The sequence below is a fragment of the Legionella gratiana genome, assembly GCF_001467695.1.
Classification (GTDB): Bacteria; Pseudomonadota; Gammaproteobacteria; order Legionellales; family Legionellaceae; genus Legionella; species Legionella gratiana.
In genome coordinates this window covers 1-57,671 of record NZ_LNYE01000023.1, presented here as the reverse complement: position 1 = coordinate 57,671, position 57,671 = coordinate 1, and the positions used below count along the sequence as shown (strand labels likewise).

Genomic DNA, 57,671 nt, shown 5'->3' with positions numbered 1-57,671 from the left:
AGAGTCATTGCAGGTAATAGAACTAATAAGCACCCTGCTAAAATCCCCGGTGCCGTATTGGGCAAAAATACTCGCGTAAAAATAAACCACTTATTTGCCCCCAGATCTCGAGCTGCCTCAAATAATCTGAAATCAAATCGTTCCATGTTAGTAAAAATAGGAAGCACCATAAAAGGAAACAGATTGTAGACCAAACCAATAATTACCGCAAAATTCGTATACAATAAGGATAAAGGTTCATGAATTATATGTAATTTCAATAAGATTGCATTTAAAACACCTTTATATTTAAGGATAGCGATTAATGAATAAGTTCTTATCAAAGAGCTGGTCCAAAAAGGGATAAAAATCAACAATAACAAAATCGATTGGCGTTTTGATTTAATCATTAAATAACTAAAAGGATAAGCAATGAGCAGGCATAATAAGGTAGCAATACAGGCAATCAACAATGAACGAAAAAAAATTTTTGCAAAAATCGAAGTAAATAAATCTGCATAATTTTCAAATGTTAAAGGAAAAGCAACAAGATGAAGGCTGTCTTTAGAGAGAACACTTGAAACAACCATCATCAGAAGAGGAATAACACCAAAAAGAATCAACCAAAAATACAGTATGTTAAGAGCAATAGATCTAGTCTTCATAAGGCAATAAAACCTCCCAACCCGATAACCATTGCACCCAAACATGTTCATTGAGTGTGTACTCTAATTTATCATCATCTTCATCAAAAAACTCTGAAGCATGAATCATTTTTCCCGATGGGAGTATAACCTTCAAATCTACGGTTGAACCTTTATAAATAATATCGGCGATACGCCCCGGTAACATACTCTCGGTCTTGTCCACTTCAGATAAACTCCAAACACGAATATCTTCGGGGCGTACAATTAAATGAATTCGATCACCAATCTCATAATTCCCACTGTTTTTACAAAGCAAAGGTATACCTTCGACAAAAGTAATAAGATTCGCATCTTCTCGTGAATGAACCTGAACATCGAATATGTTAGCTTCACCAATAAATTTGGCTACATAGAGATTCGCGGGCGTTTCATAAACACATTTAGGGGTTCCTATTTGTTCCATGTGACCATGATTAAAGACAACAATCCGATCCGACATAGACAAAGCTTCTTCTTGATCATGAGTAACAAAAATAAATGTCATATTCAACGTTTTCTGTAACTGCTTTAATTCAGATTGCATGGCTTTTCTAAGTCGATAATCAAGAGAACTTAATGGTTCATCTAATAACAACACTTGCGGTCTATTAATAATCGCTCGTGCAATAGCAACACGTTGCTGCTGCCCACCACTAAGTTGCTTGATATTACGTTCTGAAAAATCCTGAAGTTGGACTAACCTTAAAGCATCAAAAACTCGTGCTTCAATTTCTGGATTGGGAACTTTCTTGCATCGCAAAGCAAAAGCCACATTTTCATATACAGATAAATGCGGGAAAAGTGCATAACTTTGAAAAACGGTATGTACATCACGTTTTTGCGGAGGCAAACGATTAACACATTGGCCATTAATATAAATTTCCCCTTGAGTGGGACTTTCAAAGCCAGAAATAAGACGTAGTAGCGTAGTTTTTCCACAACCAGAAGGACCAAGTAACGTCAAAAATTCTCCGTGATTAACACTTAAAGAAATATCATTCAAAATTGAAGTGTTGCCATAGGATTTATAAACATGCCTGATTTCAATAAGGGGTGTTGTCATGTGCTGTGATTAAATACAAAAAAACGCTAATTATCACTGCTGACTCCTCTGTTGTCTAGTAAACCTTCCATTTGTACTTTACAAACATCGCTTAACTCTCTACCATCTGCCTCTAAGGGACAGTCCAACTTAGAAATAAAATGGAAATTTTTTGCTTTTTTATAGGCATACTTTATCGGTATACCTCATATATATTCTTACCTCTAATTCTGTTCTTTATTTTTTTCATTATTCCAAAATATTCGAATATTTTGTTTTTTATTTTAGGCATCATTGTCTCATCGCTGCATCAATCACAAAACCTACCTAAAGGAATACCTGATGTGGATGTGATACCCCAAGTTAGTGTTCAAGGAACCATTACCTCAATACCGGATCAGAGTCCATTTAAAACACTTTTTTTATTTGCATTAGAACAATATGATAATCATCCAGCACAAGGGATCGTGCAATTAGCATGGTATAATAAAGCACCAAAAGTACGTTCAGGGCAACGATGGAAATTTAATGTAAAATTAAAAAAACCTAGAAATTACCTTAATCCAGGAAGTATGGATTACGTGCGTTCGCTTACAACACGCCACATCATATGGACTGGTTATATTCATTCTACAGGCAATAAGTTGCTTCCCAAATCATCTTCATCGTTCAGTTGGCTGGAATTTAGAGAACAATTAAGCAATCAACTTAACCTGTTAGCACCTGATCAAAAAACTGCGGGAATTGTAGAAGCCTTAACTTTAAACCTAACAACCCATATCAACCAAGAGAGTTGGGATTTATTTAGACGTACGGGCACAACTCATTTATTTGGCATTTCAGGTGAGCACATTACCTTAATTTCAGGTATCGTTTATTGGCTACTACGTTGGTTATGGACTCGAAGTTATCGCCTTTGTTTATATATTCCTGCACCTTATATTGCCAGTATCGGTGGTCTTCTAGCTGCTTTAGGATATGCCTTTTTAGCAGGTTTTGCTCCTCCTGTGCAAAGAGCTCTTATTGGATGTTTTTTTTATACGCTCTATAGTTTGGGCCAACAGCGTTTTACCGCTTGGCAAGTATGGCGTTATGCGTTATTTGGTGTTTTATTGATTGAGCCGCATACAGTATTTATGCAAGGATTCTATTTTTCTTTTCTTGCAGTAGCTTGCTTGCTTTTAACGCAACAACGTTGGTGCTTAAAAGGATATAAAGGCTCTTTAGCACTACAGTTAAGCTGTTTAATTGGGCTAATGCCCTTAACCTTATATTGGTATGAGTATGGTTCAATTAATGGATTTATTGCAAACCTATTCGCAATACCCCTAGTTGGATTACTCATTGTTCCCTTAGCATTGGTCACTATGACGGTAAGCTCCTTAAGTATCGCAAAATTATTGATCCAACCCCTTTCTTTACTCATCGACTTACTGTTCCAAGGATTATCTTGGACAGAACGCTTAGCGTCTATAAATATCAATTGGTCTATTCATTCGATTGAACTTGCTGCTATCCTAATTGGAGCGTTGTTGATATGGGTTTTATTGCCAATTAAATCCTTTCAGAGGATCGCTGTTTTGTGGTTATTGCTCCCATTTTTTCCACCACAGACAATGATTCAATTCGGCGAGGCAAAAATTGATGTTTTGGACGTAGGACAAGGTTTAGCAGTTGCAATCCGAACGCAACATCATGTTTTGCTTTATGATACTGGAGATCGTTTCTTTCAAGGAAATGATTTAGGAACAATGGTTATTTTGCCTTATCTTAAAACATTAGGCATCAAAAAAATTGATACCATAGTTGTGAGTCATCCTGATCAAGATCATCGTGGAGGGCTTAATTCTCTGGAGAAAGGGATGCAGGTAGAACGACTTTTAGTCAATGAGCCTCGTTTCTATCATCATGGTTTAAGATGCCATGATTACCCTCCCTGGAAATGGGATGGTGTATCTTTTCGCTTCTTACCAATTAAAATCGCTTTTAGAGAAAAGAATAACAGCTCTTGTATTCTACAAATAAGAACACATGCCGGACGTGTACTATTAACTGGCGATATCGAAAAAAAAGCTGAAGATTATTTAGTACAAACTTATGGAAATAGACTTACATCCGATGTTTTACTTCTCCCCCATCATGGCAGCAAAACATCTTCATCCTATCGATTCTTATTAGAGGTTGCCCCCCGCTATGCTATAGCCTCTTTAGGTTTTGATAATCGCTTTCACTTCCCTCATACTAAGACTTTAGCAACCATGAGAAAATTAAATATTCCCTTTTACAGAACAGATACTTGCGGCATGGTACAAATTACTTTGCCTACCCAAGGGCAAATCAATAATCCAATTTGTTTTAGGGGGAAGAAGTTGCAATCCGTATAGCCAAGCGACTCTATGAGTTCATGTTAGGTCTGTTGTTCATCATCAGATGCTTCTTCTTTAAATTTAGAAATACTTTTAATATGAAGCATGTGGACAATTCATGTTCGCGGCACGCAGTCGATGAACATGAATTGTCAACACGCCTACTCTATTTGGATTTTTAAATGGTGAATCTAAGTGTCAAAAGAATTTTATAAATCTCCCAGCCTGCAACAGTAAAAAAAAGACTAAATCCAGCAGTTGGAATAGCAGCTAGTACCCCTCCAACTAACAGAATTGTAGCGACCAGGCCTGCAAATGAAAAACCCCTTGTTTTGCCATATGCTATTAAATCCAGTAAATTGTTCTCAATCGTTTTTTCTGCCATAATAAACCTCCAATTACTGTATATAACCTCAATATGTATTATGATGCGCCACAATTAAACGTGTATTAACTTTTGTACTACAATTGCGTATACCCAATTACTGAAGTAGATCCATCAACCGCGTGTAAGCAATTTAAAAAAACGATTTGAAATGATCTTTGTTGTTTATGCGCGCACATACAATTGGCATTGCTATGAAACAAATTCGTGAGGGTAAAATAGTGAGTGAGAACCTTAATGTCGGATATAAATCAAGTAGTGATTTTCGTGATGCTTTTTCTAAAATTATGGGAACAGCTCCCTCTCATTTAGCAAAATATCCTACTGTTTTGAAAGCCTCTTGGATTGATTCACCATTAGGACCAATTCTTGCAATCGCTAATAATGATGCTTTATATCTTTTGGAGTTTGTTGACAGACATGGATTAGAGCATGAAATTGAGAAAGTGAAACAAAAAATGAAAGCGACGATTATCCCTGGCAATACCCCTCCAATAAACTCTATTGAAAAGGAGCTCCAAGAATATTTTGCGGGACATCTGAAAAAATTTAATACACCAATCAAGAGGATAGGGAGCCCTTTTCAAAAAATGGCCTGGCATGCTTTAACATCGATTCCTTATGGAGAAACGAGAAGCTACGCAGAACAAGCTCAAGCTATAGGTAAACCAACTGCATACAGAGCCATTGCCAATGCAAACGGGGCAAATCAGCTGGCAATTATAGTTCCTTGTCATCGTATTATTAACTCCAGTGGCAGTCTAGGAGGTTATGGAGGTGGTATTGCACGTAAGCAATGGTTAATTGAGCATGAGAAGAAGAATAAATAATGTAAGCTCGATATAAAAAGCATAGAAACACCTTTATCGCTAAGCGAATGATCGAGTTCTAAATAAAAACAGTTCGATATGAAATAATGTTAGGTTGAGCTATGAATTGATAGATACGTAGCTTAAATGCAAAGAAGGAAAACCAGGATTTTAAGTTATCGAGATCCTGAACTCCACTACATGACATCTATGCTACGAACTAACAATTGCGAGCACCCTCTCCCCCAAAATTTTTTTTGCAGTGCATATGCTTTAGAAGTCAATTTTACGAGCGCGAAAGCCCGAAAATTTTTTCAGTTGAGGTATTTGTCTTTTATACTCTCCTGCGCTGGCTACTCTAAAAGGACATATCACTCGATTAACTTCCAACATCAGTACATAATAACAAGATAAAAACCATCTTAAGATACAAGATGTTATTATTTACATTTTTTTAACTATTTGGTTTCGAGTTAAGCGATAAGCCAATTAAATACGTGCAACACCTCTTCTTATTTCAAAAATCCGATATAAGTTCAACGGCAATAAAAATGAATGTAGAATAAAAATCGGATAGAGCGTACTACCAATTGCATACATAATAAACGCTACATTAGAACAGATTGCTATTAGACGTAATGTCAAAATCCTTTTGACATAGAAAGTTGCAAAAACCAAACAACAAGCTACATAACCAATAATTTCGATCGTTGCTTCCATTTCAACTCCTTTACTTCCAATCCCTTCATTATTTAACATACACCTTGTATGCTTAAGTAGCAAGTGGATTTATTTTTTATTGTCTTTATGAAGTAAAGCAGAAAAGAAATAAATCTGCATAAGATTTCTCAAAAAAATTTATTAATAGTGCCTCAACTCAAAAACGTCGACGTTAACAACAATCTGCCTACTATAAAGGCAATGCTGTTGTAGAGGAAGTAACCGGAGGAATAAAACTTCGCTCGGGAACAAAAGTAATTGCTTCCTGTTCAAATGTAGTTTTAATAGCAGATAATACTTCGTCTCTTACTGTTGCTAAATCAGTACTGGACCAATACAACACTTTCAGCTCTATACCTCCCCTATCAATCATCTGCGAGAATAAAATTTTGGTACTTGGTATCGGTAAAATATGACTGCATTCATCGCAAATTTTTTGGAGCAAAGACTTAATATTACTGATATCATGCACTGCATCAATTCTTAATATTATTTCATCACGTTTTTGCGGATAGGTGCTTAAATTAGTGATTTCTGACTTGATTAAACCCTCATTAGGGATACGAATCAAACGATTATCATTTGTTTTAATTTTGGTAGATAACCAATCAATAGTCTCTACAGTACCTTTAATATCTTTAATCGAAATAACATCCCCTACTTTAAAAGGTCGTTCAAAGAGTAGAAATACACCACTAATTAAATTAGATGCAGCTGTTTGCGAAGCAAAGCTTAATGCAACGGTAAACAAACCTGCTGTTCCTAACAATATAGTTAATTTGAAGCCCATTTCATGTAATGCTGAAACTAAAAACAACAAAAATAAACCATAATAAACCACACGATTTGACAACATGGCATGATGTTTTGAAAATCGATTCTCAATGAATTTTTCAACCCAATGACTGATTTTCTTAGCAAAAAAATAACCAAAAATAAGCATAGATAGAGCGAAAACAATACGCTCCCAGTCAACATGTTTCAAATATTCTAATGTGCTATCCATAAAAGGCCATTTAATATTAAAAAAGCAAACAGCGATTGTATCAATTTCAACCAAAAGATACCATGAACTTTTCACTCAATGAGCTATTTGCTTGTAAGATTAAGATTGAATTACAATGTCTTGTCTTATATGACTGTATCCAAAATGTATTGTTCCTATTTGATATAAAACAAAAACCCACAAGAAGATCTCGCAGGTTAAATCGATGTAATTGTATGTTACTTAATAGCAGGAATCTTGGAACCAACAATGTCCATAAGCATTGCAGACTCGAATGGTTTGGCAGGCGGGAGGCGCATAATAATAACCAGGGACACCAATAACAACACTGGTGCCACCCCAGCCCCAACCACCACGATAATAGTCACCATGATAATAACCACCGTGCCAACCACCATAATAACCGCCATGCCAACCCCCACCATGATAATAACCGCCATGATAGCCGCCATACCAAGCAAAGCATGCTCCGGTAGAAAATAGGCCTAGAGCAAAAACTGCAGCACGCATAATTTTCTTTGTTATACTTCTGCTCATCATCATTCCCTATTTCAACTATTGATAAATAAATTATAGCTTAAATAAGTTTTAAAAATAAATGCCATGTCCATTTTTGATGCTTATTTGCTCGTATTCAAGCACAATAATAAAAACAAAATGGATCATCAAAACTTGCTTCATTTATCGATAACTTACTATATTGTAACTTACGTTACTCAAAGGAATGATGTTCGATGTTTGCAATCAAAATGAAACGAATTTATGAAAAACCAGAGCCCGAAGATGGATACAGAATTTTAGTTGATAGGTTATGGCCACGGGGAATAAAAAAAGAAAATGCAGCTATTGACTTATGGCTAAAAGAAATTGCGCCGAGTAACTCTTTACGTAAGTGGTTTCATCATGATTTAGAAAAATGGCCCGAATTTCAAGAACGTTATGCTCAAGAATTAGCTCATGAAAAGAAACTAATCACAACCATTACTGAGAACGCAAAACATCATACGGTTACCTTACTCTACGCTGCTAAAGACAAAACACATAACAATGCTGCGGCCCTACTAAAAATCATTGGTGCGTGTTAACAATTCATGTTCACCGACTACGTAGGGATGAATGGTCAACATGCTTAATACATCGGAAAAATAAAGCAAGAGCAAATACTGTTTTAAAGTTGTATTTAAAATGAAACTTAAGTATCATTCAATGATTGCATACACTATTTATTTGGACCTGCTGAATCTGCTCAAATCATACACCGAGTCTCATTAATTTCCGAATTACTAAAATTTGGAATACTGAGTCAAAAAAAGGGTAGAAACATGATAAAACCGCTAGCCCGTGATATTATAGTTACCTTAATTATAAAACTTATCTTATTGATTTCCTTATGGATAATATGCTTCAAGAATGTGGAAAAATCGCATTTAAGCAATGAACAATGGTTGCTAGGAGTAGCCCAAGAAAAAGAATATCTTCATTCTAAACAAAAATGAATTAGGGAAATCCCCTCCAAAATAGGGGATTATAGTAACAAACAAAGTACATGACATGCGAGGTGTTCCATGATTCCTGGTAGTGAACTAGTCGATCTTTCGCGTTTACAGTTTGCCCTTACAGCGCTTTATCATTTTCTTTTTGTCCCGCTCACTTTAGGCCTATCCTTGCTTTTAGCAATTATGGAAACAATCTATGTCATGACGGGTCGTGATATCTGGAAGCAGATGGTCAAATACTGGGGCGTTCTCTTCGGGATTAATTTTGTTTTAGGTGTAGCAACCGGCCTAACTATGGAATTTCAATTTGGTACCAACTGGGCATATTACTCCCATTACGTAGGTGATGTGTTTGGAGCTCCCCTAGCTATTGAGGGGCTCATGGCCTTTTTTTTAGAAGCTACTTTTGTAGGTCTTTTTTTCTTCGGCTGGGATAGATTAAGTCGTTTAAAACATATGTTTTGTACGTGGCTATTGGCTTTAGGTACTAATCTTTCAGCATTATGGATTTTAATTGCTAATGGATGGATGCAAAATCCTGTTGGCGCTGAGTTTAATTTCCATACCATGCGCATGGAAGTTACTGACTTTGTGGCGGTTATGTTTAATCCAGTAGCTCAAGCAAAATTTGTCCATACCATTAGCGCAGGTTATGTTACCGGATCTATTTTTGTCTTATCTATTAGTGCTTATTTTTTATTACGCGGTAGAAATATTAATTTTGCGAAACGATCAATAACTGTAGCAGTAAGCTTTGGACTTGCTTCCGCTTTAGCGGTAGTGGTACTTGGTGATGAAAGTGGCTACCTCGATAATCAAAACCAAAAAATGAAATTTGCCGCTATGGAAGCAATGTGGCACACTGAAAAAACCCCTGCAGGTCTTACTGTTTTTGGTATTCCCAATGAAGAAACAATGACGACTGATTATGCTTTTAAAATTCCTTATGTATTAGGTTTAATTGCAACACGCACATTCACCCAACCCCTAGAAGGTATTTCCGAGTTAATTGAACAAGGAAAAGAACGAATCAAAGAGGGCATGCAGGCCTATGAAGCATTAACGAGGTTACAAAAGAATCCAAATGATGAACAAGCAAAAGCCGATTTTATGGTACACAGTAAATATTTAGGTTATGGTTTGTTATTAAAGAGATATACTGAAAAAGTAGTTGATGCGACTGCAGATCAAATTAATCAAGCAGCACATGACCTAAAACCCCGCGTTACTCCTTTATTTTTTGCATTCCGTATTATGGTCGCCTGTGGGTTTTTCTTCATTTTATTATTTGCAACTGGCTTTTACTTATCGATGAAACGCAAATTACATACCTCTCGTTGGTATTTGCGTGCTGCATTCTTCGCATTGCCCCTACCCTGGGTTGCTGCAGAACTCGGTTGGGTCGTTGCAGAGTATGGACGTCAACCGTGGGTAGTACAAGATATTTTACCCACTGCAATGGGTACTTCTAGTCTAAGCTCTGCTCAAGTACTCACATCAATCACTGGATTTATCCTCTTTTATACAATACTTGCCATAGTTGAACTCTACTTAATGGTTAAGTACATCCGTCTTGGCCCTGATAATATGGCTCACTAGGAGAGACTCATGATGCCTTTGGATTATGAAACATTACGAATTATATGGTGGGTACTACTCGGTGTATTATTGATTGGTTTTGCAATAATGGATGGTTTTGATTTAGGTGTAGCCATGTGGTTGCCTTGGCTTGCAAAAACCGACATGGAACGACGAGTATTGATTAATAGTATTGCACCCACCTGGGAAGGAAACCAAGTTTGGTTTATTTTAGGCGGAGGAGCAATTTTTGCGGCATGGCCAACTTTATACGCATTATCCTTCTCGGGCTTTTATTTCGCTATGCTTCTTGTGTTACTTGCCTTAATATTACGTCCCGTTGGATTTAAATATCGGTCAAAATTAACCAATACCCACTGGCGTTTGTTCTGGGATTATTCGTTGTTTGTTGGAGGAATTGTACCTGCACTTATCTTTGGTGTGGCAATAGGAAATGTCTTGCAAGGTGTTCCATTTTATTTTGATGATTATTTACGGCCCTTTTACACGGGTAATTTTTTTAGTTTGCTGAATCCTTTTGCCTTATTATGTGGCCTATTGTCTGTAGTGATGTTAGCCATGCACGGCGCTTTTTTTCTGAATTTAAAAACAGAGGGGCATTTACAACAACGAGCCATTAATGCTGGAAAAATAAGTGCTTTATTCACTCTTTTGCTCTTTATTAGTGGTGGCATTTGGCTTCATTATGGTATAGACGGTTATACCTTAAATAGTGCCTTAGCTCATGATGGCCCATCAAATCCCCATTATAAAGCAGTAATTCAACAAGCAGATGCTTGGTTTTCTAACTACCGCACTTTTCCTATCACTTTATTAGCTCCAGGGATAGGAATTAGTGCAGCATTGTTAGCGCTTATTACTTCAAAACATGCGAAAACTGCTTTTATTTGCAGCGCCCTTTCCGTAGCTGGCATCATTACTACTGTAGGAGTAAGTATGTTTCCCTTCATACTTCCTTCATCGACTTACCCAGAACAAAGTTTACTGGTCTGGGATAGTTCTTCAAGTCAATTCACCTTATTTATTATGCTAATTGCTACTGTTATTTTATTACCTATAGTATTGCTTTATACCGCTTGGGTTTACCGGGTATTGCGTGGAAAAATAACAGAAAAAACTATTATTAAAAACAAAGATACTGCTTATTAGGAGGTTTATTATGTGGTATTTTTCCTGGATTTTAGGCACAGGCTTGGCTTGCTGCTTCGCCATCTTAAATGCAATGTGGCTTGAATTAGAAGATTCTAATAACGAATCTTCTAATAAGGAACCAATATAGAATGAACATGCATGAAACCTAGGCCCATACTCTATATCTCAATCTGTTCGGACTTAGGAAGCCATTAGTGCTTGCATTAATGGCACTAAGTTAAGCATTTTTTTGACGAAATTCTTCCCATCTCGACTTCCCGCGGCTTATCCACGACAAGTAGGCAGGACCTTAACTTAGTGCCATTAGTGCTTACAGAACTATAATCCCACCCAGCGGATGAATTCATTGCTTGCATTTAAACTAACCGCAGATTTTCCTTCAAAATAAATAGTGTAATGGGTTGCAGAACCATTTTCTCGAGCAAAGTCGCCGTTGATTTTCACTTCTTTTATTTTGCCTAAATTAACAATCTGCATTTGAGTTTCATAATAACCACCACGCACTACCTTAAGAACTGGGATTACAAAATAAATATGATTGAATACATTCTCTTGACCAGGAGATCCTGCATTGCTATTCGCTAAATAACTCAGTTCTGAGGTACTCAACGCCACATACTCCTCATGATTGATTTGGCGCCGTAGCATACGTGTTAAAGGGGCTGATGTATGAAATATCCGTGTATAATCATCAGCAGAAATGACCACCACGGGTTTACTTTCCGCATACTTGCTTCCTTTATAACCGCTACCCACAAATAAAATCGCATCCCGATGATCATCAGGAGCAGAATCGGGTATTTGCACTGTCTGTGCATGTTCGTATTGAGGTAAGGAGGATTTATCACAATTTAAAAACTTTGATTGAGCAAACCATCTATCACTAGGATAATAAATAACCAATAAAGATTTATCTTTTATGGTATTAATAATTGCTTGGGAATTTTCCAAAGGAAGTGCTGGACACCCCCAACTACGTCCTGGTCTACCGTATTTTTTAATAAAGCGTTCCTCAACATACCATCCGGAATGCATTACTACCGCGCGGTTAGAAGCATTATCATTAAAACTTCTATCTAAACCATCTAAACGTAACGAAAGTCCATCTCGACCATAATAGGCCTGCTGCGTTTGATAAACACCGATACTGCTTGCTTTGCTGTTAAATTTATTGGAAAAATAATTGGTCATTAAAGAGCCCGATTTAATACCATGTGATACATAAGTATAAAACAACAGTTTTCTTGCTTTTAAATCAAACACCCATAACCGTTTCTCATTTGAAGGAAGAGAATAATCAATAATCGTTAAAATATTATTATGATCCACATTATATCGATCCACACACCTTAAAGTGGTAATTACTTTATTAATCACTAAAGGATTTAAATTAGGAGCTTCACGATCCAACATCAGCTTGATGTCGTTTAAGAACAGCTCATTGATTTGGATTGGACCAGGAAAGGGTATCGCTTCATTGATAATATTATCCAGAACTGATTGTGTTTGGGGAAACCTCAAAGGCAGTTGCGGCAAATAATTTGTTGTTACTGCTAAAACGAATAGCAGAATAGAGCCCATGATTTGTCCTTCTTATAGTTATTCAAATCCCATACGTTTACTATAGCTCAAAAACATAATTACGACTGACTAATGAATACCTTAAAAAACTAAAGAGGGAAAACCACAACAAGTTAATGTCTATTTCGGCTAAGAAACCATAAGAGAACATTTTATACTCGGGGATCAAACGGTGTGGAGCTATTATATTAGGTTCTTGCAACGCTGGATATCGCGCATACAGCGCGACATGAGATAGTAAGAGCCAATTGTCCATAGACCTGCATCAAATGCAAATTTAGCTCATGAATTCTATTTTTTACATAGAATGAGTTGCAGTTGTATTTTCGTGCTTAGGAGTAGTGTCTGTCCTATAGCAAATACTGGTTACAGCATTTGTTAGATGTAGAAGGGCATCTGCGACATTAACCATCACTGGCCGAGAAGAACCACCTGAGGCAACCCATCCGTAAATTGCGCCTAAACTTGAAAAATTAAGTGCAGCATTTCCAATACTTGTTAATGCATTATCATTGCCTTGGAAGGTAATCATATTCAATGCATGCATTGCTATTTCAAAACCATTTTCCCAAGCAGTCTCTGGATTGTTAATCATCTCATATGCTGCTAACACTAGGACAAGACCATTGGCCACTTGCATTGTAGCTCGCCATCTATTTTCTTGATTAAAAAAACCTAACATGCAAATCCTCCTTAATAACGTTAAGTTGATCGAACTTTAAACATATAGGTTATAAAAATCAAGCCTTTTTATAATGAAAGAGAATTATTTTTTATTTAGGAACTTAAAAATTAGGGCTTATATGAGGTATAATTGCACTGTATCAATTTTATGGGGTCTTTTAGCCCCATAGCCCCTAGTTACGCATTGGGTTAAAACTCTTTTCTAATTCAAAATCATCTTTTCTCTCAGCCACCATTTCATTAAAAGCGTTTACTGAAGAAGTATCGAGATGCAATAATCGAGTCATAACTCCTTGGCCAGTGGCAAGTACTTTATATTCTTTGCTATTTTTTATCTTTTCCACAACTTGATCAATATTGTCTGCGGTAGCATTTTCTAGTTGCCCCTTAAAATCATGAAGAATTTTGCTTTTTAGTAAATCACCTTTCAAATCCTTAAAGTTTTGCAAGTCCTTTGGACTTGCTTCAAAGGCATGAAATCTATTTTTGCGTGCATCATCTACTTCATGTTTATAATGAATACTCATTTGGGGTTGAAATTGTAGTGTTACTAATTCAGCAACAATTTCATTCTGAGGTGAGACATTACCTAATTGAGCTAAAGGATTCAACTCTTTGGGAATTTCAAATACATTTGGACCTAACATGATGCCCAAATTTGATGCATCCATCAGCGTTTGAGCCTTTTCTGATACATTATTTAATAATTTAAATAAATGGCAAGCAATGTTTCGATTCATTGCATCCATTTCTAACTTGCTAATTGCATCCTTAAATTCTTTGTCTCCTGTTTCTTTGGCCTTTTTTAAAGTGTTAAATTGAGCATAACTAAATAGAGGAGCATCTTCGTTTTGTAATTCACGCAGGACTCGCTTAAGTAAGGCAGCACGTTGTATCTGTTGTAACGGTTCAAAATTTAATGCACCGTTTTGAATTTCATCCATTTTCGTATCAATTAATGCTTTTTCTGGGGATATTCTAAACAGACCTTCTGGAGCAGATTTATCTAATTCACTATTGATTAATATCATTAACTTAAGAGCTGCATTCTGTAGCCGTTCAATCTTCAACTGTTTTGCATCTGGTTTAGGCATGATTCTATCCATTAATTAACACTTTATATGATTAAATTATGACCAAACCAAATTACGTGCGTCTTAAACAGCACATGCGATTTGCGTATAGTTTATACAGTTTCTTTATATCGTAACTACCCACGTCATCCCGAGCGCAGCGAGGGATCTCCCTGCAGTAGCACATACTAAAATACTGGAAAAAACACTTGAAAAATTATGTGGTTATGATCAAATAGCGCAACTTCTCAATAAGTTGTGGCAATGCGTCATTCCGGACACATAGTCCAACAGAATTAAGGAATAGTACATGCGCTCGGGATGACATGGGGAGTTACTTGATATCTAAGATTGGATTATCTGAATCTTTACCCAGCAATAGCCCACAAATTACAGCTGTAGTACTAGGGCGTGTAAACACGCCCTATTTTTTAATAAAAAACTGAAATTCTTAAAGAGTTTTTGCAACAGAACTTAAAAGTTCGGCTAAATCATTACGAATGGCTAAAGATAATTCTTGTCGCGAGTAATGGGATACTGAAGCATGAGATTTACTAAAAAACGAAGATTTTTCTTTAGGTTTGCTTTTATCCTTCACAACATCCTCTAAAAGAGTATGCAACGATTTAAAAGAACATTCGCATAAAGCACTTTCCTGAAAGGCTTTAAGAATGGGTTCTAATTCATCCTGTAACGTCAATGTAACATTTTTTGGGAAAAAAACATGGCTACTTATCAACTTATCTAAGATTTTGATTAAATAATCAGTCTTATCATTTAAATCTTCGATACTATCGAATGTATTTTTATAAAGTTCTTTCTTATTGGTTAAAACCTTATAATCATATTGGCCTGTCAATTCTCTATCAGGAGCAGAATAGGGAAAAGAAGTAGTTATTGAGGGTGAAGGTGCATCGTTTAAATAAATTGAAACACTATTTTTTATCCTGCCTTGTAGTCCTAGATCATAGAGTTGATCTTTTGAGCTTAAGGGCACAACATGAGCTCCTCCCCCTATAAATATAGGAAGAGTATCTTTACTGCAAAAACTGTTAATAAGTTTAGAAAATTCCTTATTAGTAACAATAATACGATCTGGACTTTTTTGATACGCTTCCATTTTTCGTATGATTTTTTGGGTTATTTCTTTGCTTTTATAAGTGCTAAAAGGATTAGATTTTTTATTTTCTGCGCCTAATACAATTACGCCCACAGAAAAAGAGGCATAAAGCAACTCGTAGGTATCTATTGATTTTTCCTTTAAAAAGGAAGCTTTTTTCAGAGGATCTACATCCCCTTTAATCGCACTTTTTAATGAGCATTTTAAGGTGGAATTTTCGGATTGATTTAAATTCTCACTGATAATGATGATGCGCCGCGGTGAATTTGCAAGCAAATCTAAATTAGAAATAATAGCATCGACAGTAGGGCTGAAATCATGGGTTTCACCAATTAAAATACTTGAAACCGAGCTATCCCTTATTAGTGAACGTAACAATGCTCGAAATGATGAATGGGTATTTTCTATTAGATCCTTAGCGTCCGACGAAGATAACATTTCATACTAATTTTTTATTCATGATGACTAAATATACATCATATTATCTTCGAAGGCAAAATTTTACACACGGTTACGTCCCCATGCTCCGTTTTCGAAAGAATGTCGTACTCAGCGAAGGCTGAAGGGCTAAAATAACTTGTCAAACAGAAGAAGCTTCTCTCTAAGAAAACGTCATAACAACATCTTTAGTGCTTTGTTCTTCCTCTAAATGTTCTTTAACGGTTGTTTTTTTAGTAAATAAGTCGGACAAACTGTCCATGAGTAAACGCACATTCTGTTGATTAGGAACGACATCATTTTTCTTTTCCCGGTTTATGTCTCGATCTTCTGCTTTAAGGCGTCTCTTAATATGATTTTTAATCTTTTCATCGAAATGAGGATTTTGCTCCATTTGCAGCAGTTCCTTATCAATTGAGTTTTGGTACTCTGCTGCAAGTTTATTGACTTGCTTTTTCAAAGTAGAGGCTTCATCAATCATTTGCACCTTTTCTGTTTTAAAAAATGAACAGAATCGTGATAGAAAATTGCATATTTTAACCAAAATAGTATCATGTAAACGAATGAATTCTTTTAATGTTTCTCTCTTACTCTTAAGATCATTAAGAACATGTAAATTCTCTTTTATATGAACCACTAATTTATTGCTTGCTTGCACCGCTTCCTTCAGCGCATCGTTTGCTTTTTGTAAAACAGCGAGCTGCTCTGAACTCTCACGAGCAATTAACTGCTTCATCTTTTCATCTTGATTAAAAAATCGATTATATATTGCAGTAATTTGATTTTCTTTTTTCTCTAGTTGTTTTTTCAAATCAGATAAACAAATTTGTGCAAGCTCTTTTAATTTAACCTTACAATCGCTATCTAAAGTAGCAGGAAAAGTAGATGAAAATACATCCTGGACTATTTGTGGTGTCGCCGTTCGGTAAGCAACAGTGAGCGGTGAAGCTATCCACGAAAGCCCATTGATGACTCCAGAAGATAAATCAGGGGATTCAATCGCTTTCTCTAATTGCTCTGTTTTTTCAAGTAATTGTAATTTTACAACTCCTTCGGTATTCTCTAAAAGAGTTTGATACAATTGCTCATGACTTTTTATAAAATCAAAAAAATATTTTCTTCCAGTAATTTTCCGATCATTATCTTGTGCAGCTGCAATTAACTTATTGATGTTTTCGATTTTTGCTTCGATTTCAGCCTTTTTCTTTCTCTGTTCAATTAAATTTCCAATCCCTGAGGAAACCCTCTCTATATCTGCTTCAAACTCAGCAAAACTTGCCAAAATATCTCGTTTTATTGGTTTTGTTCCTATAGAGTGCGAAACTCCTGTTTGCAAACGCTCATGAAGCAAGGGAGTGTAACTCACTATTTTAAAATAGCGCTTATTTAAAAGAAATTTAATCGATTTTAATGGATCATCATCCTTATCTGATTCTATTTCTGTTTCCATTTGTTCTAATTGATGCTCTTTTTCTTCAATCTTTTGTAAGAAATAGGCGATCTTGAGCTTCATTTGTTCCACGTTAATAATAAGAGATGCCACCATTTGCATCGACCAATCAAGCTCGTTCAAGGACAGTCTTAGAATATGGAACAACATATAAGAAGAAAAAATAAAGGTTTTATACTGTTTTTTATCTGTAAAGGGTATGCTCTCTATAGCGATTAATTGTTCAATAGTGTCAATTAATAAAGCAATATTTTTCGCGGTATCGTTTTTCCAATTATCATACAACTGAGTCAATGTAGTACTTAAATGAATAAGTAATTCTTTTTCTTGAGTTGCAGTTTCTGGTAATTGTACGATTGCTTCATCTATAAATAATTTAGTAAAGACTGCCGTGGCCCAAGAGCGAGAATTATCCTGATCAAAATCTTTAAATTTAGTTTCAGCCTCAGCCTTAATTACTTCCAGATTATCTGCAGAATTCACGCACTCATTAATGAGTAGTGCTACCTCCAAAATATGAAGTTCATCATCCGATTTACTGCCACGCCATTGCTGAAAACGTTCCCTTTTACTTAGCATATTAACTCAACTCACTGGTTGATTGACCTATCCCTTAGATTAGATAATCTCTTATTATATAGGAATTGCATTAAAGAGCCAGATGCATCAACTATCAAGATCACTTGCTTTACGATTCACACTTTCAAGGCGAGTATTTTCTTCAATAAGTTGATTTATTAATACATTTCCATACCCTATCCATGAATTTTTTTTAATGGTTGTTCCAGGTCCAACAACAGTAGACACACCAATAAAAGCATTATCTTCAATGACAACAGGAGATAATAGAAGTAAACCGCCAATATCGGAATGACAACTTATTGACACCTGACTTGCCAGAGTGACATTTTTTCCGATGCTAATCAATGGGCAATCAACAAAATCGATATCAAACGAATTCATAATTTGAAATGAAACCTTAGCACCCAGTGCACGCCAATAAAAAAACTTAATGCAATGAAATGACTGGAATAAAGGATTGAGTCCCCAAATTTTAGCAGAGCGAGACAAGGCAAAATGACAAAACCAGGCAAGCATCATTTTACTAAGCTCACGCTTATATCGCCCGGGTTTTAGAGTAGGTAAACAAACCCTAATCGCTGCGACAATAATAATAAATGAAGCAAAAAAGACAAATGGCGCTAAAGGTAAGACTATCCAGGTATGTGCATAACCATGATAAATAAATAATCCAGTTAAACTAAATGCAGCAACACCAGGCATCAAACTCAACACAATAGAGATTAAATCACTCACTATTAAAAGAGGTAGCGTTAATTCTGTTTTACGAGGTGCTTTTTTAGTTTTTTTCTCAACCATAATAGTTACCTTTAATTAAATAGGACAGGTTAAAACTTCGGATCATATCTCGCGAATAACGTGTTGAGAAATTAACCTAGGTTTTGTTTGCGCATGATTATCGGCCAATAATTGCTTGAGTGGCAATTTCAACCAAACCATAGGGATGACTTCATGAACAACAACGCTATGTGCATAAGGCTCATTAACCTGCATCAATCCTTCATGCAATTTGATTAATACAGAATCGGGTATGTCCACTGTATCATCAGTCACTAAAACGATCCTATTTCCCAGAAGATTACGCGCAAAATACCAATGGGGAGCCATGTCAAAAGAGACATCGTCCAGCACTTTCAGTAATTCTGGTCCTGTAATGGAACAACTTTCCAATTTGAGCATTTGTGTTTTATAGCAAAACTCAAGTCTAGGCGCTTTATTTAAAAAACCGGTGCATTTTAATACATCTTTTAATTGATAACGAACAAATCCCATCGCGGTGGTTAAAAAAATCTCATAATTAGTTCCGGGTTTTAATTCCCAAGATTGCAAGAGGTTGTTCTGATTAATCTCTTTACCTTCCTCAATAAACTCAACAATATGCGCCCCAGGATGTAAAATCCCTCCAAGTTGATTATCTATAGGAACAGTAAGCCATCCTTCAGTGGCTGAAAAAGTTCCGTCAACCAAGCGTACTCCATCTCCTAACCGTTGTTGCAATTGCTGACCAGGGTATTCACAAAGCCCAGAAGCCCAACATCCTGCAAAATTTATTGAAGGCCAAAATTCTTTAAAAGTACTTGGAGAAGTTTGTGCCAGTTGACGCAAATGCTGCTTTCGTTTATTACTGATATGAATCGGCGGTAAAAAATCAGGAACCGTTTTTTCACCGAATAGATAGGGTAAAAAGTGTTTAAAGTTGTTCACACAGCGCTCAAAAAGAGCTTCAATCACCATAGGTGTAACCGCAAAAAATGCACTAAGATCATAGGCTAATGCATATAAACCCGACCATTGTTCATAAACTTCGGCATTATCAAATACCTCATCAGGCATCGCATAAAAACGCTTAATAAAGAAAGGCAAATGGCGATAATTAAAATTACTAATCCAACCTGAAGGAACACCTGCTGGTGAGTTCTTATGAGCATCTACTGCAACGAGATAGAGAATTTTTTCTTTAAAAAAACCAGGAAATCGTTGCGTTAATGAATAGATATAAGGAGCCATGGTGCGCTGAAATTGCTTCTGAAAAGAAGTGGTGATTGGGAAAAACTTTCTGACGCCAGAAGTACCGGAAGTTTCTGACCAAAATATTATTTTCTCTCCATTAAAGGGCTGAATAAGGCTTTGTTGTGCTGCTAATAGCTCTTCTTGATAATCTTCATAAACGGTAATCGGAAAATCATCTAAATGAACATTCTGTCTGTGATGTAATAAAGATTGCCAATAAGGTGATTGTTGCAATAAAGGCACCGTTTCTTGCATCCATAATCGTTTCCGAGCATGTTCGGGATGCTTGGTGTCCTCAATAAAAGCTTGATACTTTTTTTGAGTCATCGCAGCGATTAACATTCTTTTCCAGTTCATACTCAAGACTCCACCAATTATATATTAATCGGGTATTTGTGTAGGCAGCACCGAGAATAACTTACTCTGTCGATAAAAAATAGATAATTTTTTTGCCATAGATTCTTGTAGCTTCGTGTCTATATTGGAATTTGCATGTAATTTACTAAGAATTAACTGAATTGCCAATTGAATCCAATCTAAATCAAGATGCTCTTTACAGAGTATCTTTTGATTAAAATGCCAAAAGTGCAAACAGCAACTAGCGGCAAAAACCCAACAATAGTGTTCTGCCAAACGAAAAGCAATCAAACTACGTGGTTCCAACTGCTTTTGTTTTTGTAAATGCATTATCTGTTGATCAAGTCTATCAATTTCATGACGAATAGCAATGATTAGAGGGTCAATTTGCTCCGATTTCAATATACTTAACCCAGCCAAAATATTATCCTCTTCATGCAGAGAAAGACTTAAATCAGTGATGTTAAATAGGGGGCAACTCTTTTTAAGATCAAAAATATCTTCCAGTTGCATGAGTTGATTTGATGGACAAGATCCTCGCAATCGAGCCTGAGATAATAAATTGGCTGCAATTAAAGACAAATTAACCTGACTACTTCCATCAAATAATCCAACTACTTTAATGTCACGCCTTATTTTCTGAAACATAGCCCATTCGGTGGTACGCAAATAAGCACGGGCACCCAACACTAAGCCACACTCTTCAACGATATCTTCAGTCATTTTGGGAATGAGAAATTTTATGATTGCCGACCAGAAAGAGAGCTTTTGCGGCATCACTGAGCCAGCACGCGCTATAACTAACCCCATACAATCAGCAATAAGTAATTGAGTAAACTGCTCACCCAACCGATGTTTCACTACAGGAATTTCATAAGCAGGCTTATTGTATAAATGTCTCTTAAGACTAAAAGCAAGTGTCAAACGCAAAGCTGTGTCTGCAGCTCCTGTAGAAAAAGAAGCACATAATGTTCTTGAAACTTGTAATATTTTATAGGTGATTTCTAAACCTTGTTTTTCGTTACCCACCAACGCATCTTGAGACAAAAAAACGTTATCTAAAGAAAAACCACTAATGTCTAATCCTCTTACCCCTAAAGTGGGTAACTTAGATGTGGGGGTAAATCCAGATGCCACTGCAGACTTATCTAAAAGAAATACTGAAAAACCTAATGGGCCACCTCTATCATGGGTGCGACAAAGAATACTGGCAGCATGACCCTGAGTAGCAAAATTGACACACCATTTTTTTCCTGATAATTGCCATCCATCGTGGTGGACTTTAGCGACCACCTCATTAGCCATAATATCTGAACCATGCTCCTCCTCAGTTAAAGCAAAAGCCACAATGTCACCACGTCGAAAAAGCGCAACTATTTTCTGTTGTTGCTTTATAGTTCCAGCCAACCAAAGAGGTAAGGCACCTAAAAAAGACAAATTTACAGCAATCGCAGTAGTCAGATCTCGCCTACTAATTGATTTAATCAAAGCATAAATAGAATCGAGTGAATCCAGCTTTCCACCTAGTTGTTGGGGAATTAAATAGTCCATAAACTTCCATTGCTGAATGAATTTAATTTGTGGCCAAGCAAGTAACTCTTGCTCATCATAGTCTAAGCTTTGTTTAAAATTAACTGGAGTTTCTTGAGTTTCGGGATTACCTAAATAAGATTCGAAAGAGCGACTTAATCGCATTAAACTAGTGTACGAAGGCATTATGATCCTTAAATAACATGAGCTCGATACTACACAATTGAATGTCTTGCCTCTCCCAAATGATCCATCTTTCGATATAAATATTCTAAATGCTGCGCCAAACGTCCACGCACCTGATTTGGAGTAATAATTTCATCGATTAATCCAGAAGAAAAAGCATCCATTAAGGAGGAGTTAAGAGGTAAAGTTTCAGAGGCTTGGACTTGCTCATCAGCTGATACTTGACCATCTGTATGCTGAATTTTTTTGGTCGTTTCTTTACTCATTACTCCCAAATTTGCAGTTTCTAAAGCTAAAACCAGATCCCCGTTCTGGGAAGCGGTTTGCATCATTAAAAATGCTGCGGCTCCATAACACTTACGCACAACGACACTCATCCTAGGTACTCGAGTTTGCATTGCTGTACATAATCGAGCTCCATGCAGCAGTAAACCCTTTTGCTCTTCACGCTTTCCCGGCATAAATCCAGGAACATCGATTAAAGTAAGCACAGGAATACCGTATGCATCACAGATACGAATAAATTTGGCTGCCTTTTGTGCTGCATCGGAATCAATCGCACCACTAAAGCGAATACTTTGATTCGCAACAATACCTACTGCATATCCATGAATATGTACAAAAGCGCAAATCATCGCTTGGCCATAAGTGCTTTTGTAGTGCCAAACATCAGAGTTATCCACTATAGCTTGAATTAATTCATGCATATTAAAAGGCACTCTAGGATCGGCTGGAATTGCAGGCATCGAATGTAGCGGTTCAAGAACGGCGTGGATAGGTGGATACTCACGATTATGTGAAGGAAAAAAATCGAGCATCATTTTCACATGATTAATTTGCTTCACCAAGCTGTCATCCACAAAATCAGCCAGGCCAGTAGTACTCGCATGCATTGCTGTACCACCTAATTCACTCATACTCACCTTTTCACCAATTGCTTGCTGCACAACCATAGGGCTGGTTACCATCAAGTAACTGCGATGCTTGTTAAAAAAAAGCAAATCCATTAATACTGCCGAATAAGCAGGTGCTCCAAGTGTTGGCGCAACAAGAATAGCGAATTGCGGAACAAGCCCTGATAAATTAATATTCCGTGCAATAACTTGAGTGTATCCATCACCACTTAATAAATTTTCCTCTAAAGAAATACCTGGTGAAGCAAGAAATGCAACGATAGGAATTCGTAACTCTTTAGCCCTATCCATTAAGCGTATAATTTTTCGGGCACCTTGGTTGGTAATATAACCGCGATTGACTGAATTATTATGAGCATAAACTGCCACAGGTCGTTGATTCACTTTAGCTAAACCTGTAATTACTTCAGCACCATACTGTACCTGTAATTGATTATCGGGCGCATAATCCGCAAACAATGGAAGAAAACTCTGCTCATCAATTAGGCTTTCTATCCATTTCATTGCAGTTCTATCAGCAGACAGTGAGGTCATTTTTTATTCATTCAAATAAGCTATTATAAAATATACACCTCGTAATTATTTGGGTCAATTTAAAAAAACAGCTATAATTGAAACACATAAGTTCTTACTCGTTGTAAGAAGAGAAAATAATAAAGGTAAATTATGGTTATTTTACAACCCAGTATTCGTTTTGATATTACTGCCACATCTCGAGTTTTACCTAGTTCACCACCGATATCTAACCTTGAAATTTTACAAAACTTCCCAAGAACATCCGATAAATCGTTATCTTTTTTAGAAAAGTTTGCCCAAAAGATTGGAGAAGAATTTGGTTTTTATTCTCGTTATTGGTGTCATAAACCTTGGGAAGCTATGGACAAGTCCAGAGAATTAACTGCGGAGTCGCTAGCTACTTTGGCCGTACAAAAGCTACTTACAGATAATAGGTCTCCAATACATGCCTTTTTACTGGGATCTACCACGAATAAACGGTTCACTGGATCACAGGCTGCTGCTGTCTTGGGACATTTGGGGATCGAGGCTCCTGCTTATGATTTAAAAACTGGATGTTCCACTTCATTATCTACTTTGCATCTTGCCTACGCCTTAATGGCTCTTGGTTATAAGAATATCTTGGTCAGCTGCGCTGAAACATTATCCAAAGTCATCGATCCTGAAAATGAAAAAACATGGATTGGATTGGCTGACGGTGCTGCGGCCCTACTTCTGGAAAAGAATGAATTAGGCGCATTTTCCGTTGAAAAAACCTTTTTTTCTACCGATGGAAAATATGTTGACGCGTTTACAACCCAAGGTGTTTTTCCACCCACAAAAGAACAATTAGATACGGTAGGTTACCATCTGATCGGCGATGAAACACTCATGAAAGAACTCGCCTACAATAAGTACAAACATATGTTAACTCATTTGTTACCCACAGAAGAAGAGAGAAAAGCCATCACCTGGGTAATTCCTCATCAAGTAAATCGTAAATTAATTACTCAAATTCTTCAAGAGCACTACATGCTTAACAAAGCAATTATATGGGATGCAGACTCCATTGGTAATATTGGCGGTGCATCCATTCTCTACTCTTTAGCAAGAGCAGTAAAAGAAAAAATTTTTGACAGGCCTGGAAAGATACTCCTAATGAGTGTAGGTGGAGGACTTTCTTATGCGGGACAAATTTTGCACTATCACACCAATTAAGGATAGAGATGAATAAAGAAATAATCCATTGTCCATCTCTGGTTGATGTTGTCCGACTTAGGACCCAAAATACCCCAAACCAAGTAAGTTGTACTTTTATTAATAGAAATTTAGAAGAGAAAATGACTTACTCTGATCTGGATCAACATGCTCGAGCAATTGCTGCAGAATTACAAATACGTGGAGCACAACCAGGCGATAGGATTCTGTTATTATTTTCTCCCGGACTGCCGTTTATTCAAGCTTTTTTTGGCTGCCTTTATGCAGGATGTATCGCTGTACCTATTCATCCTCCTGCTCAAAAAAAACTACTCGAAAAAGCGCATCGAATTATAAGTAATGCAAAACCAACATGTGCAATTATGACTTCCGATCATGTGAATAAATTTAGTGATTCTGGTCCAGAGGAAGTGCCTCATATTGACCAAATACCATGTATTACCATCGATGAAATAACATTAGCTCAAAGCACTGAATGGCAACCCCCTAATATCAGTAGAAATACCATTGCCTTTCTCCAATATACTTCGGGATCCACCATGCATCCTAAAGGAGTCATAGTCAGTCATAATAATTTGCTCGATAATTCACATAAAATATATCAAGCTTATGCCATGAATGATGAAACAATTTTTTTTAGCTGGCTTCCTCCTCATCATGATATGGGATTAATTGGCTGTATACTGACGCCTATTTATGGAGGTTTTCCAGTGTTTATGATGTCTCCATTCTCTTTTTTACAAAATCCTCTGTCATGGTTGCAAAATATTAGCAAATACAAAGCAACGATTAGTGGTAGCCCTAATTTTGCTTATGATTATTGTGTCAAACGAATTAAAGAAGAAAAAAAACAAGGTTTAGACTTAAGCTCATGGGGTATTGCATTTAATGGAGCAGAACCCATTCGTAAAGAGACTCTGGAACATTTTTATCAAGCATTTAAAGATTATGGATTTAATAAAAATGCCTTTTATCCCTGTTATGGTTTGGCAGAAGCTACTTTATTTGTAACCGGCCACACTCCTTTTACTCCCTACCGCACGCTTACTTTGGCAAAAGAACACTACCAAGATCACCGCGTAGACTTTGCTGAAGAAGGAAGTCCTCAGAGTCATAGTTTGGTCGGTTGTGGCAAATTGATACAAACAGTAAAAATTGTTGATCCCGACACCTTAACCCTCTGCACTCATGATCAAGTAGGTGAAATTTGGGTACATAGTGACAGCGTCGCTCATGGTTACTGGGAGCAAGAAAAGGAAACGAAACATGCATTTCATGGAAAAATTAAGGGTGATTCCACGCATCAAGAATACTTAAGAACAGGCGATTTAGGCTTCATCCATGAAGAAGAACTATACGTTACTGGTCGTATTAAAGATTTAATTATTCTCTATGGAAAAAACCATTACCCGCAAGATATCGAATACTGTATTTTACACAATCCAGTACATAAGCTCCTAGGCAAGTGTGCTGCTTTTGTAGTACAAACAGATCATGAATATGAACTTACTGTAATGTGTGAAGTAAAAAACCGCTTTATGGAGGCTGAAGAACAAGAATCGTTATTCAATACTATTTTTGAACTGGTTTATCAAACCCATCAACTCGAAATTCATCACCTAGTCCTTATTCCACTCAAAACCATGCCTCATACAACAAGTGGTAAAATTCGTCGAAATTTTTGCCGTCAGCACTTATTGGATAGTACACTTCCTGTAGTAGCCACCTGGAAATTAAATAAGGTTGGGAGATAAGGCATGCAATTTTTGGCTCAACACGCCCCTAAAAAAATCGCGCTAAGCTGCGACGATCAAAATTTAAATTTTGCTGAATTAGCAGCAAAAATACACAATATGTCTTTGCAATTGAAAAAACTACCTCCAGGAGTACTGGTTTTACAAGCAAAAACTCATCCTTTATTTATCATTCAATTATTAGCTGCTTTAAACATTAGAAAACCCGTTGCTCTCCTTTCTCAACAAGAGTCTGATCTGCAAAAACGAACTATTTTAAGCACCAATATGACTATTAATGAGGATGGTGAACTTATAGAGCTGCAAGAAAATCATAATCAGCATCACCCAGAATTAGCTCTGGTACTTTTTACCTCAGGAAGTACAGGACAAACGAAAGCAGTTCAACTTTCTTTAAACAATATTGTTACTAATTGTCATGCCGTGATCAAAGCATTGGAGTTTTCCAGAATAAGTAATCAACTCTTATTTTTACCTTTATCGTACTCTTTTGGCTTACTTGGTCAACTACTCCCTGGATTAATTGCTGGATTAAACACAAAATTGATAACCCAATTTACTGATATTAAAAGCTTTTTGGAAACCGGGGCGGTTCCACAAATGTGGAGCGGTGTACCTTCGCATTGGGTCGCTATGACTAAAATGGCTACACTCTATCCCGATAGTGCAGCAAAAATAAAGGCAATAGTCTCCGCTGGAGCCCCTTTGGCCATACATCTACGCGAGCATCTTATCCAAACTTTTCCCAATGCTCTAATTTATAACAATTACGGTTTAACCGAAGCTTCTCCACGAGTTTTAACTTACTCCAGCAGCGATCCGTTATTTCTAGACGATTATGCAGGGTATCCAGTAGGTGATTGGCAAGTACGCTTGTCGGAGGAGAATGAATTGCTCATCCAAGGTAGCCAGCTTATGCTCGGTTATCTCGGTGAAGAACAATCATCAAAGATCAAAAATGGTTGGTTTTACACAGGCGACTTAGCGGCGATACTTCCTACAGGCCTGGTGAGCATTAAAGGCCGTTTGGATCACATAGTCAATATAGGTGGTGAAAAAATCAATCTGATTGATATTGAGCATAAAATTTGTCAATTTGAAGGAATTAAAGAAGTAATTGTCCTCCCCCTAGCTGATGAGCTTTATGGTGTTCGTTTGCTTGCCTGCTTGGAGCGGGGTATGTTCCACACAAACACTACGGAACAAATGCTTACTGAGCAATTAAAACACCATTTTTTGCCGAAAAAGCTTCCTATTAGTGTGCAATTATTAGAAGAGCTACCCCGTAATCAACATGGAAAGCTTGATAGAAAAGCACTACTCTTAAGTATTCATAAGGAATAAATACATGCATGCCCAACGAATTCGCAACGCCTTAGGAAGAATTGGTATAACCAATCTCCCAGAAGACACCCACTCTAAATTAGAACAAGGTGGACTCGATAGTTTGATGTTAGCCTTATTAATCATTGAATTGGAGCGTGAATTCAAGATTAAGATTCCGGTGACGCCTTTAGTGAAAGAACATTATGAGTCCATAGACAGTATCGCCAAACATTTAATCGACCTGGGGGTCCAATGAATCTTTTAATCACGGGGGGATCATCAGATATTGCGCAAGCTATTGCCAAACGACGTCTGCAACTTGGTGATAAAATCATTATCACCAGTTCCAATCAAGAAAGTTTGAATAAAACATTAGTGCACTATACACAACAAGGTCTCGATATTCAGGGTTTCGTATATAATTTTTCCAATCCAGAAGCCAGCCAAGATGCCTTACACAATCTCCTGCAAGAACCCTTAGACGGCATTATCTTTAATGCATTTACGCGTGTAAGTCAGCTGCGCAAATTACACGCTTTATCGTATCCTTCATTGCGTACCTACATTGATGACAATTTGCATGGAAATGTTTGGTTGATTCATCAGCTGTTGCCCTCCTTATTAGCAAATAAGTTTGGACGACTTGTCTTAATTTCCAGTCTTTCTGCCATCACAGGAACCAGTCGTTATGGTGCATACTGCGCGGTTAAAGCCGCGTTAGAAGGATTATTTTTAAATTTGGCAGTAGATTATAGTGCTCAAAACATTTTATCCAATATTGTGCGTGTTGGATTGATTAAAACATCGAGAACAGAGCAATTCTGGAAAAGAGCTGCTTACCAAGAAAAAATGGCTCAAATTATTCCTCAAGGGATGATGGGAGAAACAGCGCAAGTTGCTGAAGCCCTAGATCCTTTATTATCCAAAACTTCATTTATGACAGGCTCTGTGGTCACAGTAAGTGGTGGTTTGCCGCTCATGCGATCAGAAGGAATATTATCATCATGAATTTATTACGTGCAGAAAAAAACATTTATCTTAAAGGCCCCTTCACGGCATTACCGGAAAAGATAATGAGTAACCAAGATGTACTCAATTGGATGAATAGTACTCAAAGTCCCACTCTGATCAGTTTCTCAACGGGAATCAGAAACAGGCACTGGGTCAATGCAGATCAAGCATGTAGCGATTTGGCTGTACTTGCAGCCGAAAAATTGTTTGCAGCAAAACCTAGCGAAAGAGATAAAATCAACCAAATCATACTAGCTACGATTTCAGGAGACTATCTTGCCCCACCCACGAGCCCTCTCGTGCAATACCGTCTTGGATTGCAAAATATTGGTGCTTTCGATATAGGCGCTGCTTGTGCTGGATTTGTAGTGGGTTTGCATACTAGTGCAGCCATTACGCAGGCAAGCATGGGAAGCATTTTATTAATCGCCAGTGAAATCCGTTCTAAATTTTTAAATAAAAATAATTTTGCAACCAGTGTCCTTTTTGGTGATGGAGCTGCCGCTTGCATCATTTCTACGAATAAAGAGAATGCAGAGTTTCGTTTTATTGCCTCAGCTTTATTTGCTGATGGTGAAGTCGGTGATACAGTATCTACTCCAGCAGGAGGCTCACGTTTGCCTGCAGCAAACTGCACTAATCCCGAGCTGTTTTACATTACCATTAAGGAAAACACGGCACTATTTGTTAAAGCAGTACACGGCATGGTAGATGGCGCACAAGAATTTCTCAACGCATTAAATCTTTCAACTACAGACATTCAGTGGCTGGTTCCTCATCAAGGAAATAAGAATTTAGTTTTATCTGTAGCAAAACAATTAGGTTTTCCTGAGGAGCGCATCATCAAAACGGTCGAAGAGACAGGTAACACCTCAGGTTCAAGCGTAGGAATTGCTTTAGATTACCTGCGTGAACACGCAAATATTAAGGAAAAAGACAAAGTACTCTTGGTTGCCGCGGGTGGTGGTGGAATTGCTGCTTGCGCTCTTTTGGAAGTTATTTGACCTAAAAAAAGCAAGTTGAGCTCGTAATGAGAACGACTAATGTGCTGAAATTATGCGATTTTCCCAATATCTTAACGGCTACAGAACGATTTACTCCGTTCAACCAAGATTCACCATCCCCCTGTTACCATAACGATTGGCTATAGCGATTTCCTCGTCTCGGCATTCCTCCTTCCTTGGCGTTCAGTATCGTAATATTTTTGATAAATGGAAATGTACGATCCATCTTTTTCTATGCTTAGAATCTCCTTGTTTATGTTCTCGATTAATGCTTTCTTATCTGGAAGAGCAATAATGCCATAACCATCCCCCATGGGTAAAGCAGGCTCTATCAGTTTAATGCCGTAATAATTATTGACAATCAATTTATAAGCAATGTTATTATTAAGTGCAATAACGTCCGTCTTTTGCTGCACTAAATCAGATATGAGATCCGAATCTATATTATAAGCAATAATCTGATTGGAGAGATAGAAAGGAGTTTGAGTTAATAGGTTATAAAAAGTACTTTTAATGGCACCAATCTTTTTGTTTTTTATATCTGCAATTTTATTGATAGAACTATCTTTTAAAGTAATAAATTGCATTTTGCTGACTGCATAAGGAATACTAATAGCATATTTTTCGGAATCAGATGAAGTATAAGGTCTTGGAAGAATGAGTAAATCAATCTTACCTTGTTCTAAAAGCTCAAATTGATTGTCATAGGTTACTTCACTATAGGTGCATTTTTTTTCGATCCGTTTGCATACCTCATTCATAAAATCGATACAAAAACCAAAATAATAAATGCCTTGATCCGTATTAACTTTCTCAGAAACGGGAAGTCCTGAGACTACTACACCGACTTTTACTGGACTACAAAAAGAAAGTGTACTGATGAATAACATCATGATAAATATTACTTTTTGTCTCATTTTAGAATTTGACTTAAGTCCATGTCATGTTGATACTTTTTACTTTAGGAAATTAAATATGACTTGTCAAACGCTTGTTTCTATTCGCTCCATTCTAGCAAGTGGTAAATTTTTTGTAACTCCCTCCATGTCATCCCGAGCGTAGTGAGGGATCTTCCCACAGGGTGCTCGAAATGAGGAGTTACAATTTTTTTACTGACATACTCTACGATTAATCCACCAAGCCAATAATAAAGTCGATAATATTCCTAGATAAACACCAATATCGTTCCAATCATTCCCAACCAGTTGCAATGCATCTGGGCTATGCCAAATTGAAAAGGGTATCGCAAGCAAAACATCCATAATTGCAGAGCCGGCAACAAGCCCGCAAGCAATGAGAGTTCCTTTTTGCTTACGGAGCACCACTTCTTGATCACGGTAGCTTTTTTTCAAATGCTTGTTCACCCAAAAAGAAATCATGCCGCCAATAAATAATGGAAAAGAAGAGGAAAGAGGTAAATACATCCCTATGGCGACTCCTAAAATGGATAAGTTCAAATAGCGCCTTAATTGAAAAAAATAATTTAAAAAAACAATAATTAAAATAATAGCTGAACCAATTAACATCATCGCCCATGGTAATGAGTTTCTAAAAACAGCTTCAGTAATTGCAGCCATTAATGCTGCTGTAGGTGCCGGTAAAGACTGATTTATATCCATATTAGGATGAGGCATTACCCCTGCTATACCATACACATCAAACAACAACTGCATTACTGGGGGAATAACCAAAGAAGAAATAACTACTCCAAGTAATAACATAAGTTGCTGTTTCCATGGTGTTGCTCCAACTAACTGCCCTACCTTCAAATCCTGAGTATTATCATTAGCAATAGCGGCAATACCTGTTACTACAGAACCAATCATGATTGTTATTGCTTCTGCTGCCTGAATTTGTTCGGTACTTAATGGGAGAGGTAACATATGATCAATCGCAATTAGCAATAACCACGCCGCAAAAAGCATCCCCGAAATAACCACAGAACTTCCAGGACTTGCCGTTACGCCTACCATGCCTGAAAAATAAGCCGTAATTACTGAAAAAATAAATCCAATAAATAAGACATACAGCACCGCTACGAAAATTAAAGTAGGTGAATATTGATTGTCTAATCCTGCTTGACCTAATGGTAAAACAAGTTGAAAAAATAAAAATAATATGGCAGCGAATGCACCGGTACCTATTAAGATATAAGGCAAAGGTATATCCTTATCAGTACGAGGGAACTGCTCCATTTTCCCTCTAGAGCTGAAGCTACTTAACGAAGCTCGAATATTTTTAGACAAGGGTTTAATTAACTTTAAAAAAGTCCATATTCCAGCAAACAACATAGCCCCTATTCCCATGTAGCGCATCTCGCTGTTCCATAAAAATGCTGCTGCTTGTTCAGGAGGATAATGATTGATGAAGTCAGGATAAATTTGACTGACCACCGGTAAGGCAATTAACCAAGAAATTATTGCCCCTAAAAATATACTGATCGCCATATCATGGCCAACAAGATAACCAGCACCTATCATTGTTGCTGAAAATCCAGCACCAAGACCAAACAAAGAGCGCTTTACAACAAACCAATATCCCCAACTACTGGCAATTATCTTGAATCCAGTTTGTAATAATTCAATTAAACCACCTAATGCACCACCAATTAATATGTCTTTAATACCGGATCGTTCAACGGATGATTTCAATACCTCAGCAATAGCCCTACCTTCTGGAAATTTTAAAGAGGCATCATGGACCAAAATACGGCGTAATGGAATGGAAAATAATACACCAAAAACCCCACCACACACTGCAATGAAAAAATTGGTTAAGTAATCAAAATGATTCCAAAAACCAATAATGATTAATGCAGGAATAGTGTAGACAATGCCACCGGCAACCGCCTCGCCAGCAGAAGCGGCTGTTTGCACCGCATTATTTTCGAGAATAGTAGAATTTTTAAAAAAACGTAAGATTCCCATAGAAATAATAGCAGCTGGAATCGAAGCAGAAGTTAGAATCCCTAGCTTCAGCGCAAGATATGCATTAGACATTGCTAGCAATACAGTGAGTATTACAGCAAGAAGCAACACTCGGACAGTAAGCTCTGGTACTTTTTTTTCTGCGGCTATAAAAGGTGTATCTGCCATTAACGACCCCAAACACTGTGCGCTACTTCAGGTTTTAATAAAGAAGCAATTTGAGATAAAGGGACACTCACTGTCTGCGGACCATAGACATAAGCAGCGACTTGGTACGTATCAAATATGATATCTATCCCTTTTGATGAAAAAGACCAGATTTTGTAGTTTTTATCTGTAGCCTTGGTACCTTCATCAACCCATTTTTTGTCTGAAATATTTTTCGCAGTAATTTTCTTGCTACAGAAATCAGCTATAGGTTTTAAATAATCCACTTCGGGACGAAATAGATCGGATAATTGGACTTGAGATCCACTAATAAAATTTAACACACTTACTGTGTTTGCGGGATGTGCTGCCCCTTTATGATTGATAGAAATCATAAACTGCACACTTAAAGCATTTTTCGTTTTATAGGGTAATGAATACGTAATATTCAATCCTGATTTCCCGGGTGCATCAGCAGGAACATCAGCATCAGCTCCAAGTCCTTTAAAAAAGCGTTGTTTGGCATTTTCAATAAAACCTTGTAATGTTGCATCAATACGAGGGTCCTTAAATCCCTCTGGGTACTTGATATCCAGAATATAAGCAGCGGTTTCTTTTTGAACTGATACCGGATAAATTGCGTAAACAACAAAAGAACATGCTATAAGGCAGAAAGATAAAACAATTTTTAAAAGTTTTAGCATAATTTTATTCCCAATTATTTTTCTTGGAAGAAACCCATTCGCCTGCGATCATCATTTGATGAGGCAAGGGATAGGCAAAATAATAACAAAGAGCTGCGCTGTCATCAGTAGACCAAAGAACTAAATCTGCTGCCATTCCTACAGCGATTTCCCCTACTTCATGGTGTATTCCTAATGCTTTTGCTGCGTGATGAGTAACCGCAGCCAAAACTTCAGGGACAGTTAACGAAAAAAATTGACAGGCCATACTCATCATTAAACGTAATGATGCAGTTGGTGATGAACCAGGATTACAATCAGAAGCAACAGCCATACTCACACCAGCTTGGCGCAATAAATCTACGGGAGGTTTATGTTTTTCACGCAGAAAATAATAGGCTCCTGGAAGTAAAACAGCAACTGTGTTTGCTTCTGCCATAGCACATGCTCCTTTTGCATCAAGAAACTCTAAATGATCGCAAGACAAAGCGCCAAATTCTGCCGCAAGTTTACTTGCACCGAGATTGGATAACTGCTCAGCATGACATTTTATAGGAAGGTTTAATTCACGAGCTGCACTAAAAATTTGCTCCGTTTGCTTGAGCGAAAAGGCAATGGATTCACAGAAAACATCTACAGCGTCCGCTAAATTTTCTTCAGCTAGGATAGGTAGCATTTCTTGGCAAATCACATCAACATAAGCTTGGCTGTTTCCTTTAAACTCTGGCCCTATTGCATGCGCCCCAAGAAAGGTTTTTCTAACTCTTAAACCCGTTAATTCACCTAAACGTTTGGCTACGCGCAACATTTTCATTTCATTGGATAAATCTAATCCATAACCTGATTTAATCTCAACAGTGGTCACTCCGTCTTCACGTAGAGCTAGAATTCTTGGTAACGATTGCTGAATCAATTCTTCCTCAGAAACTGCTCGAGTCTGTTTGACTGTTGATAATATTCCACCACCTTTTTTTGCAATTTCGGTATAACTTACTCCAGCAAGTTTCATTTGAAACTCAGAGGAACGATTGCCTGCATAAACCAAATGAGTATGACAATCAATAAGACCTGGAGTAAGCAGCTTTCCATGACAATCTTCTTTTTGCTGTGTTTGATAAAACTGTGGCGGTATTTGTTCTTGTGCGCCACACCAAGCGATAAGGCCATTTTTAATCGCAACAGCCTGCTGCCACGATTGGTTTCCTTGAGCATCAATAATCGATGCATTTATTAATAATTTATCGCAAGCAAACATTAAAAATTCCAATGAAGAACTTGATGAGGAGGCTTGAGCCAAGCATGATGATGGTCGGTATCATAGATGTCCCACTCCTTAGATGCATAAGTTTTCTTATCAACATCTAATAAAAGCCATGTCAAAAACTCAGCAACTGTATCTGGTGAAATCAAGCGATTTTCGTCTTTCAGGCGCTGATAAAAATTAATACGGTCATAATCAGGATTAGCGCTACTTCGGGCAATCACTTGCATATGGGTATCAATGATCCCAGGCATAACACTAGCAAAAGCAATGTCCTCGGATTCTAATTGCCAACATTGAGTGAGCATTGATAAAGCAGCCTTAGAGACACAATAAGCAGCCCAACCTCTAATCGGGAAATAGGCTGCTCCTGAACCAATATTTAGCACTTTTCCATTAATTAATCTCGTATAAAGTTTTTGGGTAAGAAAAAGAGCGGCATTCAAATTGGTATTTAATGCCTGTTGCCACTCTTGAAATTCTACATCCTTTAATGGGACTAAAGGATTTAAAGTGCCCGCATTATTGATCAGGGCATCAATATGAGGTATTTCAAGTAAATAATTTTTGATAGACTCTAGTCCTTTAGCAGTTGTAATATCAGCGCACACATATTGAATCTTTTCTGACGTGGCTGCTACTTCTAGCAAGAATTGCTCTCGGCGACCAATAATTAAAACAGATTGATCACGTTTTGCCAAAGAAAAAGCTAAAGACTTCCCAATCCCACTTCCGCCGCCGGTAATTACAAACATGATATCCTCTGCACATTTATTAATGTGTGCAAATGATACCAGACATTGAATAAACTTGGCATAATTTTATGCGCTCCTGCTGTAGAAAAGAGCATCTTAATATAATCTTAGATTTTTTAGGAACTAAAAAATGAGAACGTACTCGATGAAACTCCCAATTAATTTAATTCTGTTGTTTGGATTAATTTTTTGTTATAGATCAGTATCGGCAACAATGCCCCTACAATGCCCAAAAGTCATTAAAACAACAGAGTCTTTACAGCAAAAAATAACTGATTGGGATACTTTTTTTGATGATTGGAACATGGAGCATCGTTTTACGCGAGTCACCTTTTATGAGGGGCATCCCAAAGAACACGCCAGTTTGGCTCCCGATAATGAAAACACGAAAAGTCAAAAACTAACTTGGACATTTAATAACCAAGAAATTTGGATAGCTTGTGGATATACAAATACTACCCTTGAATTAATTCAAAAACTTCCTGATAGGACTAAAAAATGCACCATCATGTATAATACAGACTTTTCTCAAGTTATTGCTATTGATTGTGAGTCAAATTGAGATTGGCATAAGCATCATCCTAGAAAAAGCAGTTGGTTCCATAGTGAGCAGTAGGACATAACTGCTTTTTCTAGGATCATATATCAAACCATAGGAGGAATTTAATGTTTGAACATCTTTCCAATTATCACCAACCTAACTCTACACTTTGGCAAGGCAGAACAGATACGATAAAAGCAGAACGATTTTTTCAAAAAATTATTTTTCCCAAACAACAAACTGAGCTAATCACTAAAGAGAAAAAAACCATTTTTTTAGGTTTTGCTAGTGATGCAGGGGTCAAACGAAATCTAGGACGACCGGGCGCAAAATTAGGTCCTGATCACCTAAAAACTCAGCTGGCAAAATTACCTTGCTCTCTAGATAAGGAGTTTTGGGATTTGGGAACTATTACTTGTGAAGGTGATGAATTAGAAACAGCCCAGTCACAATTTGCCCATCTGATCAGTTTTTGTCATCAACAAGGCCATCAAACCATTGCCTTGGGTGGTGGACATGAGATCGCATGGGCACATTATCAAGGATTAGCGCCCCACTACAGTAAATTAGGTATTATTAATTTCGACGCTCATTTTGATTTAAGACCTTATCAGAAAAATCAGCCAGGTACATCGGGCACTCCTTTTTCACAAATTGCTGCTTATTGTCATGAAAATAACCAAAACTTTCATTATTGTTGCCTGGGAATTCAAAAAATGGGGAACACTGATTCTTTATTTCAACAAGCGAACGAACTTAATGTCCGTTACCTCACGGCAGAAGAGATCTATGCAAACAGCTTAGCCTGGCATTTAGCTTTTCTTGATGATTTCATGCTTAATTTGGATCATATCTACTTAACTATATGCTTAGATGTATTGGCAGAATCTTTCGCGCCTGGGGTGAGCGCTCCGCAACCATTAGGACTTACTCCATGGCAAATTCTACCTCTCTTGAAATACATTATTCAAAGTGGCAAAGTAGTTAGTTTTGATATTGCCGAATTGTCGCCACCACTGGATCAAGACCAAAAAACTGTTAGACTAGCGGCTCTTATTATTGCAGAATTGATACATACACTTTAAGGAGTCAGTTTCATGAAGAATACGATACTCTGGGGTACTCTTATCACTTTAATGGGTACTCAGGTACAAGTATATGCTGATGTTGCTCAACCAGCATCGCCACCAGCTCAAACACCTAATACTCTTGCAAGCCCTCAAACGCCGCAAACACCTCCAGCACAAAGCTTGCCATCAATTAATCCAGGACAACCTACACCACCTCCTGTTATCAATTGCGAGTATAAAATTCCACCAGAAACAAAAAAAATTGATCAATCACTGGTTATCACCTGGTCAGAAAAAGCGGTAACTCAAACCTTTGATTTTGACCCTAATAAAGTAGATGAGCAATTACAAAAGCTAGAAGCTTGTTTTACAGAACAAGGATGGACAGGTTTTAATACAGCACTACAAAAGTCAGGAAATTTAGAAGCCATCAAATCACAAAAACTCACGGTAAGTAGTCAAGTGCTAGGGCATGCTACTGTCACAGAGGTGAAAGAAAATCAATGGAAAATTAATTTGCCCCTACAAGTTGTTTATCAAAATGAGAAAGAAAAAGTTACCCAACTACTCAATGTTGACGTAACTATTGCTCGAAAAATGACAGGGGATTTAGGGATTGCGCAAATGATTGCTGCACCAAGAAATACAGAAAAATCGCCAACCTCAGATACAGCGGATACTACCAGTAATCCGGCAACTATTCCAGCTACAACCACCCCAGCTACAACTACTCCAGCTGCAACTACTACTGAGCCAACAAAACCGTTACTACCACCAAACAGTCAATAATTCTTTCGACATGGACAGGCCTTCTTTTTGCAAGTGAAGGAGGGCCTAGCATCCGTTCGAGGCATGAATAATACACCCCACCCCGCAATTGATAGGCGGGATGTAGGTATCAATGTGTTTCTTTCTTAATTCTATTTGAGCTTGGCGCATACCTCCCAAATCGATTATGTTGCCTGTGTTTTATGAACTCCATTTTCATCAGGGTAAGCCAAAACAATGACCTTAGTGCCAATTTGGAAAAAGTTTTCGCTTAACCATTTAGCCGCACTGGGGAAAATACGTACACAACCATGGCTTGATGGATGTTCAGGAACTTCATATGCCGCATGAATAGTATATCCTTGATAGAAATAAGTACAATAAGGCATTTTTGCTCCACCTTTTGTATCTACAGGATATTCTCCTGATCGACACTCAGGTCCTCTCCTGTTATATACCTTAAAAGTTCCCGTCACTGTTCTACAGGATTGGTTTGTATTTTCCTCGCAAACATCTATCCCAGCTGAACCGCCACCAGTTAATAACCGATTTCCTTCTTCATCATATGCAGCCCAGGCAGAGGCTTTGGGATCAAAAATGAATCGTCTTTCTCCTGTTGCACTAATTTTCTGAGGAAAATAGTCACGACCACGCTTGTCTTTTGTATAATGAACCGTTCTGTGAACATAACCCGCATCATCAGTAATTAAAGTAGATTCATCATATTCAACACAGGCTGTCAACCCGAAGCATAGTAACAAACCTGTCCAAAACAACTTATTCATCTAAATTTTATCTCCACTTAATTTAACGTCAGTTCGATATACAAAATAAAATTATTTTGTATATCGAACTGATTTCATTTAAAACTCATGTTAATTTAAACTATGATTCTAATTTTCGGTATTTAATACGTGATGGCCTATCCGCAGCATCGCCCAAACGACGCTTTCTATCTGCTTCATAATCACTATAATTTCCTTCAATAAAAGTTATTTGTGAGTCTCCTTCAAAAGCCATCAAATGCGTACAAATTCTATCCAAAAACCAGCGATCGTGGGAAATTACAATCACGCAGCCTGGAAAATTGAGAATTGCATCTTCCAAAGCACGTAAAGTTTCAACATCTAAATCATTACTGGGTTCGTCAAGTAACAATAGATTTCCACCACTTTTCAATAACTTTGCTAAATGCACACGATTTCGCTCTCCTCCAGAAAGTTGTGACATTTTCTTTTGCTGATCCGATCCTTTAAAGTTAAAACGTCCTACATAAGCACGTGAAGGCATTTGGAAACTACCTACTTGCATAATATCATGTCCATCAGATATTTCTTGCCATACTGTTTTATTGGGATCTAATTCATCACGTAACTGATCCACATAGGCTAATTGCACTGTTTCACCGATACGAATCACACCGCTATCGGGTTCCTCTTGTCCTGTAATCATTTTTAAGAAGGTCGATTTACCTGCTCCATTTGGACCAATAATGCCTAAAACACCACCTTTTGGAAGTTTGAAATCAAAATTATCAATTAAAATGCGATCACCAAATGATTTAGTAATTTTTTCTCCTTCAAGTACGAGATCCCCCAATCGCTCACCCGGAGGAATATAAATTTCATTGGTTTCATTTCGCTTTTGGAATTCCTTGGAGTTCATTTCTTCAAAACGAGCAAGACGTGCTTTATTTTTTGCATGACGTCCTTTAGGAGACGTACGTACCCATTCTAGCTCGGCTTTAAGAGCACGTTGATGCGCATCTTCTTGTTTCTGCTCCATCTCTAAACGTGCTTCTTTTTGTTCAAGCCAAGAGGTATAATTGCCTTTATACGGAATACCTTCGCCTCTATCTAACTCTAAAATCCATTCAGCAGCATTATCCAGAAAATATCTATCATGAGTAATTGCTACTACTGTACCCGGAAAACCTTCAAGATAATGCTCTAGCCACGCTACTGACTCAGCATCCAAATGGTTCGTTGGCTCATCAAGTAATAACATATCTGGGTTAGAAAGTAATAATCGACATAAGGCAACACGACGACGCTCACCTCCTGATAATTTTCCAACTACAGCATCCCAATCAGGTAATCGCAGTGCATCAGCAGCAACATCTAACTTTCTATCTAAATCCCAACCGCCACCAGTTTCAATTTCATTTTGCAATTCACCTTGTTCTGCGAGCAACGCATTCATTTCATCATCACTCATAGGCTCAGCAAAACGCATACTGATTTCGTCAAAGCGCGCAAGTTTTTCTTTCATGTCTTTCACGCCCTCTTCAACAACTTCACGCACTGTTTTATCCAAATGAAGTTGAGGTTCCTGTTCAAGATAACCAATCTTAATCCCTGGTTGGGGTCTAGCTTCTCCTTCATATCGTGTATCAACACCAGCCATAATGCGTAATAAAGTTGATTTACCAGAACCATTTAAACCTAAAACACCAATCTTAGCGCCTGGGAAAAAACTTAATGATATATCTTTCAAAATAAATCGTTGATTTTCGACAATCTTACTCACACGATTCATGGTAAAAATATATTGTGACATAACTACTCCGTTTTTCTTTAAACTTGGGAACGTACATGAAATAACTTGGACATTTTGATCTTCCATCTTACTGTAGGCCTAAATATCGAAGTTATTTCGTACACCTTCCTTGTCTGTTCAGTCAGAATGATGACCCAACAAATCTACCACTCAAGAATTACTTTACCTGACTGACCTGAAGCCATAATTTGAAACGCATGTTGGTACTCATCAATTGGAAAACGATGCGTTATCACCGGTGAAATATTCAAGCCACTTTGCAACATAGCAATCATTTTATACCATGTTTCAAACATTTCACGACCATAAATCCCTTTAATGACCAGTCCCTTAAAAATAACCTGATTCCAATCAATAGCGGTTTCTTGAGGAGGAATACCCAACATAGCTACATGCCCTCCATGATTCATTGCTTTCATCATGTCATTTAAAGCCATAGGATTGCCTGACATCTCAAGACCTACATCAAACCCCTCCATCATCCCCAGTTCAGCCGCTACATCAGAAAGTTTTTCATATTTAATATTTACTGCTCGTGTCACACCCATTTTTTGTGCTAATTCTAAACGGTGATCATTAATGTCAGTAATCACTACATGGCGTGCACCTATATGTCTTACTATAGCTGCCGCCATAATACCAATTGGTCCAGCACCAGTGATCAATACGTCTTCTCCAACAACATCAAAAGCCAAAGCACAGTGAGTTGCATTACCAAAAGGATCTAGAATTGAAGCCTGCTCTCCAGTAATATTATCGGGAAGCACAATTACATTAGTAGCGGGTAAGGATAAGTATTCCGCGAAACAACCCGGTCTATTTACTCCAACACCTAAAGTATTACGGCATAGATGTCGTTTTCCTGCTCGGCAGTTTCGACAGAAGCCACAAGTGATGTGCCCTTCTCCAGAAACTCTCTGACCAACGCTTAATCCTCGTACTTCCTGACCCACAGCAACAATTTCTCCATAAAATTCATGACCTACAGTCATAGGTACTGGAATAGTTGCTTGTGCCCATTCATCCCAAGAATAAATGTGGATATCAGTGCCGCAAATCGCTGTTTTTTTCACTTTGATTAATACATCGTTAACACCATATTCTGGCATAGCGACTTCTTCCATCCAAATTCCAGGCTCCTTTTTCGCTTTGACTAATGACTTCATGAAAGTACCTCAAAATTAGATCCTCTCTACATTATGAGAGAAGAAAGCTTTACTCAACTCAGTTCAACATAAGAAATAAAGTTATTTTATATTGCACTGTTTTTCTTTTAGAACTGGATCGTTCGTTTAGCGAGATAAAAGGCATTTCTATGCCTTTTATCTCGAGCTCGCATTACTTAAATAACAGAAAACTCTTTGCCTACAGTTTCAAATGCGGCAATCGCTTTATCCAAATGATGCAACTCATGAGCAGCGGACATTTGCGTGCGAATTCGAGCTAATCCCTTTGGTACAACTGGATATGAAAAACCAACTACATAAATACCCAATTCTAATAAACGATTCGCTATCCGCCCTGCTAAACTGGCATCTCCTAACATCACAGGAATAATGGGGTGTTCTCCTGGAATGAGTTTAAAACCTAAGCGAGTCATACCCTCGCGGAAATACTTGCTGTTGCGTTTTAATTTTTCAGCCCAATGGTTATTCTTCATTAAATTATCTAAGACGATACACGAAGTATGTGCTATAACTGGAGCTAATGTATTAGAAAATAAATAAGGTCTAGAACGTTGGCGTAACCATTCAACAATAATTTTATGAGCCGCAGTATAACCTCCAGAGGCCCCACCTAAAGCCTTACCTAAAGTACCAGTAATGATATCAATTCGCTCACTGACTCCAAAATGTTCCGGAGTTCCACGACCTGTTTCACCCATAAAACCAACGGCATGAGAGTCATCAACCATAACCATAGCGTTATATTTATCCGCCAACTCACAAATAGCTGGGAGATTTGCTAAGATTCCATCCATAGAAAAAACACCATCTGTGGCAATTAAACGAAATCGTGCATTTTGGGCAGCAATCAACTGCTCTTCTAATGCCTTCATGTCATTATTTGCATATCGATAACGTGCAGCTTTACATAATCGTACCCCATCAATGATGCTCGCATGGTTTAATGCATCACTAATAATAGCATCCTCTTCTCCTAGCAAAGTCTCAAAAAGACCTGTATTTGCATCAAAACATGAAGAATAGAGTATCGTATCTTCTTTATTTAAAAATTGGCTGATTTTCTGCTCAAGCTGTTTGTGCGGAGTCTGTGTCCCGCAAATAAACCGCACTGATGCCATACCATAACCATATTGAGCTAATGCTTTTTGTCCTTCGGCAATCAATTCGGGATCATTAGCCAAACCTAAATAGTTATTAGCGCAAAGATTAATTACTTCTTTATGATTGACTGTGACAGCGGCTTGTTGTTGGCTGGAAATAATTCGTTCTGACTTATATAAACCTTCGCGTTTAAGTGTTTCTATTTCTGTTTGCAAAAAATCAATAAATTGCTCACGCACAGTATTCTCCTAATAGTGAATTTCGTATATTGTAGCCTGGTACAACGAAGCGAAAATCCTGGCCACGAATCATAAGGAAACAACCCACTCCCACAATAGGTTCCCCCATCAAAAAATGCAGATCATAACAAACTTTAAACAGAGTAACCATGAAATTTAGAATTCAAACATTATTTCTTAGCACATGAGTTTATTTTTTGCTAAGATTGAGCCCAAGTTTTGAAAGTGCATTGGCCATTCGTTTTCGCCGCATTGTTTCACAACGAGTTTGCAGAATCCCAAAATCACCAAAACAGGGAGCTCGCAGGCATGCTCTAGAAACAAAACTCTGGACAATGAACTGTCAAATGCAAATCTAAAAATAATCAACACGGTAGAACAAATGAGTCATCAAAGCGCGCGCATTAATATGATCAAGCAACAACTTCGAACTGGCGATGTTTTAAATGAGTCCATACTTAATTTGTATGAAATATTACTCAGACATGAATTCGTTCCCGAACAATTTGCCCATTTTGCCTATTCAGATATGCAAATTCCTCTAAATTACGGCCAACGGATGCTTACTCCTTTAGAAGAAGGGATAATTTTGCAAGCACTTAATCTCCAGGGTCATGAAACAGTTTTGGAAGTAGGTACAGGTAGCGGTTTCTTTACCGCTCTACTTAGTAGATTGTGTAAAAAAGTAATTAGTGTAGACTATTATGCTGATTTTACATCTCATGCAGAAAAAAAATTAAAAGCACATCATTGTAATAATGTAGAACTAATTACAGGTGATGCAAGTCGAGGCTGGTTAGAAAAAGCACCTTATGATGTTGTTATCTTCACCGGTGGATTAGAAAAAATTACTGAAACAGAAAAACTACAAATCCTACCCGGCGGTAAACTGTTTACCATATTAGGTAAGTCTCCTGTAATGCAAGGTAGGCTATATGAATTAGATCATAATGAAAATTGGCATGAGTCTCTGCTTTTTGAAACAAATATTCCTTTATTGATTGATAAATCAAAACCAAAAGAGTTTGTATTTTAGGAACTAGGGTAAATGAAAAAATTGCTGCTTTGCTCTCTCATGACTTTAGGTCTATTATCGCAAGCATTTGCAACAGATTTAATGGATATCTATCGTCAAGCCCTTGAAAATGACCCCCTATTCAAGAATGCGTATGATACTTACATGGCTAATGCGGAAGCACTTCCACAAGCACGTGCAGCATTGCTGCCTCAAGTTGGGATTACAGGCCAAGCAACTCGCAATTTCTTTCATGTAAATGATGGTTTTTTCACAATTCAAGATGCTTATTATAACTCAAGAACATGGCAAATTTCTGCGTCTCAAGCAATTTTTAATTTTCAAGCTTGGGCAAAAGTACAACAAGCCAAGGCTTCTGTAAAAGCAGCGCAAGCTACTTTTAATGATGCAGCACAAGATTTGATTCTCAGAACTGCAAAAGCATATTTTGATGCGCTCTACGCCCAGGACACGCTTAATTTTGCTGAGGCAAAAAAAAGAGCAAATAAGCGTCAGTACGATCAAGCCCTACAACGTTTTGAAGTTGGGCTTGATCCGATTACTTCTGTATATGAAGCAAAAGCTGCCTATGATCAGTCTGTAGCTACTGTTATTGCTTCACGAAATAACCAAATCAATCAAAGTGAAAATTTAAGAAAACTAACCAACCATGTTTATAATGCGATAGCCCCTTTACGTAACGGGAAAATTCCATTGATAAAACCAGAGCCTAATTATGTGGATCAATGGGTAGATGCAGGCCTTAAACAAAATTATAAGTTATTGTCTGCCAAATACAGTCTTGAAGTAGCACGTGAAAATGTAAAAGCTCTTTCTGCAGGAAATTGGCCTGTCATTTCTCTTCAGGGGAATTCAGCGGAAACAACAAACAGTATCAAAGGTTCAACAGACAATAATCCTTTGTTACCTGCAAATCAAAAGCAATCGTCTGTTGGACTTGCGTTAAACTTCCCAGTATTTCAAGGGGGGTTAGTTCGCTCACAAACACGACAAGCAAAGCATAATTTTCAAGCATCAAGCGAAAAAGTAGAGCAAGCCTACAGAGAAGTAGTCGTCAATAGTCGTATTGCGTTCAATACAATCATTGATGGCATTAGCAAAGTGAAAGCGGATAGACAAACGGTTATTTCTCAACGAAATTCATTAGAAAGTACAGAAGCACAATTTGAAGTGGGGACACGTACAATGGTCGATGTAGTCAATTCCCAACAACGTTTATTTGAAGCACAAAACCAATTGGCTAATGACCAATACGCCTTGATAAATGCTGTTTTAACTTTAAAATACCAGGCTGGAACGTTAAATGCTAATGATCTCGAACTGATAAATTCCTGGTTAGAAACAACAAGGGTTAATGGATTTCGCCCAACTGGGAGTACCAAATAACAATTTTTATTTAATGAGTTTTTATAATGTCCAATCCTTCTCAAGTTGAAAAAAAATTACTTCATTACACAGGTAAAGCCATTGCGGATTTTAATATGATCCAACGTGGCGATCGGGTTATGGTCTGCCTATCAGGCGGTAAAGACTCTTTTACCTTACTTACTATTCTCAATCAATTGCGTCGTCGTTCTGGTAATAAGTTTGAACTTTTTTCGTTTACTCTAGATCAGGCACAACCTGGTTGGAATGATTCTGCTTTGCGCCAATGGCTTAAAGAGCGTTCGATCCCGCATGAAATCTTAACACGTGACACTTATAGTATTGTTAAAGAAAAAATCCCCGAAGGAAAAACCTATTGTTCTTTATGTTCTCGACTACGACGAGGCATTATCTATCGTTACGCTGAAGAAAATGGCTTTAATAAAATTGCTCTAGGCCATCATCGCGATGATTTAGTCCGAACCTTAATGATGTCAATCCTATACAATGGTGATATTCGATCGATGCCACCTAAATTACTCAGTGACAATAAAAAACACATTGTTATTCGTCCATTATGCTACGTACAGGAAAAAGACATCATTACTTATGCGCACGAACAAGCGTACCCTATTATTCCATGTACTCTTTGTGGTTCTCAAGAAAATTTAATGCGTAAAAAAGTAGCTCATTTAATTGATCAGCTTGCAGAAGAAAATCCTAAAGTTCCAAGTAACATCCTTCATGCCCTACAAAGCATCAAACCCAGCCAACTCATGGATCAAAATATGTGGAACTTTAAAAATCTGGAACACGGATTAATCATAAATCAAGCAACTGATACAGCTGGGGTATTCCAGTCAGAGGAATTTGACACTGTAGATGAATAATCTTATGTAAAGTTAAGCAAAAAGGTACTTTTATGATCAAAAAGTTAGAATCTATCCCATAAATCTTAACTAAAAAGTAACATTTTTATAACATTTCTGTAACATTTATGTTTTATTAAATATCACTTTAGTCTAAAATTAGAAAAAATTTTTTGAATAAAATATTAAATTGCTATAGGAATTTCTCCATGTTTACAAATACACCGGTTGACTCCCGTATATTTCGAATTTATACAAAGCGTTATCTTAAATTTGATTTTGTCGCAGCCATAGTCGTATTTCTCGTTGCTATTCCTTTATGCTTAGGGATTGCCCTAGCTTCTGGCGCCCCCCTATTTTCTGGAATTTTAAGTGGGGTTGTGGGTGGCATTGTTGTTGGCAGCTTGAGTGGCTCTCATGTCAGTGTTAGTGGACCTGCTGCAGGGATGGCGGCCGTCGTTGTTACTGCAATTGCCCATCTTGGTGATTTTAATTCATTTTTACTGGCGTTAGTACTTGCCGGCGTACTGCAAATCATAATAGGTAGCTTAAGAGCTGGATTTATAGCAGATTTTGTCCCTTCAAATGTAGTTCAAGGTTTACTTTGTGCTATAGGAATTTTATTAATAATCAAACAATTACCACTTGCATTTACTCTGTCTTCCGATTTTAATGAACTTAAAACCCATCTACTGGAAACAACAGAAGAAATTACCTTAAGCCCTATTCTCGCGATCTACTATCACATCAACACAGGTGCCATGCTGATTACTGTAATTTCTTTGGTCACTTTGGTCTTCTTTGATTTAACAAAAAATAAAGTGCTTAAGGAAATACCCGCACCGATTATTGTAGTTATTTTGGGCGTATTACTTAACGAGCTATTCCAATGGACGGACTCAAATCTTGCACAGAACTCACCACAATTAGTTAATATTCCCCAAACAAACGATTTTCAAGAGCTACTTAGTAAATTGGTATATCCAAATTGGGCTGCTTGGACTAACCCCAAAATTTATCTTTATGCATTTATTATTAGTATTGTCGCTTCTCTTGAGACTTTACTGAACTTCAAAGCAGGTGAAAAACTGGATAAAAAACGGCGGCATCCTTCTTCGAACCGTGAATTAGTTGCACAAGGTGTAGGCAACGTAACTGCAGGGTTAATTGGTGGAATCCCAATTACATCAGTGATTGTTAGAACTTCAATTAATATTCAAGCCGGTTCTAAAACCAAAATCTCTGCCATTTTACATGGTATTTTTCTCTTATTTGCAGTAATGCTAATTCCAGAGACTCTCAATAAAATACCCTTGTCTTCATTAGCTGCTATCCTGATGCACACCGGTTATAAACTAAATAAACCCTCAATTTACAGCTCCATTTACGCACAAGGTTATGATCGCTTTATTCCATTTATAGCTACTGTAATCGGTATTATTGTATTTAATCTTTTAATGGGTATTTTAATTGGATTAGCAGTGAGTCTTTTCTATATTTTAAAATCCAACAGTCAAGCACGTATCAACATTCTTAAGGAAATTCATACTACTGGGATCATAAATCGTTTAGTACTCCCACAGCAAATGTCCTTCTTAAATAAAGCGGCTTTAGTTGCGGAACTTAATGCAATACCTAAAGAATCACAATTAATTATTGATGCACGCTATTCCCAATACCTTGATAAGGAAATTTTGGAGTTATTAAAAGAATTTCAAGAGCAACAAGCTCCTAATAAAAAAATCTCCTTGAATCTTATTGGTTTTAAGAAACATTATAAAATTCATAATCATATTGATTTTATCAATGTGACTACATACGATGTGCAATCAAATTTATCTCCTGCACAGGTATTAAATATTTTAAACGAAGGAAATCATCGATTTCTGAATGGCAATTTAATTCACCGTACTAACCAATTGGATATTAAACATACAGCGAAAGAGCAACATCCTATAGCTATAGTTCTTGGCTGTATTGATTCAAGAGTACCGGTTGAAACCATTTTTGATATGAGTTTTGGCGATATCTTTTGTGTACGTGTTGCAGGTAACGTAGTCAATAATGATGTGCTCGCCAGTATCGAATATGCGTGCAGTGTCGTGGGTGTAAAACTGATTATTGTTCTTGGTCATACTCGCTGTGGCGCAATTCAATCTGCTTGTGATGGTGTTGAAAAAGGACATATTACTGAGTTATTAGAGAAAATAAAACCAGCAATTAATGCCGAAAATCTAACCACCAATAATCGACATAGTAAAAATGATACTTTCGTTCAACATGTCACCGAATTGAACGTAGCCAATACCATGCAAAATATTTATAAACGCAGTCCTATTTTGCATGACATGATAGAAAAAAATGAAATCGCAATGGTTGGAGCAGTCTATGACGTCCATACAGGCAAAGTTCATTATAAGGATTATGTCTATGAACTAGACCAACTGGATGGCAAAGAGAACTTCCATTTAGCTTCTAAATTAAATGATCTCTTAAGAGAAGCTAAAATCCATATATAAATTTGTAGTTTAGGTGCAAAGCAAAATTTAGGAAATAGAATAGCCTTGTTTTGCTTTACTGCACCCAAGATTTTTCTAGGTTCATACCTCATCGAGATCCAATGTACTTATTCAACTCATCTGTTTTTGCTCAAAAACTCCTGTATAATGCCTGAAAATCTAAGAATTAAAATCAGGAGCTGAAATGCGTGCCTCTCAATGGTTTTTAGCAACTCTCAAAGAAACGCCAAACGATGCTGAAATCGTGTCTCATCAATTAATGTTGAGAACAGGAATGATTCGTAAATTGGGCTCTGGGCTTTATACCTGGATGCCTCTAGGTTTAAAAGTATTGCGTAAAATAGAACAAATAGTTCGCGAAGAAATGAATCGTATTAACTCAATAGAAGTACTCATGCCCGCAGTCCAACCCGCTGAGTTATGGCAAGAAACAGGACGATGGGATACCTTTGGTGGTCAGCTTTTAACCATGAAGGACTCCAATGACAGAGAATATTGCTTTGGACCAACTCACGAAGAAGTCATTACTGATATTATGCGTCATGAATTGCAATCTTATAAACAACTTCCTGTAAGTTTTTATCAAATTCAAACAAAATTTCGTGATGAAATCAGGCCACGTTTTGGCGTCATGCGCGCACGCGAATTCATTATGAAAGATGCTTATTCGTTCCATTTAAGTCTGGAAAGTCTGCAAGAGACTTATAAAGATATGTATCAAGCATATTGTCGTATTTTTGATCGAATGGGGCTTAAATATCGCGCCGTGGAAGCAGATACGGGAGCGATAGGCGGTTCCGCTTCTCATGAATTCCAAGTCTTAGCTGATTCAGGTGAAGATTTAATCTTCTACAGTGATCAAGGAGATTATGCAGCAAATATTGAACAGGCAACGAGCTTAAAACCTGCTAAAGCAACTCCAAGCAATCAAAAAATAACCCTGGTTGATACACCAAACATAAAAACAATAGCTGAGGTTGCTCAATTCCTCAATGTTTCAAGTAACCAAACCGTTAAGACATTGATCGTCAAAGGAAAAGAACATCTCATGATTGCGCTTATTTTGAGAGGTGATGATGAACTTAATGAAGTCAAAGCGACGAAACATCCTTTGATTGATTCGCCCTTGCAATTTATAGATGAAGAAACAATTTTAAAAACATTAAACGTACCAATTGGCTCGCTAGGACCCGTCGATTTAGCGATACCCATAATTGCGGATCATCATGCACTTGCTATGGACTCGTTCATCTGTGGTGCAAATCAAGCAGATAAGCATTATCAACATGCCGCCTGGGACAAAGATGTCAAGGAATATTTTTCTTATGACTTACGCAATGTGAAAGAAGGAGATATTAGCCCTGATGGTAAAGGTACGCTTTATTCATGTCGCGGCATCGAGGTTGGCCATGTTTTCCAACTCGGTGATAAATATGCCAAAGCCATGAATGCTGCTGTCATTAATGAGCAAGGCCAATTAGAAACCATGTTAATGGGATGCTATGGCTTAGGTATTACTCGAGTCGTTGCTGCCGCCATAGAGCAACATCATGATGAACATGGAATTATATGGCCACAAAATATCGCTCCATTCCAGCTAGTGATTATTCCTTTAAACGCCCATCGCTCACCTGCAGTTAAAAAGCAAGCCGATGCTTTATATGAACAGCTCAAAAATTTAGGTATTGATGTGTTACTTGATGATCGTAACGAACGACCGGGTGTATTGTTTGCCGATCAGGATCTCATTGGTATTCCTCATCGTTTAGTAGTTAGTGAACGAAATATGGAACAAAACTGTGTGGAATATAAAAGCAGAGCTACTGGAGAAATGCAACAACTTAACTTGGATACAGCAGTTGATTCTCTGGTCAAATTGATCGCAAAGTAGCCGCGATCCAAAGGGAGATGGAGTAATTTTTTTGTGAGTTCCATATAAAAAATAAACACCATTTATTATATCGAACTCATTTTATTTTGAACTGAATCAGACTTTCAAGGCGTGAAGGCTTAACACATTTTATGAGATCACATCAATTAAGCATCATTGAAAAAATGACAATAATCAATAATAAACAATAAATTTTGCCATAAATTTTATCAGGAATCAGAGCACTAAAATATATTCCCAACTTTGAACCTATAATACTACCAAGGAAAATAGTAATTAATGCCGGCCAATATAAATAACCCGTACTGTATGGCGGCAAATGAGGTATATGAAATCCCGCTGCTATAAAAATAATACTGCCTATCAAGCCGCTTGGTGCAGCGAGTCCATTTGCGAGAGCAGAAGCCTTGTTCATAGGCAATCCATAATGCCTAAAAAATGGAACAATAATCACACTTCCTCCTATTCCCAACAAGGCGGCAATTGTTCCAGTAAAATAACTAACAAAATACAAAATTGCATGGGTCGGTTTTTTGTGAATCGGAGTATCTCCTTTAAAAAACTCCTGTTTCAAATTTCTTAGTAAAACAGCAAAAATCAACAATAAAAAAGCATATTTGAGTGCATTGGCACTTAAAATTGTAGCAATTAAAGCACCACTTACAGCACCAAGAGCAACAAGAGGTAACATTTTTCTTAATAAGGCCAGATCCATATTTTGTTTCAGATAATGCAACCATGCTGCATATATCATATTAATAAACATAAGCATCAGAGAGGTTCCTACAGCCATATGCATGGCCAATTCTTTTGAGATACCATCAAATGGTAATAACCAAAATAACAATGGAACAACAATAAATCCCCCACCGAAACCAAATAACGTTGCAAATAATCCGGTTAGAATTCCAGCAAATAAATAAATTCCAATCATAATTTTCCATCATCTTTAATTGCATTGTCATAGGAATCACTAGAAATAATCTGTTTAAGTTGACTTACAAAATCTTCCTCAATTTTATAATGCAGACAATTATTTTTTAATTTTTCAATATACCCTAATGATTCCAATCTATTAAGTGCAGGGAGTATCTCTGCGGATAATTCATAACGCAATCTTGGAATCGATGAATTCAAGATCGCATCTTTATCAACCACAAAAAATTCTCTTATCGTTTTACAATTAGAAGCAGTAAGATCCTCTTTAATGGTATTCATAAAATCAGGATAGTCATTAAAAAGCTTATCCAAGCCAACCTTTTTAGTGTCAATCAGCTCCGAACATTGTTGTGGATTGATAAATTTTTGCAGGCAATGCCGACCTATTACGGTCACAAAACACCCGGTAAAAAAACCATATATAAATGAAATGTTCATAGGTACTGTTTTAAAGGTAAATTTTTAGTTTTTACAGATGAATCCTAAAGAGGGATTCCTAATTTGACAAATTATATAACAAAATTCTTATAAAAGTTACTCAAGCAGCACGCCCTACTCCTTCATTTCTTATACCTTCATTGAAATCCCTACTTAACATGGGTTCGATATAAAAAATAAAGTGATTTTTATATCAAACTGCTTTTATTTAGACCTGGATCCCGTATAAATGCTGCCCCTTTTATGGGATTTTCATTCGTTTAGCGACATAAAAAACATAGAAATGCTTTTTATGTCGAACTCACAGTATTTACATTAAATGAAAGAACTGAAAAAAAATTGATCTTGATTTTTCAACGGAGCATTTATACACTAAATGCAATTTGATTTACCAATTACTTATCTTGCTGTATACCTCACGATGTCTGAATTCCCACTTACCATTAAAAAGAGGATCTATGCTAAAACATTGCTTTATTTTTTCCGTTATAGCGCTAGCTGTTATGTTAACCTCCTGTAGCCCCATCTATAATACTGAATACAGTTATACCCCACCCAAATCTGATGTAGCAAAAATGTGTACCGCCCAGTGTGTACAAGGAAAAAATGACTGTGAGCAAAGTTGTCGTATCGAAAATGAAAATTGTCGACTAAGGGCACAGCAAAGCGCTCTGTTTGAGTATAAACACTATAAAGAAGAACAAACACGAATGGGTTTTCCAATTAATAAAACTATTAAAGATTTTGATAGAAGCAGCAGTTGTACTAACTCTTGCCAATGCGAATCTACTTATAGGTCATGTTACTCCGCTTGTGGTGGAGAAGTTACAGAACATCAAGTATGTGTCGCTTTTTGTGACAAAAAACAATAAGAGCAGCGTTATTTTCAAGCATAGCGCACACAAAAACCAGCAATTTTTACTTTTAATTGCTGGTTTGCTTTTAAAATACAAAAAACCAAGAATCATGAGTATTTATTTTTGAAAAATTTTACAACTTGACAAATATTTGCCAAACTTTACGTTACATACTGCGGATCACGCAAATTAATATGAAAAAAGTAATCCTCTATTTCTTAGCATTCATTGGCGCCTTTGCATTATTAATTATTCTCTATCTTTGGCTTGGCAGAGTAGCAGAACCGACCATGTTTGGAGCAACAGGACCTGCTCCTATACCTACAGGAGAACCAATTCCTACGTTGATAGCCATGCAAAGAAATTCTCAAACGACGAACCAACCCTCAGAAAATACAATGAGGGGAATGATAATTCGTAATGCAAATATTTCCTTACAAGTAAACAATATTAGCGCCGCGATGCAAAGAATTACTCAGCTCGCGGAAAGTTCCGGTGGATATGTTGTGAACTCAAATTTAACTCAAGACAGTAACAGTGTTTGGAATACTACTGCTACTATCAAAATAAGAGTACCTGCTCAAGGCCTGAATGATGCTTTAACTGCCTTAAAATCACTGGCAACTCAAGTCATACAAGAATCAATAAGCGGCGAAGACATTACGCAACAATATGTCGACCTACAAAGTCAACTTACCAATTTACAAACTGCCAAAGAACAACTTGCAAAAATTATGGCAGGCGCAACTAAAACAGCGGATGTTCTTAGCGTATTCAAACAACTCACTGAAGTTCAAGGACAAATCGATGTCATTCAAGGACAAATCAAATATTACAAGGAGTCGGTTGCTTATTCATCAATTAATATTGATTTGAGCATGAATCCAATGATTGAAACTGCCCAACAAAAACAATGGAAAATAACAGAAGTATTTATTAACTCTTATCATGGATTAATCGATCAATTACGCCAGTTAACTTACGGTATCATTGAATTTTTTGTATATTTTTTACCATTGATTCTATTATGGATTTGTATCTGCTTGGTTGTTTTTTGGATAGGAAAAAAAATTTGGCAACGCTTTCAATAAGCGTATATTTTTCCATATTCTTCATAACCCGGATTAGGTATAAACCCAATCCGGAAATCTATTAGACTATATCTTAAAAGAAATTGGCTCCTCTAAATCGGAACAAGCCTTTGTATAAGGAGGTATGCTTTCATTAGTACGTGTTTTGTCTTTGGAATAGATTATATTTAAATTTCTTCGATCAATTTTTGTACCGTCAAAGTTAACCAAATATGCTTTCATGTTATATATATGCAAAGTAATACTGATACCCACATCTAACCCTTTTCTGCATTTGAGCTGATGCACAAAAGTACTCTTTAAATCATCGCCATTGCTATGAAATCTATAGCGATCGATACGATCCACAAGCCGTGCTGATTTCTCACCAGTAGGTTGATAAAATTTCTCAGATATAGGTCCCTCAAGAACAGTTACAGTACCTTTGTATTTATGATCATGGATCGTTGTTTTCTGCCTGGGTGCAAATGCAAATATCCATATCGAAAAAGGATCGGATGAATCATGATCATAGAGAAGAAATCGCCCTACACCATTGGGAAGATTCGTTAATGGATCAGCTGGCATGTACACACTATGATCCAATTTTAATGAGCCTTCCACAAGTAACTTAGGAAGGTATTTGGAAACCGTATCATAGTCTACAACATCCAATTTATTTATTACCTTTGCAATTTTTTCTCTATTTGCTTCTCTTATAAGCTCAATCTTTTCATGCATATCACATCCCTATGTATTTGAGGACAATAGTTTTTTAATTTTCCAATAATCAGGATAAAAATCAATGGGTTATTTTAAATTTTAAACGGTTCCTAACAAGTATATCATCCTTCACGATCTTAAATGGAACATGAAACTGCTTATAAAGTCTTCGTCATTCCTAATGAGGATCCAGATGATGAGGAATAATCATTACCATGAGCTTTAGGTAAAGTATTTGATTCATGCCAACCGAAAAAAAGCGACCTGCTTATAGCTTCTCTTTTTTTGTCATGTACTCCATCAATTTTCTCAGGTTCTTTTGTTTGTTCTGAATCAGAGTTAGTCATCAATAAATTATCATTACTTTTTTCAGGAGAAAACTCCGGTTTTTCGTTCAACTTCTCCTGTTCTTCCAATTCAATACTGTACCGACGTTGCCATTTTCTAAACTCACTCTGAATTTGATTTAAAGGAATTGCAAGTTTCATCTGCAAAAATTCAGGAAGACTCTCAAAAATTCGAGTGAGCTCATTAACGACAACTCCCTTTGTAGCAAATTGGGTAACTGATGAAAATTCACTGACTAAAATTAAAAATTGAGTAAAATCTTTTTGAAATTTTTGTAGTTTAATCAAATGATAAGCGGTTTTCTCTTGATAAAATATCTCCTGAGCCTCTGCTAAGGCTCGGTTCATACGCTCCCAAAGTTCTGAATTTTTTAGCACCATTCCAATCAGCACACTAGAATTCATAAAGTCCATTTCATGAACACAAACCCAAGCAAGTCGTTTATCAGACATGGAGCTAAGAACATTTTCCAGTTCTTTTAATAGCATTTGATACAGTACGCTAAAATCATGTAAATACTCTTTTAAAGCATCAAACAGCAAATGAATGGCAGAAGATTTAGCAAGAGCAGCTGAACTTTGAGTATCTTGTAATACCCGAATGGTAACAATGATATGAAAGCTTGTAGTTAACACAGCTTCCGCAAGTTGCCAATAGATCTCTTTCTCGGATCCTTTTGTTTCTGGATGAGATGGACGATAGGGTTTTAAATCAGCTTCAAATGTAAATAGATTCCGATAAAAAGAACCCAATGGATGAGGCTGTGTTGCTTTATCATATAATTCTAGTGCACTCATATCATGGAAAAATCGATCTAATGTTTCAACTTGTCGCAATAAACTTTCCATAAAAAAATTAAACTGTTTGGCTAATTTAGCACGATCAATGCTATTGAAATCAAAAATACTTCGTTCATCGGATAAAGAAAGTATATTTAGCCAAATGTTTATTTGTTCCGCAAAAGGCGTAACCTGATTAACAGGTAACACAATTGCTGTTGGCATGCTTTCAATGTACGTAATTTGAGGAGGTTCTGAATCAGAGATACCACTCGAAAAATCACGTAGTAGAGTCATTTTTTTCAATCGATTTGATAAAATCGCTGCTAAATCAAATGCAAACTGCTGATAATGACCTTCTTCACCAAAACTGGTATTACTCAAGGACTCCATACATAAATATTTAGCGAGTTCTGCTCTAGTCTTATTATCCACCAAATCGACTGGAAGTTGTTTTAAAACAGTGCTGACCATATCAACAAAGAGTTCTTCGTTTACTTTGTTTTGTAACTGTCTTGCCTGTTCCGCAAGCGCTGGAAACAATCCTTTGATTTTTCGGTAATTTAGAAAATAACCTTTAGTATATCCTTTAGGATTGAACCATCCTTGATATTCAAAGGGATAAAAAAGATCTTCGTTATTTTTTTTATGGCCGTAATAACGAAATGCCGCGCCCCAATCGATGCGCGCAAATTGAATAAAAGTCATCTCTACTGAAGACATGACATCCAAACAAACTACATTACCACTATGTACGCTATGATCTCCCAAAAGTAAAGAAAACATTAGCGCCACAGCAAGACCATAATATTGTTTTAATTGGGTGAGTAATAAATAGGATTGAGGACCGTAAAACATCTCCACGAGCGGATCTCGATCAGAACCATCTCGATAACCAGTTCCAATGATTTTGTATAACTCTTTGAATTCTACTTTAGGTTGAATAAGTCCATAACTACCATCTTCAAATTGAATCAATTGAGCACAGATTAAGGATGCATGGTATATTTTGTCAATCAATTCACGGCGTTTAAACTCCTGTAACAATAAACCAGCAAACAACTCGGTAAATAATTCGCGAGAATCCTTAGGTTTTTTTACAAAATATTCCATACCATCCGAATCACGATAAAAACCGTCTACTTTATTTTGATTTTTACCTCCTTTTTTATTTTTAAACTTAGTAAGTATCTTTCCTTTGTAAGTAAACATCCCTGCCCCAAACACGCTTCATTTACGAATAGTTTTATCATTTTTTAATCTTTTGAGAAAGATTTATAAACACTATGATATTTAATATGACCAGTAAAAAATAGGTTATTAATTAAACGAATTTACGATTTTGCAAAATAAGGTGACGGAAATGAACTAATGACTTAGTTTTTAAGTACACAGCGCTGCTTACCGTATGAAAAGGGAAAACTCATGTTAATTAAGTTAATGCTCGACGTACGTCAATTTCAAGGCGAATCATTTAAACAAATGCAGGGAATTTTTGAACATTTAAGTGGTGGACAAAATCCTGAAACTTTGTTCATTATTAGTGATGCTTCATAAATAAATGTTACCGAAGAGTTTTTCGTTGCCTCATAATTCATGTTACCGAACAGAGACATTATTAATATA

The 57,671-nt window shown here is 37.0% G+C and carries 51 protein-coding genes and 1 pseudogene (1 of these 52 running past the window's edge); 24 read left to right on the top strand and 28 right to left on the bottom strand.

The features are described 5' to 3' along the window. Both Lgra_RS11120 and potA read right to left on the bottom strand, forming a co-directional pair. Positions 1-644, bottom strand: partial view of an ABC transporter permease gene (locus Lgra_RS11120; protein WP_058499349.1) — the 5' portion only. The gene continues 181 nt to the left of window position 1, outside the view; 644 of the gene's 825 nt are visible here — the first part of the coding sequence; its start codon is at positions 642-644; the stop codon falls past the left edge of the window. Further along, positions 634-1,728: a spermidine/putrescine ABC transporter ATP-binding protein PotA gene (gene potA / locus Lgra_RS11115; protein WP_058499348.1), complete on the bottom strand. Its 1,095-nt coding sequence runs from the start codon at positions 1,726-1,728 to the stop codon at positions 634-636. Before potA ends, Lgra_RS11120 begins: the two co-directional genes overlap by 11 nt. Before the next feature lie 140 nt (positions 1,729-1,868). Between potA and Lgra_RS11110 the strand changes: the two genes are divergently transcribed. Then, the gene (locus Lgra_RS11110) at positions 1,869-4,091 is read left to right on the top strand and encodes a DNA internalization-related competence protein ComEC/Rec2 (RefSeq protein ID WP_058499347.1); all 2,223 of its coding nucleotides are present in this window, start codon (positions 1,869-1,871) and stop codon (positions 4,089-4,091) included. A 160-nt stretch (positions 4,092-4,251) separates the two neighbouring features. Here Lgra_RS11110 and Lgra_RS11105 read toward each other — a convergent pair whose 3' ends face one another. Further along, positions 4,252-4,458 carry a hypothetical protein gene (locus Lgra_RS11105; protein ID WP_058499346.1) on the bottom strand — a complete coding sequence of 69 codons (207 nt, stop codon included), beginning with the start codon at positions 4,456-4,458 and terminating at the stop codon, positions 4,252-4,254. A gap of 105 nt (positions 4,459-4,563) precedes the next feature. Here Lgra_RS11105 and Lgra_RS11100 point away from each other — a divergent pair. Next, positions 4,564-5,288 (top strand): annotated as a pseudogene (locus Lgra_RS11100) (methylated-DNA--[protein]-cysteine S-methyltransferase); the annotation flags it as partial. A gap of 468 nt (positions 5,289-5,756) precedes the next feature. Here the strand turns inward: Lgra_RS11100 and Lgra_RS11095 are convergent. The 3 genes from Lgra_RS11095 to Lgra_RS11085 form a co-directional block, all read right to left on the bottom strand. Beyond that, positions 5,757-5,987: a hypothetical protein gene (locus tag Lgra_RS11095; protein ID WP_058499621.1), complete on the bottom strand. Its 231-nt coding sequence runs from the start codon at positions 5,985-5,987 to the stop codon at positions 5,757-5,759. A gap of 190 nt (positions 5,988-6,177) precedes the next feature. Continuing rightward, positions 6,178-7,068, bottom strand: coding sequence for a mechanosensitive ion channel family protein (locus tag Lgra_RS11090; protein WP_238584427.1), 891 nt, complete (start codon positions 7,066-7,068; stop codon positions 6,178-6,180). 147 nt (positions 7,069-7,215) lie between these two features. Beyond that, the gene (locus tag Lgra_RS11085; protein WP_058499345.1) at positions 7,216-7,530 is read right to left on the bottom strand and encodes a hypothetical protein; all 315 of its coding nucleotides are present in this window, start codon (positions 7,528-7,530) and stop codon (positions 7,216-7,218) included. Between the two features lie 197 nt (positions 7,531-7,727). Between Lgra_RS11085 and Lgra_RS11080 the strand changes: the two genes are divergently transcribed. From Lgra_RS11080 to cydX, 5 genes are all read left to right on the top strand, one after another. Then, on the top strand, positions 7,728-8,078 hold the full coding sequence (locus Lgra_RS11080; protein WP_058499344.1) for a DUF488 domain-containing protein: 351 nt from the start codon (positions 7,728-7,730) through the stop codon (positions 8,076-8,078). Between the two features lie 237 nt (positions 8,079-8,315). Then, positions 8,316-8,489, top strand: a complete 174-nt coding sequence (cydP, locus tag Lgra_RS18005) for a cytochrome oxidase putative small subunit CydP (RefSeq protein ID WP_165482861.1) — start codon at positions 8,316-8,318, stop codon at positions 8,487-8,489. Positions 8,490-8,558: 69 nt separating this feature from the next. Next, the gene (locus Lgra_RS11075) at positions 8,559-10,088 is read left to right on the top strand and encodes a cytochrome ubiquinol oxidase subunit I (RefSeq protein ID WP_058499343.1); all 1,530 of its coding nucleotides are present in this window, start codon (positions 8,559-8,561) and stop codon (positions 10,086-10,088) included. 12 nt (positions 10,089-10,100) lie between these two features. Continuing rightward, positions 10,101-11,237: a cytochrome d ubiquinol oxidase subunit II gene (gene cydB / locus Lgra_RS11070; RefSeq protein WP_058499619.1), complete on the top strand. Its 1,137-nt coding sequence runs from the start codon at positions 10,101-10,103 to the stop codon at positions 11,235-11,237. 10 nt (positions 11,238-11,247) lie between these two features. Then, complete coding sequence (gene cydX / locus Lgra_RS11065) at positions 11,248-11,367, top strand: cytochrome bd-I oxidase subunit CydX (protein WP_058499342.1); 120 nt, start codon at positions 11,248-11,250, stop codon at positions 11,365-11,367. A 191-nt stretch (positions 11,368-11,558) separates the two neighbouring features. On the opposite strand, the gene Lgra_RS11060 is transcribed toward cydX, so the two are convergent. The 9 genes from Lgra_RS11060 to Lgra_RS11020 all read right to left on the bottom strand — a co-directional run bounded on the left by Lgra_RS11060 (position 11,559) and on the right by Lgra_RS11020 (position 23,699). After that, complete coding sequence (locus Lgra_RS11060) at positions 11,559-12,821, bottom strand: murein L,D-transpeptidase catalytic domain family protein (RefSeq protein ID WP_058499341.1); 1,263 nt, start codon at positions 12,819-12,821, stop codon at positions 11,559-11,561. Positions 12,822-13,119: 298 nt separating this feature from the next. Beyond that, positions 13,120-13,503: a hypothetical protein gene (locus tag Lgra_RS11055; RefSeq protein WP_058499340.1), complete on the bottom strand. Its 384-nt coding sequence runs from the start codon at positions 13,501-13,503 to the stop codon at positions 13,120-13,122. Between the two features lie 175 nt (positions 13,504-13,678). Further along, the gene (locus Lgra_RS11050) at positions 13,679-14,599 is read right to left on the bottom strand and encodes a RhoGAP domain-containing protein (protein ID WP_058499339.1); all 921 of its coding nucleotides are present in this window, start codon (positions 14,597-14,599) and stop codon (positions 13,679-13,681) included. 430 nt (positions 14,600-15,029) lie between these two features. Beyond that, positions 15,030-16,136 carry a hypothetical protein gene (locus tag Lgra_RS11045; RefSeq protein WP_058499338.1) on the bottom strand — a complete coding sequence of 369 codons (1,107 nt, stop codon included), beginning with the start codon at positions 16,134-16,136 and terminating at the stop codon, positions 15,030-15,032. A gap of 163 nt (positions 16,137-16,299) precedes the next feature. Beyond that, positions 16,300-18,165 (bottom strand): hypothetical protein, encoded by a 1,866-nt coding sequence (locus Lgra_RS11040; RefSeq protein ID WP_058499337.1) that lies wholly within the window; start codon positions 18,163-18,165, stop codon positions 16,300-16,302. 87 nt (positions 18,166-18,252) lie between these two features. Beyond that, positions 18,253-18,966: a hypothetical protein gene (locus tag Lgra_RS11035; RefSeq protein ID WP_058499336.1), complete on the bottom strand. Its 714-nt coding sequence runs from the start codon at positions 18,964-18,966 to the stop codon at positions 18,253-18,255. Positions 18,967-19,008: 42 nt separating this feature from the next. Next, positions 19,009-20,535 carry a GH3 family acyl-acid amido synthetase gene (locus Lgra_RS11030; protein ID WP_058499335.1) on the bottom strand — a complete coding sequence of 509 codons (1,527 nt, stop codon included), beginning with the start codon at positions 20,533-20,535 and terminating at the stop codon, positions 19,009-19,011. A gap of 24 nt (positions 20,536-20,559) precedes the next feature. Next, positions 20,560-22,251 (bottom strand): acyl-CoA dehydrogenase family protein, encoded by a 1,692-nt coding sequence (locus Lgra_RS11025; RefSeq protein WP_058499334.1) that lies wholly within the window; start codon positions 22,249-22,251, stop codon positions 20,560-20,562. Between the two features lie 29 nt (positions 22,252-22,280). Further along, positions 22,281-23,699: an acyl-CoA carboxylase subunit beta gene (locus tag Lgra_RS11020; RefSeq protein ID WP_058499333.1), complete on the bottom strand. Its 1,419-nt coding sequence runs from the start codon at positions 23,697-23,699 to the stop codon at positions 22,281-22,283. Positions 23,700-23,831: 132 nt separating this feature from the next. Between Lgra_RS11020 and Lgra_RS11015 the strand changes: the two genes are divergently transcribed. Genes Lgra_RS11015 through Lgra_RS10990 form a run of 6 tightly spaced genes read left to right on the top strand, consistent with a single transcriptional unit; the run spans position 23,832 to position 29,973 of the window. Continuing rightward, the gene (locus tag Lgra_RS11015; RefSeq protein ID WP_058499332.1) at positions 23,832-24,878 is read left to right on the top strand and encodes a 3-oxoacyl-[acyl-carrier-protein] synthase III C-terminal domain-containing protein; all 1,047 of its coding nucleotides are present in this window, start codon (positions 23,832-23,834) and stop codon (positions 24,876-24,878) included. A gap of 8 nt (positions 24,879-24,886) precedes the next feature. Continuing rightward, positions 24,887-26,632, top strand: coding sequence for a fatty acyl-AMP ligase (locus Lgra_RS11010; protein WP_058499331.1), 1,746 nt, complete (start codon positions 24,887-24,889; stop codon positions 26,630-26,632). Positions 26,633-26,635: 3 nt separating this feature from the next. Then, on the top strand, positions 26,636-27,976 hold the full coding sequence (locus Lgra_RS11005; protein ID WP_058499330.1) for a class I adenylate-forming enzyme family protein: 1,341 nt from the start codon (positions 26,636-26,638) through the stop codon (positions 27,974-27,976). Positions 27,977-27,980: 4 nt separating this feature from the next. Then, the gene (locus Lgra_RS11000) at positions 27,981-28,214 is read left to right on the top strand and encodes an acyl carrier protein (RefSeq protein ID WP_058499329.1); all 234 of its coding nucleotides are present in this window, start codon (positions 27,981-27,983) and stop codon (positions 28,212-28,214) included. Then, complete coding sequence (locus tag Lgra_RS10995) at positions 28,211-28,966, top strand: SDR family NAD(P)-dependent oxidoreductase (protein WP_058499328.1); 756 nt, start codon at positions 28,211-28,213, stop codon at positions 28,964-28,966. The genes Lgra_RS11000 and Lgra_RS10995 overlap by 4 nt, the downstream gene beginning before the upstream one ends. Then, entirely contained in the window at positions 28,963-29,973 is a 1,011-nt protein-coding gene (locus tag Lgra_RS10990) for a 3-oxoacyl-ACP synthase III family protein (protein ID WP_058499327.1), read from the top strand. The genes Lgra_RS10995 and Lgra_RS10990 overlap by 4 nt, the downstream gene beginning before the upstream one ends. Positions 29,974-30,113: 140 nt before the next feature. Here Lgra_RS10990 and Lgra_RS10985 read toward each other — a convergent pair whose 3' ends face one another. From Lgra_RS10985 to Lgra_RS10965, 5 genes are all read right to left on the bottom strand, one after another. Next, positions 30,114-30,866 (bottom strand): transporter substrate-binding domain-containing protein, encoded by a 753-nt coding sequence (locus Lgra_RS10985; protein ID WP_162264323.1) that lies wholly within the window; start codon positions 30,864-30,866, stop codon positions 30,114-30,116. A 216-nt stretch (positions 30,867-31,082) separates the two neighbouring features. Continuing rightward, on the bottom strand, positions 31,083-33,068 hold the full coding sequence (locus tag Lgra_RS10980; RefSeq protein WP_058499325.1) for an OPT family oligopeptide transporter: 1,986 nt from the start codon (positions 33,066-33,068) through the stop codon (positions 31,083-31,085). Further along, on the bottom strand, positions 33,068-33,751 hold the full coding sequence (locus Lgra_RS10975; protein WP_058499324.1) for an RsiV family protein: 684 nt from the start codon (positions 33,749-33,751) through the stop codon (positions 33,068-33,070). Before Lgra_RS10975 ends, Lgra_RS10980 begins: the two co-directional genes overlap by 1 nt. 4 nt (positions 33,752-33,755) lie before the next feature. Further along, positions 33,756-34,985, bottom strand: coding sequence for an imidazolonepropionase (gene hutI, locus Lgra_RS10970; protein ID WP_058499323.1), 1,230 nt, complete (start codon positions 34,983-34,985; stop codon positions 33,756-33,758). Beyond that, the gene (locus Lgra_RS10965; protein ID WP_058499322.1) at positions 34,985-35,746 is read right to left on the bottom strand and encodes an SDR family NAD(P)-dependent oxidoreductase; all 762 of its coding nucleotides are present in this window, start codon (positions 35,744-35,746) and stop codon (positions 34,985-34,987) included. Before Lgra_RS10965 ends, hutI begins: the two co-directional genes overlap by 1 nt. Positions 35,747-35,876: 130 nt before the next feature. Here Lgra_RS10965 and Lgra_RS10960 point away from each other — a divergent pair, with 130 nt between their 5' ends. The 3 genes from Lgra_RS10960 to Lgra_RS10950 all read left to right on the top strand — a co-directional run bounded on the left by Lgra_RS10960 (position 35,877) and on the right by Lgra_RS10950 (position 38,146). Next, positions 35,877-36,308 (top strand): STY0301 family protein, encoded by a 432-nt coding sequence (locus tag Lgra_RS10960; RefSeq protein ID WP_238584426.1) that lies wholly within the window; start codon positions 35,877-35,879, stop codon positions 36,306-36,308. A 104-nt stretch (positions 36,309-36,412) separates the two neighbouring features. Next, positions 36,413-37,372 (top strand): formimidoylglutamase, encoded by a 960-nt coding sequence (gene hutG, locus Lgra_RS10955; RefSeq protein ID WP_058499320.1) that lies wholly within the window; start codon positions 36,413-36,415, stop codon positions 37,370-37,372. A 12-nt stretch (positions 37,373-37,384) separates the two neighbouring features. Further along, on the top strand, positions 37,385-38,146 hold the full coding sequence (locus Lgra_RS10950) for a DotI/IcmL family type IV secretion protein (protein ID WP_058499319.1): 762 nt from the start codon (positions 37,385-37,387) through the stop codon (positions 38,144-38,146). 164 nt (positions 38,147-38,310) lie between these two features. Here the strand turns inward: Lgra_RS10950 and Lgra_RS10945 are convergent, their stop codons facing one another. The 4 genes from Lgra_RS10945 to Lgra_RS10930 all read right to left on the bottom strand — a co-directional run bounded on the left by Lgra_RS10945 (position 38,311) and on the right by Lgra_RS10930 (position 43,211). Continuing rightward, positions 38,311-38,910, bottom strand: coding sequence for a L,D-transpeptidase (locus tag Lgra_RS10945; protein WP_058499318.1), 600 nt, complete (start codon positions 38,908-38,910; stop codon positions 38,311-38,313). A 100-nt stretch (positions 38,911-39,010) separates the two neighbouring features. Continuing rightward, positions 39,011-40,684, bottom strand: a complete 1,674-nt coding sequence (gene ettA / locus Lgra_RS10940; protein ID WP_058499317.1) for an energy-dependent translational throttle protein EttA — start codon at positions 40,682-40,684, stop codon at positions 39,011-39,013. A gap of 143 nt (positions 40,685-40,827) precedes the next feature. Further along, a complete protein-coding gene (tdh, locus tag Lgra_RS10935; RefSeq protein ID WP_058499316.1) occupies positions 40,828-41,850 on the bottom strand; it encodes an L-threonine 3-dehydrogenase in 1,023 nt (340 codons plus the stop codon). 176 nt (positions 41,851-42,026) lie between these two features. Beyond that, positions 42,027-43,211, bottom strand: coding sequence for a glycine C-acetyltransferase (locus tag Lgra_RS10930; RefSeq protein ID WP_058499315.1), 1,185 nt, complete (start codon positions 43,209-43,211; stop codon positions 42,027-42,029). A gap of 382 nt (positions 43,212-43,593) precedes the next feature. On the opposite strand from Lgra_RS10930, the gene Lgra_RS10925 reads away from it, so the two are divergent. The 5 genes from Lgra_RS10925 to Lgra_RS10905 all read left to right on the top strand — a co-directional run bounded on the left by Lgra_RS10925 (position 43,594) and on the right by Lgra_RS10905 (position 50,891). Continuing rightward, entirely contained in the window at positions 43,594-44,247 is a 654-nt protein-coding gene (locus Lgra_RS10925; RefSeq protein WP_058499314.1) for a protein-L-isoaspartate O-methyltransferase family protein, read from the top strand. Positions 44,248-44,259: 12 nt separating this feature from the next. Then, positions 44,260-45,633, top strand: coding sequence for a TolC family outer membrane protein (locus Lgra_RS10920; RefSeq protein ID WP_058499313.1), 1,374 nt, complete (start codon positions 44,260-44,262; stop codon positions 45,631-45,633). A 26-nt stretch (positions 45,634-45,659) separates the two neighbouring features. Further along, entirely contained in the window at positions 45,660-46,502 is an 843-nt protein-coding gene (gene ttcA / locus Lgra_RS10915; RefSeq protein WP_058499312.1) for a tRNA 2-thiocytidine(32) synthetase TtcA, read from the top strand. Between the two features lie 188 nt (positions 46,503-46,690). After that, entirely contained in the window at positions 46,691-49,000 is a 2,310-nt protein-coding gene (locus tag Lgra_RS10910; protein WP_058499311.1) for a SulP family inorganic anion transporter, read from the top strand. A gap of 184 nt (positions 49,001-49,184) precedes the next feature. After that, positions 49,185-50,891 carry a proline--tRNA ligase gene (locus tag Lgra_RS10905; protein ID WP_058499310.1) on the top strand — a complete coding sequence of 569 codons (1,707 nt, stop codon included), beginning with the start codon at positions 49,185-49,187 and terminating at the stop codon, positions 50,889-50,891. Positions 50,892-51,033: 142 nt separating this feature from the next. On the opposite strand, the gene Lgra_RS10900 is transcribed toward Lgra_RS10905, so the two are convergent. Together Lgra_RS10900 and Lgra_RS10895 are read right to left on the bottom strand one after the other, a co-directional pair. Next, positions 51,034-51,825 carry a sulfite exporter TauE/SafE family protein gene (locus Lgra_RS10900; RefSeq protein WP_058499309.1) on the bottom strand — a complete coding sequence of 264 codons (792 nt, stop codon included), beginning with the start codon at positions 51,823-51,825 and terminating at the stop codon, positions 51,034-51,036. After that, positions 51,822-52,268 carry a hypothetical protein gene (locus tag Lgra_RS10895; RefSeq protein WP_058499308.1) on the bottom strand — a complete coding sequence of 149 codons (447 nt, stop codon included), beginning with the start codon at positions 52,266-52,268 and terminating at the stop codon, positions 51,822-51,824. Before Lgra_RS10895 ends, Lgra_RS10900 begins: the two co-directional genes overlap by 4 nt. A gap of 458 nt (positions 52,269-52,726) precedes the next feature. Here Lgra_RS10895 and Lgra_RS10890 point away from each other — a divergent pair, with 458 nt between their 5' ends. After that, positions 52,727-53,140: a hypothetical protein gene (locus Lgra_RS10890; protein ID WP_058499307.1), complete on the top strand. Its 414-nt coding sequence runs from the start codon at positions 52,727-52,729 to the stop codon at positions 53,138-53,140. 179 nt (positions 53,141-53,319) lie between these two features. Further along, on the top strand, positions 53,320-54,216 hold the full coding sequence (locus Lgra_RS10885; protein WP_058499306.1) for a DUF4349 domain-containing protein: 897 nt from the start codon (positions 53,320-53,322) through the stop codon (positions 54,214-54,216). Positions 54,217-54,282: 66 nt separating this feature from the next. Here the strand turns inward: Lgra_RS10885 and Lgra_RS10880 are convergent, their stop codons facing one another. Continuing rightward, positions 54,283-54,936, bottom strand: coding sequence for a cupin domain-containing protein (locus Lgra_RS10880; protein ID WP_058499305.1), 654 nt, complete (start codon positions 54,934-54,936; stop codon positions 54,283-54,285). Positions 54,937-55,076: 140 nt separating this feature from the next. Further along, complete coding sequence (locus Lgra_RS10875; RefSeq protein ID WP_058499304.1) at positions 55,077-57,257, bottom strand: LepB GTPase-activating domain-containing protein; 2,181 nt, start codon at positions 57,255-57,257, stop codon at positions 55,077-55,079. 213 nt (positions 57,258-57,470) lie between these two features. Between Lgra_RS10875 and Lgra_RS18480 the strand changes: the two genes are divergently transcribed. Further along, complete coding sequence (locus Lgra_RS18480) at positions 57,471-57,602, top strand: hypothetical protein (protein ID WP_274519569.1); 132 nt, start codon at positions 57,471-57,473, stop codon at positions 57,600-57,602. The last annotated feature ends 69 nt before the right edge of the window (positions 57,603-57,671 follow it).

Coding starts and splice junctions, on each gene's coding strand:
- Lgra_RS10910 (WP_058499311.1), top strand. CDS start 46,691: ATGTTTACAAATACACCGGTTGACTCCCGTATATTTCGAATTTATACA.
- Lgra_RS10990 (WP_058499327.1), top strand. CDS start 28,963: ATGAATTTATTACGTGCAGAAAAAAACATTTATCTTAAAGGCCCCTTC.
- Lgra_RS10960 (WP_238584426.1), top strand. CDS start 35,877: ATGAGAACGTACTCGATGAAACTCCCAATTAATTTAATTCTGTTGTTT.
- Lgra_RS18480 (WP_274519569.1), top strand. CDS start 57,471: ATGTTAATTAAGTTAATGCTCGACGTACGTCAATTTCAAGGCGAATCA.
- Lgra_RS11105 (WP_058499346.1), bottom strand. CDS start 4,458: ATGGCAGAAAAAACGATTGAGAACAATTTACTGGATTTAATAGCATAT.
- cydP (WP_165482861.1), top strand. CDS start 8,316: ATGATAAAACCGCTAGCCCGTGATATTATAGTTACCTTAATTATAAAA.
- Lgra_RS11030 (WP_058499335.1), bottom strand. CDS start 20,535: ATGAACTGGAAAAGAATGTTAATCGCTGCGATGACTCAAAAAAAGTAT.
- hutI (WP_058499323.1), bottom strand. CDS start 34,985: ATGTTTGCTTGCGATAAATTATTAATAAATGCATCGATTATTGATGCT.
- Lgra_RS11015 (WP_058499332.1), top strand. CDS start 23,832: ATGGTTATTTTACAACCCAGTATTCGTTTTGATATTACTGCCACATCT.
- Lgra_RS10995 (WP_058499328.1), top strand. CDS start 28,211: ATGAATCTTTTAATCACGGGGGGATCATCAGATATTGCGCAAGCTATT.
- Lgra_RS10950 (WP_058499319.1), top strand. CDS start 37,385: ATGAAGAATACGATACTCTGGGGTACTCTTATCACTTTAATGGGTACT.
- Lgra_RS11095 (WP_058499621.1), bottom strand. CDS start 5,987: ATGGAAGCAACGATCGAAATTATTGGTTATGTAGCTTGTTGTTTGGTT.
- cydB (WP_058499619.1), top strand. CDS start 10,101: ATGCCTTTGGATTATGAAACATTACGAATTATATGGTGGGTACTACTC.
- Lgra_RS11110 (WP_058499347.1), top strand. CDS start 1,869: ATGGAAATTTTTTGCTTTTTTATAGGCATACTTTATCGGTATACCTCA.
- Lgra_RS11055 (WP_058499340.1), bottom strand. CDS start 13,503: ATGTTAGGTTTTTTTAATCAAGAAAATAGATGGCGAGCTACAATGCAA.
- Lgra_RS11080 (WP_058499344.1), top strand. CDS start 7,728: ATGTTTGCAATCAAAATGAAACGAATTTATGAAAAACCAGAGCCCGAA.
- Lgra_RS10875 (WP_058499304.1), bottom strand. CDS start 57,257: ATGTTTACTTACAAAGGAAAGATACTTACTAAGTTTAAAAATAAAAAA.
- ttcA (WP_058499312.1), top strand. CDS start 45,660: ATGTCCAATCCTTCTCAAGTTGAAAAAAAATTACTTCATTACACAGGT.
- Lgra_RS11085 (WP_058499345.1), bottom strand. CDS start 7,530: ATGAGCAGAAGTATAACAAAGAAAATTATGCGTGCTGCAGTTTTTGCT.
- Lgra_RS11020 (WP_058499333.1), bottom strand. CDS start 23,699: ATGACCTCACTGTCTGCTGATAGAACTGCAATGAAATGGATAGAAAGC.
- Lgra_RS10920 (WP_058499313.1), top strand. CDS start 44,260: ATGAAAAAATTGCTGCTTTGCTCTCTCATGACTTTAGGTCTATTATCG.
- Lgra_RS10975 (WP_058499324.1), bottom strand. CDS start 33,751: ATGCTAAAACTTTTAAAAATTGTTTTATCTTTCTGCCTTATAGCATGT.
- Lgra_RS11050 (WP_058499339.1), bottom strand. CDS start 14,599: ATGCCTAAACCAGATGCAAAACAGTTGAAGATTGAACGGCTACAGAAT.
- Lgra_RS10965 (WP_058499322.1), bottom strand. CDS start 35,746: ATGTTTGTAATTACCGGCGGCGGAAGTGGGATTGGGAAGTCTTTAGCT.
- Lgra_RS11045 (WP_058499338.1), bottom strand. CDS start 16,136: ATGTTATCTTCGTCGGACGCTAAGGATCTAATAGAAAATACCCATTCA.
- Lgra_RS11000 (WP_058499329.1), top strand. CDS start 27,981: ATGCATGCCCAACGAATTCGCAACGCCTTAGGAAGAATTGGTATAACC.
- Lgra_RS11025 (WP_058499334.1), bottom strand. CDS start 22,251: ATGCCTTCGTACACTAGTTTAATGCGATTAAGTCGCTCTTTCGAATCT.
- Lgra_RS10885 (WP_058499306.1), top strand. CDS start 53,320: ATGAAAAAAGTAATCCTCTATTTCTTAGCATTCATTGGCGCCTTTGCA.
- cydX (WP_058499342.1), top strand. CDS start 11,248: ATGTGGTATTTTTCCTGGATTTTAGGCACAGGCTTGGCTTGCTGCTTC.
- Lgra_RS11060 (WP_058499341.1), bottom strand. CDS start 12,821: ATGGGCTCTATTCTGCTATTCGTTTTAGCAGTAACAACAAATTATTTG.
- hutG (WP_058499320.1), top strand. CDS start 36,413: ATGTTTGAACATCTTTCCAATTATCACCAACCTAACTCTACACTTTGG.
- Lgra_RS10980 (WP_058499325.1), bottom strand. CDS start 33,068: ATGGCAGATACACCTTTTATAGCCGCAGAAAAAAAAGTACCAGAGCTT.
- tdh (WP_058499316.1), bottom strand. CDS start 41,850: ATGAAGTCATTAGTCAAAGCGAAAAAGGAGCCTGGAATTTGGATGGAA.
- potA (WP_058499348.1), bottom strand. CDS start 1,728: ATGACAACACCCCTTATTGAAATCAGGCATGTTTATAAATCCTATGGC.
- Lgra_RS11075 (WP_058499343.1), top strand. CDS start 8,559: ATGATTCCTGGTAGTGAACTAGTCGATCTTTCGCGTTTACAGTTTGCC.
- Lgra_RS11035 (WP_058499336.1), bottom strand. CDS start 18,966: ATGGTTGAGAAAAAAACTAAAAAAGCACCTCGTAAAACAGAATTAACG.
- Lgra_RS10890 (WP_058499307.1), top strand. CDS start 52,727: ATGCTAAAACATTGCTTTATTTTTTCCGTTATAGCGCTAGCTGTTATG.
- Lgra_RS10905 (WP_058499310.1), top strand. CDS start 49,185: ATGCGTGCCTCTCAATGGTTTTTAGCAACTCTCAAAGAAACGCCAAAC.
- Lgra_RS11005 (WP_058499330.1), top strand. CDS start 26,636: ATGCAATTTTTGGCTCAACACGCCCCTAAAAAAATCGCGCTAAGCTGC.
- Lgra_RS10945 (WP_058499318.1), bottom strand. CDS start 38,910: ATGAATAAGTTGTTTTGGACAGGTTTGTTACTATGCTTCGGGTTGACA.
- Lgra_RS10900 (WP_058499309.1), bottom strand. CDS start 51,825: ATGATTGGAATTTATTTATTTGCTGGAATTCTAACCGGATTATTTGCA.
- Lgra_RS11010 (WP_058499331.1), top strand. CDS start 24,887: ATGAATAAAGAAATAATCCATTGTCCATCTCTGGTTGATGTTGTCCGA.
- Lgra_RS10925 (WP_058499314.1), top strand. CDS start 43,594: ATGAGTCATCAAAGCGCGCGCATTAATATGATCAAGCAACAACTTCGA.
- Lgra_RS10985 (WP_162264323.1), bottom strand. CDS start 30,866: ATGATGTTATTCATCAGTACACTTTCTTTTTGTAGTCCAGTAAAAGTC.
- Lgra_RS10880 (WP_058499305.1), bottom strand. CDS start 54,936: ATGCATGAAAAGATTGAGCTTATAAGAGAAGCAAATAGAGAAAAAATT.
- Lgra_RS10895 (WP_058499308.1), bottom strand. CDS start 52,268: ATGAACATTTCATTTATATATGGTTTTTTTACCGGGTGTTTTGTGACC.
- ettA (WP_058499317.1), bottom strand. CDS start 40,684: ATGTCACAATATATTTTTACCATGAATCGTGTGAGTAAGATTGTCGAA.
- Lgra_RS11040 (WP_058499337.1), bottom strand. CDS start 18,165: ATGCTAAGTAAAAGGGAACGTTTTCAGCAATGGCGTGGCAGTAAATCG.